The sequence below is a fragment of the Streptomyces sp. DSM 118878 genome, assembly GCF_052936595.1.
This window is the reverse complement of record NZ_CP193622.1, coordinates 1,201,467-1,259,137: the sequence shown is the minus strand read 5'-3', so window position 1 is coordinate 1,259,137 and position 57,671 is coordinate 1,201,467. Positions and strand designations below refer to the sequence as shown.

Below are 57,671 nucleotides of genomic sequence, written 5' to 3'. Positions count from 1 at the left end.
CCTCCTCGACCCCTGGTCGGCCGGGCTGCTCCTGGAACGCCTGCGGGTGCCCGGCGCCACGGGCCCGCTGCGCTTCGAACGGGACGCGCGCAGCGTGGTGCCCGAGGGGCTCCCGCCCCGCCTCCTCGACGGGGAGCAGTCCAACACCTCCCTGGTGTACGGCGACGCGTACATCCTGAAGCTGTTCCGCCGCATCCAGTACGGCATCAACCCCGACCTGGAGGTGCCGCGGGCGCTCGCGGGCGGGGACTGCACCCGGGTGCCCGCGCCCGTGGCGTGGTTCTGGACCACCGAACCGCGGAAGATGACCCTCGGCGTGCTCCAGCCGTTCCTGCGCGAGGCGACCGACGGCTGGACCCTCGCGCTCCAGTCGCTGGCCTCCGGCGCCGACTTCGCCGACGAGTCGTACGAACTGGGCCGCGCCACCGCCGAGGTGCACCTCGCGCTCGCCAGGGCCTTCCCGACCGAACCACCGGACCCGCACGGCGGCGCCCGGCTCGCCGCGGCCATGACCGGGCGCCTGGAGAGCGCGGCACGGCAGATGCCGGGGCTCGTCCCCTACGTCTCACGGCTGCGGGCCGCGTACGCGGCGGTGGCGGCGCGCGGCCTCGGCCGCCCGGCCCAGCGCATCCACGGCGATCTCCACCTCGGCCAGGTGCTCAGGGCGGGCAACCGGTGGTTCGTCATCGACTTCGAGGGCGAACCGGCCCGGCCGCTCGCCGAACGGCGCAACGCCCAGACCCCCGTACGGGACATGGCCGGCATGCTCCGTTCCTTCGACTACGCGGCCCACACCCACCACCCGCGCCGCTCCTCATGGGTGCGGCGCTGCCGGGACGCCTACTGCGCGGGCTACGCCGCCGAAGCGACGTGGGACCCGCGCACCGAGACCGAACTGCTCCGGGCCTACGAGACGGACCGGGCGGTCTACGAAGCGCTGTACGAGGCCAGACACCGTCCCGACTGGCTGCCGGTACCCATGGCGGCGATCGCCCGCCTCGCAGAGGAGAGCTGATCCGTGACCTACACCGAAACCCCCGCCACCGACCCCGCGGCCGTCCTGCGCGCCCCCGTCGTCACCGGCCCCGTCGTCACCGGCCCCGTCGTCACCGGCCCCGCCCCCGGGCACGTGACCCGCGTGCCCCCGGCTCCGCTCGGCGCCGAGGACCGGCGACGGCTCCTGTCGGGCACCCACCACGACCCGCACGCCGTGCTCGGCGCGCACCCGGGCCCCGACGGCGTGGCCTTCATGGTCCTGCGGCCCTACGCCCGGGGGGTCACGCTCATCACCGGCGAGCGGCGGATCCCGCTGAACGCCATGGGCGACGGCTTCTTCTCCGCGGTCCTGCCGTCCGAAGGACCCGAGGGGAACGCGATCCCCGCCTACCGGCTGAGCGTCACCTACGACGGCCCGGCGACCGAATACCAGGACCCCTACCGATTTCTGCCCGCCCTCGGCGCCTACGACCTGCACCTCATCGGCGAGGGCAGGCACGAGCAGCTCTGGAAGGCGCTGGGCGCCCACCCGATGACCCATCAGGGGGTGGCGGGCACCCGCTTCACCGTATGGGCGCCGAACGCCAGAGGCGTCCGCGTCTGCGGCGACTTCAGCTGCTGGGACGGGACCGCGTACCCCATGCGCTCGCTCGGTTCGAGCGGCGTGTGGGAGCTGTTCGTGCCCGGCCTCGGCGCGGGGACGGTCTACAAGTTCGACATCGCCCGCCGCGACGGCGGCCACACCCTGCGCGCGGACCCGATGGCCCGCAGGGCGGAGGTGCCGCCGGCGACCGCTTCGGTCGTCACCGAGTCCTCCTACACGTGGGCGGACGACGCGTGGATGACCCACCGCGCGGACCGCCCGGTGTGCGAGAGCCCCTTCTCGGTGTATGAGGTCCATCTGCCGTCCTGGCGGCCCGGCTTGACCTACCGTCAGCTCGCGGACGAACTCACCGCCTACGTCACCGACGCGGGCTTCACCCACGTCGAGCTGATGCCCGTCGCGGAGTTCCCCTTCAGCGGGTCCTGGGGCTACCAGGTCACCGGCTTCTACGCGCCCACCTCCCGCATGGGCACGCCGGACGACTTCAGGTACCTGGTCGACACCCTGCACCAGGCCGGTGTCGGCGTGCTCCTCGACTGGGTCCCCGCGCACTTCCCGAAGGACGACTGGGCGCTCGCGGCCTTCGACGGCGACCACCTCTACGAGCCGGGGGATTCACGGCGCGCCGAGCACCCCGACTGGGGGACCCTCACCTTCGACTACGGCCGCCGCGAGGTGCGCAACTTCCTCGTGGCCAATGCCACGTACTGGTGCGAGGAGTTCCACATCGACGGCCTGCGCGTCGACGCCGTGGCCTCGATGCTCTACCTCGACTACTCCCGCGAGGAGGGGCGGTGGGCCGCCAACGAACACGGCGGCCGCGAGAACCTCGACGCCGTCGCGTTCCTCCAGGAGATGAACGCGACCGTCTACCGCCGCTGCCCGGGTGTCGTCACGATCGCCGAGGAGTCGACGGCGTGGAACGGCGTGACCCGGGCCACCCACGACGTCGGGCCCGACGGCCTGGGCGGTCTCGGCTTCGGCCTGAAGTGGAACATGGGCTGGTCGCACGACTCCCTGGAGTACATCAAGCGCGACCCCGTGCACCGCGAGTACCACCACAACGAGATGACGTTCGCGATGGTGTACGCCTACAGCGAGAACTACGTCCTGCCCCTGTCGCACGACGAGGTCGTCCACGGCAAGCAGGCCCTCGTCTCCAAGATGCCCGGCGACTGGTGGCAGCGGCGCGCCAACCACCGCGCCTACCTCGGCTACATGTGGGCCCACCCAGGCAAGCAACTCATCTTCATGGGGCAGGAGTTCGCCCAGGGCGGCGAGTGGTCGCAGGAGCACGGCCTCGACTGGTGGCTGCTCGACCCGGCCTACCCGGCCCAGCAGGACCACGAGGGTGTGCGGTGCCTGGTGCGCGACCTCAACCACCGGTACCGGGAGGCGCCCGCCCTCTGGGAGCGGGACACCGACCCGGCCGGGTTCTCCTGGATCGTGACGGACGCGGCCCAGGACAACGTCCTGGCGTTCCTGCGGTACGCGGCGGACGGCACACCGCTGCTCGCCGTGTCCAACTTCGCCCCCGTCGTCCGCCACGGCTACGAGCTCGGCGTGGACCGGGCGGACACGGTCTGGCGCGAGGTGCTCAACACCGACGCGGCCTCGTACGGCGGCGGCGACGTCCGCAACGCAGGCCCGCTGAAGGCCGAACCGGAGTCCGCGCACGGCCGCCCCGCCCGGCTGCGCCTGACCCTGCCGCCCCTGGCCACGGTCTGGCTGCGCCCGGAGTGAACCCCCGGGTCAGCCGCCGCCGGAGTCCGCCGGCCGCTTCCCGGCGCGGCGGCGGGCGACCGGCAGCGGCACCGGGGCGGTCCCGGCGACGACGGTGTTCCGGAGCGTGCCGATGCCCTGCACGGTGAGGCTCACCGTGTCCCCGGGCCGCAGCGGCGGTGGGGCCTGTTCCCCGCGCAGGCCCCACAGTTCGGCCAGGCAGCCGCCGTTGCCGCACGTGCCCGAGCCGAGCACGTCACCCGGCACCACGCGTGTGCCGCGGGAGGCGTAGGCGGCCATCTCCTCGAAGGTCCAGCTCATGTGGGAGAGCAGGTCCTCGCCGACGACCCGGCCGTTCACCTCGGCGGTGAGGGCCAGCCGCAGGAACCCCTCGTCGTCGCGGTGCCGTTCGAGGGCGTCCGCGGTCACGAGGAACGGGCCGAGGCTGGTGGCGGTGTCCTTGCCCTTGCAGGGGCCGAGCCCCACCCGCATCTCCGCCGACTGGAGGTCACGGGCGGACCAGTCGTTGAGGACGGTGTAGCCGACGATGTGATCGCGGGCCCGCTCCGGCGTGAGGTCGCGCCCCTCACGGCCGACGACGGCCGCCACTTCCAGCTCGAAGTCGAGCAGCGCCGAACCGGGCGGTACGGGGACGGGCTCCTCGGGACCGTACATGGCGTGCGGGTTGGCGAAGTAGAAGGTCGGCGCGGCATACCACTGCTCGGGCACGCCGATCGCGCCGTCGACGGACCGGCGCACCCCCTCGACATGCTCCTCGAAGGTGACGAAGTCCCGCAGCGAGGCGGGTTGCAGGGGCGGCAGCAGCCGCACCTCGTCCAGCGGGGGGCCGGGCGGCGCGTCGAGTGCCGAGGCTCCGGCGGAGAGCAGCCCGGCGAGGCCGCCGGTCTCCTCCAGCAGCTCGGTGAGCGAGGTGACGCCGGGCAAGGGGAAGAGGGTGCCGTCGTCGTCCAGCACGGCGACCCGCCGGACGTGATGGTGTTCGTAGGCGGCGAAACGCATGGGGGCTGCTCCTGGCCGGGTCGGGTGAGCGGGGGTCAGACCGGCGGGGCGACGAACACGCCGCGGTCGGGGTCGTTGAACGACTCCTTGGCGACGAGTTCGTTCATGGGGTTGGCGGTGCCCCACTGGTCGGTGACCTCGGGCCGCGAGAAGTCGTAGACGTGCGGGTGCCAGGTGTCCTCGTCCAGGCACTCCAGCTCGGTGGTGTACTCCACGGTGTTGCCGTGCGGGTCGAGGAAGTACGTGAACGTGTTGTCCCCGGCCATGTGCCGGCCGGGGCCCCAGATCTTCCGGTGCCCGGCGCGCAGCACGCGGCCCGAACCCCGCATGTACTCGTCGATGCCGCGCATCTCGAAGGAGACGTGGTGCAGCGCGGTGTGCGGGCCCTGCGCTATCGCCATGGAGTGGTGCTGGTTGCTGATCCGCATGAAGTGCATGACCTCGCCCATGTGCGGCGAGCTGAGCGTGTCGGACAGGGCGAAGCCGAGGTGGCGCTCGTACCAGGCGCGGGTGCGGTTGAGGTCGGGGGAGTTGAGGACGACGTGGGAGAGCCGGACCGGGATGGCCTCGCGCTCCTCGACCTTGCGGTGTTCCCGTGTCTCCACGTCGGCGCAGACCTCGATGGTGCGCCCGTCGACGTCGAAGAAGCGGAAGCCGTGGCCGCCGCCCGGCGTGTCGAGCGCACCCGGCCGGGTGATCAGCCGGACCCCTCCGGCGAGGAGCCGCTCGGCGAGCGTGTCGACGTCGGCGGCGCTCGCGGCTCCGTACGAGACGAGGTCGAGGCGCTTCTCCTCGGCCTGGCGCAGCCGTACGACGTACTGCTCCGGGGAGCCCTCGGCGGCCAGGAACGAGAGGCCGGAGTCCTCGGCGACCTTGGTCAGGCCCCAGGTGTCCGTGTAGAACGCGAGCTGCTTGGCGTGGTCGGGGACGGCCAGGTCGACGTGGCGCAGATGGGTGAGCAGGCGTGCGGGCATGGTGGGTTCCTCTCAGGACGGGCCGAGCAGGGCGACGGCGTTCGCGCCGCGTACGGCCTCGGTGTCGGACGGGGAGAGAGCGGCGGCGCGCAGCGCGCCGAGCGGGTCGTCGCTGCCCATGTCGAAGGGGAAGTCGGAGCCGAGCAGCACGCGGTCGGCGCCCGCGGCCCGGATCAGCTCCCGCAGGACGTGCGGGTCGTGCACGAGCGAGTCGAAGTACAGCCGCCGCAGATAGCTGCTGGGCCGGTGGCGGCAGCCGGCGCCCGCGTCGGAGCGGGTGGCCCAGGCGTGGTCGGCCCGGCCGATGTGGGTCGGCAGATACCCGCCGCCGTGCGCCGCGACGAGCTTCAGACGCGGGTGCCGGTCGAGGACGCCGGAGAAGATGAGATGGGAGAGCGCGACGGCGTTCTCGGCCGGCTGGCCGACGGAGTTCGACAGGTACCACCGGTCGAGACGCTCGTCGAGCGTGCAGCCGAACGGGTGCAGGAAGAGCAGCGCCCCGGTCTCCTCCGCGGCCGACCACAGTGGTTCGTAGGCGGGGTCCGACAGTTCACGGCCCGGCGCGCCGCTCGACAGCTCCACCCCTGCCAGGCCCTGGGCCAGGGCGTGTTCGAGTGCGCGTACCGCCTGCCCGGGATGTTGCAGCGGTACGAGGCCGAGTCCGCGCAGCCGGTCCGGCGCGGCCGAGCAGTGCGCGGCCGTCGCCTCGTTGGCGAGGCGGCAGACCTGCTCCGCCGTCCGCTCGTCGGCCCAGTAGTGGTAGTGCGACGGGGACGGGCTGACGAGCTGCACGTCCACGCGCTGGGCGTCCATCGCGGCGAGACGCGCCGCGGGGTCGGTCAGGCGCGCGAACCGCTCGCCGATCATCGCCGCGCTGACGGCGAGCGCGGCGGAGCCGTTGCGGCGGGCGTCGAGATCCCTGGCCGCGGCGTGGCCGGGCAGACCCGCCACCAGGGCGTCGACCTCGGGCAGCAGGACGTGCGCGTGCACGTCGACGGTGGGCACGCTCAGGGCCTGTGCTCTCACGGCAGTTCCCGGAGCATCGTCATGGTGCGGGCCATCAGGCCGGGCACGTCGGAGTCCCGCTCCCTGTCGAGCTGCCACTGCCCGATCAGCACCGACGCCTCGACGACGGGCCGCACACGCCGCACGCGGCGCTCGTAGTACGCCTGGAACAGCGCGTCGTCCCACGGCTCGGAGCCGGTCAGGAGCTCGGCGAGGACCAGCGCGTCCTCCAGGGACAGGGCGGCGCCCTGGGCGAGGGTGGGCGGGCAGCAGTGGGCGGCGTCCCCGGCGAGCACGACCCGGCCGCGGTGCCAGGCACCCTCGACCAGCATGCGGTCGAACCACGTGTAGTTGACCTGCGCGGAGTCGGTGATGTGCGCGGTGATCTCCGGCCAGTGCCCGCCGTACCCGGCGGTCAGCCCGCGCATCTCGGCCGCGTACGTCTCCGGCGGGATGGCGGCACGGTCACGGCTGTTCTCGACGACGAACGCGTACAGCGTGGCATCGCCCGTGGGGCAGTACCCGGCGATGTGGGCCGGGCCGCCGTAGGCCAGGTCGGCGCGGGTGACCCCGGCCGGGCGGGGCGCGGTGACGCGCCAGATGGCCATGCCGGTCGGCTCGGGCACGGTGTCGATGCCGATCGCCGCTCGGGTGGCGGAACCGAGGCCGTCGGCGGCGACGACCAGGTCGTAGCGGCCCTCGGTGCCGTCGGTGAACCGCACCGAGACCCCGGTGGCGTCCTGCGTCAGGGCCGTCGCGCGCGTGCCCAGGCGGACCGAGGCGCCGCTCGCCCTGACCGCCTCGGCGAGGATCTGCTGGAGCCGGGGCCGCCGCATGCCGACGGTCGCGGGCAGGTCGTCGCCGCCGGTACGGAGGTCGTCGGCGACGTGCAGGACCGTGCCGTCGGGCGCGGTGATGCCGGCGGAGCCGAAGGCGTACCCCCCGGCCCGCACCTCCTCCCACACCCCGAGCTCGCGCAGCACGCGCAGCGCGTTGCCTTGCAGCGTGATGCCCGAGCCCGCGGTGGCGTTCCAGTCGTCCTTGGCCTCGATCAGGTCGACGGCCAGTCCGGCGCGGCGCAGCAGGATGGTGACGGCGTTGCCGGTCGCGCCGCCGCCGATGACGAGGACCTTGCGCGAGTGGGACACGATGAACTCCATGGATTGAGCGCCTACTTGACGGCGACGGGATTGACGGGGGAGCCGACGGCGCCCGTGATGGGCAGCGGCGCGGCGGTGAGCCAGAACGCGTGGACGCCGTCGGCCGCGCAGTCCTCCGCGAGGGCGTCCAGGTCCCACATCTCGCCGATCAGCAGGCCGAGGTGGGGGATGACGACCTGGTGCAACGGCTGGAAGGCGTGCTCGAACTCGTTGGGCCGCACCTCGAAGCCCCAGGTATCGGTGGCGATCGCGGCGATCTCCGTGCGGTGCAGCCACCCGGCCGTGGTGAAGGACAGGCCGGGGGCCGGGCCGCCCGCGTACTCGCCCCAGCCCTCCCGCCGGACGCGGGCGAGCTGCCCGGTGCGCACGAGGACGAGGTCGCCGCGCCCGATCCGTACGCCATGGGCCTCGGCCGTGCGGCGCAGGTGCTCCTCGGTGACGGCGAAGCCGTCGGGCAGTTCACCGCCCTCGCCGCACACCCGCCCGACGTCGAGCAGCACGCCGCGGCCCGCGACGTGGGCGGCCATGTGCTCGATGCCGGTGACGAGATCACCGTCGGAGGTGACGGTCCGCGCGGCGTCCCGCCCGTTCCAGGCCTTGCCGTGGTCGAAGATGTGGCCGAGCCCGTCCCACTGCGTGGAGCACTGCAGCGGCATGGCGATCACGTCGTCGGCGCCGCCGAGGCCGTGCGGGAAGCCCTGGAGTCCGAGGGCGGCGTCCGTGCCGGTGTCGAGCATGGTGTGCACGGGGTTGGTCCGGCGCCGCCAGCCCTTCTGCGGCCCTTCCATGTCGAAGCGCTGCGACAGCGAGAAGCTGACGCCCCGCCGCACCAGCGCCGCGCCCTCGCGGCGCTTGGCCTCGTCGAGGAAGTTGAGGGTGCCGAGCACGTCGTCCTCGCCCCAGCGCCCCCAGTTCGAGAACGCGTCGGCGGCCGCGGCGATCTCGGCCTCCGGGTCGTGCCGGTCCAGGGTCACCGAGCCACCTCGGCGACGCAGCGGGTGCGCTGGATACCGAGCCCGGTGATGGCACCCTCCATGACGTCGCCGTCGCGCAGCAGGCGCCCCCAGTGCATGCCGTTCCCGGATGGTGAGCCCGTCAGCACGAGGTCGCCGGGGAGCAGACGCGCGCTCCGCGAGGCGTACGACACCATCCGCGCCACGCCGAAGAGCATGTCGGCGGTGGACTCGTCCTGCATGGTCTCCCCGTTGAGCCGCAGGGTCAGCCGCAGGTCGCCCGGGTCGGCGATCGTCCCGGACGGCACGATCCACGGCCCGAGCGGCGTGAACCCGGGCGCGTTCTTCGAGCGGAGCCAGTCGGTGCCGATCTGCGGCATGTCCCGCCGGAAGACCGTGGCCCGGTCGGTCAGGTCATTGGCGATCGTGTACCCGGCGACGTGCCCGAGCGCCTCGTCGACGGACACCCGGTGGGCGGGCCTGCCGATCACGGCGGCCAACTCCAGCTCCCAGTCGGGCTTCTCGGCCCAGGAGGGCAGCACCACATCGTCGTACGGTCCCGCGACCGCGCTCGGCAGCCCGATGAACATGTACGGCAGGTCCTCCGCGGCCCGCCGGTCCATGATCTCCGCGGCCTCCGCGCGCCGCTCGGCCTCGGGGCGGTCGTCACCGGGGGCGCGGTGGGCGACATGCAGGTCGATGACGTGCTGCCGGTAGTTGGCGCCGGACTGGAGCACCTGGCGCGGCTCGACCGGCGCGTGCACATGGAGGCCCTTGAGCGGCCTGCGGGGCGCGGCGGTGTCGGCGGCCAGCTCGTGGAGGCGCGGCAGCACCTCGTCCCAGCGCTCCAGCAGGTCCCGGACCGTCAGCCGGCCCTCGTCGAAGGCGTGTCGCAGGTCGAGCACCTGTCCATCGGGGCTGACCAGGGCGGGGAAGGGCGGCCCGTCGGGGGCCGAGACGGTGCCGAGGGCGAAAGGCCCGGCGAAGAGAGCGACTGCGGGCTCGGGTATCACGGACGTGTCCTCCTGATTGCGGTGTGACCAATCTGGACCCGCGACCCACGATCAGGGAAATAGATTGTGTGGATGACTGTCATCCACGCTGTTTATGGTGCTGCCCTCCACGTCGTTCATGGTGCTGTCCGGCACGGTGCCGGCAGGGGAGCCGCATGAACCTCGCCCGTCTCGATCTCAACCTCGTCGTCGCCCTGCGGGCGCTCCTGGAGGAACGCAACGTCACCCGGGCCGGCGAACGCGTGGGCCTGAGCCAGCCCGCGATGAGCGCCGCCCTCGCCCGGCTCCGCAGACACTTCGGCGACGACCTGCTCGCCCGGGTCGGCGGCCACTACGAACTGACCGCCCTGGGCCAGGTGCTCCTGGACCGGACCTCCACCGCGTACGACATCCTGGAGCGCCTCTTCACCAGCCAGGCCGACTTCGACCCGGCGAGGGAGAGCCGGGAGTTCAGGCTCGTGGCGTCGGACTACGCCGTGGCGGTCTTCGGCACCGAACTCGCCCGCGTGATACACGACGAGGCCCCCGGCATCCGGCTGCGGTTCACCCAGACCCCGCCCACCGCGGTCGATGACACCGGCGCGCTGCTGAGCACCACCGACGGGCTGCTCATGCCGCACGGCGTCATCAGCGACTTCCCCGCCACCGACCTCTACACCGACCGCTGGGTGTTCCTGGTCGCCGACGACCATCCGGGCGTCGGCGAACGGCTCACCCACGACGACCTCGCCCGGCTGCCCTGGGTCACCTACCAGCGGACCTACGACGCCCCGGCCATGCGCCAGCTCGCCATGCTGGGCATCGAACCGCGGGCCGAGGTGTCCGTCGACAGCTTCCAGTCGCTGCCGCTGCTCGTGGCGGGCACCCGGCGGGTCGCACTCGTCCAGGCGCGCCTCGCCCGGCTGCTCGCGCCGGTGGCCGCCGTCCGCGTGGTCGAGCCGCCGTACGAAGCGGTGCCGCTGCGGGAGGCCCTGTGGTGGCACCCGGTGCACACGCACGACGCCGCCCACATCTGGCTGCGCGAAACGGCGGCACGGGTGGGCGGACGGATCGCGGGGGAGGGGTAGCGGGGGAGGGGTAGAGGCAGAACCGGGGCTTACGGGACGAGCGGGCCGGTGGGCTCCCGGGGCGCCGCGGCCGCCTCAGCCACCCCTTCGCCGTCCTCGACACCCATGTCCTCGAAACCCGTGTCCTCGACGCCCATGTCCTCGCCGATCATGTCGTGTTCGGCGGCGTCCTCCGGGTCCTCGACGGCTCCCTCGTCCGGAGGGAGCAGCGGCTCGTCGTCGAGGGCGACCGCGAGTGCCTCGTCGAGCGGTTCGTCGGCCTGGGCCGTGCCGTCGACGACCTCGTCGCCCGCGACCGGCTCCGGCACGACGAGCGCGGGGTCGGGCCGTTCCTCCGAGAGCCGTTCCGCGAGGCTCTCGCCCTCGTGCTGCTCCTCCGCGGTGATGCCGGTGCGCGTCGAGGCGAGCGGGCGCTCCGGCGGTGTCCAGCCCTCGTCGTAGGGGTCGGACTCCTGGTCGCCGAGCGTGTCCTCCGGGTCGAGGATCCCGTCGTCCTCGCGTATCTCGTCCGCTTCGGGCTGGTAGACCTCGTCGCCCGTGACGCCCTCGTTCCCCATGGTGCCCGTACTCCTCACTGCGTGGCGCGTGTGGGTGTCCTGCCGTTGCTCTGCCGTGTATCCGCCATCAGGGCCGCCATTCCAGGAGCAGCAGGGTCGCGTCGTCGCGGAGCTGGTTGTCCTGCCGGTCGAGGATGGAGTGGATGAGCTGGCGCAGGGCCTCCGGCGCCGATTCGCCCGCGGCGGTGGCCCGGATGATGCTGTCCACGAACCGTTCGAGGCCGAACTCGCCGCCACCCCTGGTCCGCAGTTCGGTGACGCCGTCGGTGTACATCAGGACCCGGTCGCCCGGCAGCAGCGCCTCCTCGTGGACGACCCAGCCCACGTCGGCGAGCGAGGCGGGCGTCCCCATGGGCGGCTGGGGCGACCGTTCGAGGGCATGGTCGAGCACCCGGTGGTCCCGGATCAGCAGCGGCGGCGGATGGCCGCAGTTGCACCACCGCAGGACGCCCGAGGCCAGGTCGAGCTGGGCGAGGACGCCCGTACAGAACTGCTCGGGCAGCCACTGCGCGATCGCCTCCTGGATCTTCTCCACGAGCGAGGGCAGCTCGACCCCCGCCCGGCGGGCGTTGCGGCACCCCGCCATGGCCACGGCGGTCGTGAGACCCGAGGCGAGGTTGTGGCCCATGGCGTCCAGGATCGCCACGTGCAGGGTGGACCGGGTCAGGGAGTGGTCGAAGACGTCACCGCCGATCTCGTACGCCGGTTCGAGGACGGCGGTCGAGACGACGTGGGAGTTGCCGATCGTCCGAGGGGGCAGGAACGTCCGGAGCATCTCGGCGGGCAGCCGCATCTTCTCGGCCCGGGTGCGCCGCGCGAAGCTGTCGCTGGACTGCCGCTTCGAGGTGATCGCCATGGCCAGGATGGAGGCCAGGATCCGGCAGCGGCGCAGGGCCGTGCCGTCGAGGGACGGCGCCGTGGCACCGATGACGCCGAGCCGCTCGGCCCCGTCGACCAGCGGCAGCCAGGCGGTGAGCCGGCCATGGGCGCCCTCCTCGACGCGCAGCTCATGGGCCCGGTAGGCCGAACCGGCGATGGAGCTGTCCACGCCGAGGGCGGTCGGCCCGTCGGCCAGCGGCACCAGGTACCGCTGCTGGAGGTCGACCAGATACACGTCGACCCGGTCCAGGGCCACGGCGTCGGCGAACTGCTGGACCACGGCGGGAAGCTCCAGCGCGGCCGCCGCGTGGGCGGCGGTGAGCAGCTGTTCCAGGAGCTGCTCCCCGTGTCCTGGCACCCCGGGTCGACTCGACATCTGTGATCACCGCCTCAGGGGCAGTCTCACATCGCGCTGTTGATCCCGCCCGGCGCGGGCTGCCCGGGGCCCGGGTCCTCGGGCCGGACGGGAGAGGCCTTTGGTCCCTCGTTCAGATGAGAAAAGTCCCGGTAAGCGACCTCGTGTCCGCGGAATCACACCCGGGACCGCAGGAACGAACCGCGAGAACCGCAGGAACCGCAGGACCCGGGTGAGAGGAGAGCGTTGTGTCACCGAGGGACGTGGGTGTCAGCAGCGTCGGCAGCCGACAGGATCGAGGGAACCTGCGGGAGCGGCGGCACCCCCGGGATGCCGGGCGGACGGGTGTGCCGTGCCGGCTGAGCCTGACGTCCCGCGACGTACGGGCCGCGGAACGGTTCTACGGCCGGGTGCTCGGCTGGTGCCACGTACCGCTGCTCGGCGCGCCAGGCCGACGGCGTTCGCTGTTCCTCAAGGACGGCGAGCCGGTGGGGACCCTCAGCGGCACCACGTGCGACCTGGGTGCGCACGCGGGCTGGCTGCCGTACTTCGCCGTCGGGGACGTGGACGAAACGGTGAGCGGGCTCAGGGAGCGCGGTGCCACGGTGGCGGTCGGGCCGCTGTCGGACGACGCAGGCCGGGTCGCCGTGGCGGCGGGCCCCGACGGCGTGGTCTTCGGCATACGGCAGCAGGCCCCCGACGCTCACTGGACGGCGGTGGGGGAGGGCGCTGTGGTCCGCATCGAACTGTTCACGCAGGACATCTTCGCCGCCGCCCTCTTCTACGGGGGCGTGCTCGGCTGGGCCTCGGGCGCCGGTGGCTGCTGCGGGGTGGAGTACGTCGACGAGCGGATCGTGGTGCGGGACGGACCGCGCACGGTCGCCGTGCTGAGGGGCGGGACCGCCCCCGGCGGCGAGGGCCGGCACCGCTGGCACGCGTGCTTCCGCGTGGCCGACGTGGACGCGGCCGCCGCCGTGGCCGTGACGGAGGGCGGACGCGTCATCACGCCGCCGGTCGGGCCGCGCCACCGGCGGGAGGCCGTGCTGGCGGACCGCGAGGGCATGCCCTTCACGGTCATGGCGGGCTGAGCCGTGCCGCCGATCGAGAGTGTGCGAGTCGAGAGCGTGCGAGTCGAGAGTGTGGAGGGTGAGCGGAGCATGTTTCTTCCGACGGCCGACGTGAACGAGGCCATCGACGCGACCGGGGAGGCCGTCGAGCCGCCCAGGCCCGACGAGGCCGCTCAGGTCACCCCGGACCAGGTCACCCCGAGCCAAGTCGCCCCGAAGGACGCGCGGGAGCTGACGAAGCTCTTCTTCGAGCGGCTCCGGGAACTGGAGGAGGGGTCGCCCGAGTACCAGTACACGCGCGACACGCTGATCGAGATGAACCTCTCGCTGGTGCACTACGTCGCAGGCCGGTTCCGCAACCGCGGCAACGGACATCTGGAGGACATCGTGCAGGTCGGCACGGTCGGGCTGATCAAGGCCATCGACCGGTTCGACCTGGACCGCGGCTCCGAGTTCGTCTCGTTCGCCATCCCCTGCGTCCTCGGGGAGATCAAGCGCTACTTCCGTGACACCAGTTGGGCCGTGCACGTCCCGCGCAGGCTCCAGGAGCTCCGCACCGAGCTGGTCACGTCCCAGGAGCGGCTCTCCTACACCCTCGGCCGCGAGCCGACGGTCAAGGAGCTCGCGGCCGACCTCGGGGTGAGCGAGGAGCAGGCGCTGGAGGGCGTCATGGCCGCCAACGGGTACGCCGCCGGGTCCCTGGACGCCCCGCAGGGCCTGGGCGAGGAGAGCGAGACGTACGGGAGCGGCCGCTCGCTCGCCGACGTCATGGGCGCCCACGACCCCGCCATCGAGGCCTTCGAGCACCTGCACGCCCTGGCACCGCTCCTGGCGGACCTCGCGGAACGCGAACGCCGCATCATCGAGATGCGCTTCGGCCAGGAGATGACCCAGGCGGAGATCGGCGCCGCCCTCGGCATCTCGCAGATGCACGTCTCGCGGCTGCTTTCGCGCACGCTGGCCCGGTTGCGCGAGGGCCTGCTGACCCAGGACTGATGGAGTGCCCCGGGGCGGCCAGTTCCGGTCTGGCTCCATGCGGGGTATTCGCGCCATCCGGAGGCATGTGCGGGGGCTAGCGGTGAGCCCCCTGAGCTGCCGCAACGGAAACGGGAACTCGCTTCCGTCACTTCTCGCCACTCCTTGAACACGCAATGTTACCGAAAGTCGCGGGTGCGGGATGAGATCCGTGCGCGTTCTGGGCAGAATCGGCACCGCGGCCGTCGCTCGCTCCCGGCGACGGCTTGCTGGGGGAAGGGGCGCACAACGGGGAGTCCGCGCGTGTGGGGCGCGCGGGCTCCCCGCACCGGACCGGCCTGCGCGATGAGGGGCTCCTCCGTGGTTACGGTTCCGCCATGGCCGACTACCGCATCGAAACCGTACGCAATGGCGAACGCGACTGGACCGTCCGCAACGACCGCGGCGCCGAGGTCCGCGTCGCGAGCGCCAACGACCCCGGGGCCCAACCCTCCTTCACCCCCGTCGAGCTGCTGCTCGCCGCGCTCGGCGGCTGCGGCGGGCTCGTCGTGGACGGCACCGCCCGCGCCGTCGACCACGACGGTCTGCGCATCGTCGTCGAGTCGGCGTCCCGGCCCGAGGACGACGGCCGGGTGGGCGTGGTCCGCGTCTCCTATGAACTCGCCCTGCCCGACGGGGACCCGGACGCCGCCGAGGCGCTCGAACGTGCCATCCGGCTGACCCACGAGAAGTACTGCACGGTGAGCCGCACCGTCGAACACGGCGCCCGCGTCGAGGTGGTCGGGCCCGACGGGACCGTGCTGTTCATGGGCGGATGACCATGTTGCGTGCGCTCCGCGTGGTTAGTTAGGTTAGCCTTGCCTAGCCAAGCGGGGGACGGGTCCGCCCCGTCGGGCGACGCCGACCGCGCGGACCTCCGCGTACGCCGGTCGCATCCGCATCCCCCCGTGAACGCCACGACCCGGCGTGCGAGTTCGTCGCACGGAGCTGTGGCGTCGTGACCACCACCGCCGCCGGGACCACCCCGCCGGCGGTGCCGATCCCCGCAGGAGCCCCGATGAACCAGACCCTGTCGCCCGAGCGGATACGCGCCGACGTCGCGGAGTTGCTGGACTGCGACCCCGCCGAGCTCGCGCCCGGCGACAACCTGCTCGACCACGGTCTGGACTCGGTGCGCATCATGATGCTGATCGAGCGCTGGCGCGCGGCGGGCGCGGCCGCCGTGGAGTTCCCCGACCTCGCCGAACAGCCCGAGTTGGGGCACTGGACGGCGCTTCTGACGGGCCACGGCGCGTGACGCGCGAGGACCACAGACACCGCCACCTGGAGCGGATCGCCGAGGTCCGCGCGGGCCGGCACGCCGAGAAGGTGGGCTACCCGATCCATGTGCGCGAGACCGAGGTCGTGCGCACCGCCATGGTCGGCTCGGGCCTGCTGCGCGTGACCCTCGGCGGGCCCGGCGCGGAGGGCTTCGAGGCCCACGCCCCGGACGAGCACGTGAAACTGCTCTTCCCCGACCCCGACGGCTCACTGCGCCTCCCGGAGCGGAACGGGGCGATGCTGCGCTGGCCGCGGCCCTCGCCCACCTCGCGGGAGTACACCGTCCGCCGCTACGACCCGGCCACCGCCGAGATCGACATCGACATCGCCCCGCACGACGGAGGCCTCGCCTCCGACTGGGCGGCCGCGGTCCGGCCCGGCGCCGTCATCCACCTCGCAGGACCTCCCGGCGGCCTCATCGTCCCGCACACCTACGACCGCTATCTCCTCGCGGGCGACATCACGGCGCTGCCCGCCATCGCGCGATGGCTCGAAGAGCTGCCCGCGACCGCCAGGGGCTGGGCGTTCATCGAGGTCGCCGACGCCACGCAGGAGATCGAACTCTGCGCGCCCGAAGGCTTCGAGGTGCGCTGGCTGCACCGCGGCGACCGCGCCCCGGGCACCGGCGACGCACTGGCGCGGGCCGTGACCGCGGTGACCGTGCCCGAGGGCGAGCGGATCTACGTGTGGGCCGCGGGCGAGGCGGGACAGATCAAGCCGCTGCGCCGCTGGGCCCGCGACGAACTGCGCCTGGACAAGGCCGACGTCGACATCACCGGCTACTGGAAGCGCGGCGTCGCCGACTTCGACGACGACCACTGACGTCCACTCACCTGCTTTCACCCCACAGCAACCAAGGAGATACCCATGTCCATACGCAGAACCTCGGGTCTGGCCGGCGCCGTGGCGCTGGCGCTCGCCGTCACCGGCTGCGGTTCGTCATCGGACGGCGGCTCGGACAAGGCCGGGGACGGCGAGACCCGGGTGTTCGCCGCGGACAACGGCAAGATCACCATCCCGGCGAAGCCGAAGCGCGTGGTCGCCACCGGCTACGCCGTGCCCGTCATGATCGAGGCACAGGCGCCGCTGGTCGGCGTCTCCTCGTGGAAGCGCGGCGAGCCGATGATGAGCAAGAAGGACCTGGCCGCCTACAAGAAGCTCGACAAGGTGGCGGGCGAGCAGGCGGCCGAGACCAACTACGAGGCCATCGCCGAGGCCGAGCCCGACCTGATCGTCATCGGCGTGCCGGCCCCGGTCCTCGGCGACATCGACATGAAGCGGCTGAAGTCCATCGCGCCCGTCGTCGCCATCGGCCCCACCGTGCCGTCCGCGTGGCGCGAGCAGTCCCGCAAGCAGGCCGACGCCGCGGGCGCGCTGAAGAAGTTCGACGCCACGCAGAAGGCGTACGAGAAGAAGGCCGCGGGCCTCGCCAAGAAGTACGAGAACGCGCTGCCCGACCTGAAGCTGGGCCACGTCGGCGCGTACGGAGAGGCCGCCAAGGGCACCTTCCAGCGCGAGTTCGGCGGCTCGTGGGGCACCAACATCGCCGAGGACGTCGGCGCGAAGTACTACGGCAAGGTCAAGAAGCCCGGCCCCGGTTCGCGCGCGGTCAGCGAATACCCCTCCCTGGAGGAACTGCCCGACGGGCTCGCCGATGCCGACGCCATCACGTACTCGGTCAACGCCGACGGCAGCGTCCCCGAGTCGGTGAAGTACGTCATGGACTCCAAGCTGTGGAAGAACCTCCCGGCAGTCAAGGCCAAGAAGACCTTCCCCATCCGCTACACCGAGGCCGCGACCTACGGACAGGCCATGCAGACCCTGGACGCGATCGACGAGTCGTTCGCGCCGCTCCTGAAGTCGTGACCACCGCGTGCCGCACGACCGAGGCGGCGAAGACGAAGCGGGGCGTGCCCCAGGCAGGGCTGCTCATCGGCGGCCTCGTGCTGCTCGCGGCGGTCGCCGTGGTCAGCATCGGCGTCGGCGCCCGCCCGGTTTCGCCCGCCGAGGTCGTGCGCGCGCTGTTCGACTATCAGGGCACCGACGACCACGTCATCGTGCGCGACGTCCGGGCGCCCCGCGCGCTGCTCGCCATCGCCGTGGGCGCCGCCCTCGCGGTGGCGGGCGCGCTGATCCAGACGCTGGCCCGCAACCCGCTGGCCGAGCCGGGCATCCTCGGCGTGACCGCAGGCGCCGGGTTCGCCATCACCCTCGGCTCCGGGCTCGGCTTCGCGGCCGGGCAGGCGGGCCAGTTGGGCTGCGCGGTCATCGGCTCGGCGCTTGCGGCCCTGCTCGTCGCCGCCGTCGGGCGCCGCTCGCCGCTGCGTCTGGTCCTGACCGGCGTGGCCCTGACCGCCGTGCTCACCGGCGTCGCCCTGGGCATGCGGCTGATGCTCCCCGACGTCTTCGACGTCTACCGGTTCTGGTCGGTCGGCTCGCTCGCCGCCCGCGAACAGGCGCCGCTCGCCTGGCCGTTGACCGCCATCGTGGTGTGCCTGGCAGGCGCCCTCGTGCTGAGCAGGGCACTCAACGCCCTCACCATGGGCGAGAGCGTGGCGCACACCCTGGGCGCCAACGTGAACCGGGTACGCGGCATCACGCTCGTCCTCATCACCGTGCTCAGCGGGGCGGCGACGGCGGTGGCCGGGCCGATCCTGTTCGTCGGCCTCATCGTGCCGCACCTGGTCCGCAGGCTCGCGGCGGGCTCGGTGCCCTGGCTGATCCTCCACACGATGGTCCTCGGCCCGATCCTGCTGCTCGTCGCCGACATCGGGTCCAGGGTCCTGCTGCCCACCGGCGAGGTGCCGGTGGCCATCGTGACCGCGTTTCTCGGCGGACCCATGCTGATCTGGGCCGTCCGCCGCTTCGGGGAGGGATCGCTGTGACCACGCTCGTACCGCTGGTGCGACGCGGCCGGGTCAGGGTCGAACGCCGCACGGTCGTGCTCGTCGCCGTCCTCGCCACCCTGATGCTGGGCCTCGGCCTGCTCGGGCTCTGCTACGGCGCCTCCTGGTCGAGCCCCGGCGAGGTGTTCGCCGCGCTCACCGGCTCCGACCCCTCCGTGGTCATCCAGGACTGGCGGCTGCCGCGGGTCCTCGCCGCCCTGGTCTTCGGCGCCGCGCTCGGCGTCGCGGGGGCCGTCTTCCAGAACCTGACCCGCAACCCGATGGGCAGCCCGGACGTCATCGGCCTCGACGCCGGCGCCTACTCCGGCGCCCTGGTCGCCATCACCGTACTGTCGGGCACCTCCGCCCAACTGGCCGTCGGCTCGGTCCTCGGCGGACTCGTCGTGGCCGCCACGATCTACCTGCTCTCGTTCGACAAGGGCTTCTCCGGCCTTCGCCTGGTGGTCATCGGCATCGCGGTCAACGCGATGGTGACCGCCGTCAACTCCTGGATCGTGCTCCGCGCCGAACTGGAGGTGGCGATCGCCGCCGTCGGCTGGAGCGCGGGCTCGCTCAACGGCGTCGGCTGGGACGACCTCGGCATCCCGTTCTCGGTCATCGGCGTGCTCCTCGTCGTCATGGCCACCCAGGCGCACGCCATGCACCAGGCGGCGCTCGGCGACGCGGTCGCCTCGTCCACCGGGGTCCGCCTGGACCGGCTGCGGCTGCTCATGGTCCTCATCGGCGTCGGCTGCACGGCCACGGTGACCGCCGTGACCGGACCCATCGTGTTCGTCGCCCTCGCCGCCCCGCAGATCGGCCGCAGGCTCGCGGGCGCCGCCGGCGTACCGCTGCTGCCCGCCGCGCTGACCGGCGCGGTGCTGCTCCAAGGAGCCGACCTGATCGCCCAGATGCTGCTCGCCCCCGTCGCGCTCCCCGTCGGCGTGGTGAGCACCGCGATCGGCGGCTGTTACCTGATCTGGCTGCTGACCAAGGAGGTGAGGCGCGCGTGAGCGCACGCCTGACCGCGCGGGACATCACCCTGCGCTACGGAGACCGGGTGGTGTCCACACGGCTGAGCCTGGATGTGCCGGACGGCGCGTTCACCGCCATCGTGGGCCCCAACGCCTGCGGGAAGTCCACCCTGTTGCGCGCGCTGGTACGCCTGCTGCGCCCCGCCTCGGGGCAGGTGGAGCTGGACGGCCGCGAGGTCGGCGGCTACCCGGCCAAGGAGCTGGCCAAGCAGCTCGGCTTCCTGCCGCAGGACCCGCTGGCGCCCGACGACATCAAGGTCCGCCAACTGGTGGGCCGCGGACGCTTCCCCCACCAGTCGATGCTGGCCCTGTGGTCGGCGGCCGACGAGGAGGCCGTCACCGGGGCGATGGCCGCCGCGGGCGTCGCCGACCTCGGCGACCGGCCCGTGCAGGAGCTGTCCGGCGGCCAGCGGCAGCGGGTGTGGATGGCCATGGTCCTCGCCCAGCAGACGCCCTACCTGCTGCTCGACGAGCCGACGTCGTTCCTGGACATCACCCACCAGTACCAACTGCTCGGCCTGCTCGCGAAGTTGCGCGACGAGGGCCGCACCGTGATCGCCGTCCTGCACGACATCAACCAGGCGTGCCGCTTCGCCGACCACCTGGTGGCCATGAAGGGCGGCCGGATCGTCGCCGAGGGCGACCCCACCGACGTGGTGGACGCCGCGCTGATCAAGGACGTGTTCGACCTGCCGAGCATCATCGTCCCCGACCCGGTGACGGACACGCCGATGGTCGTCCCCACCCTGCAAGGAGAGTGACTTGAGCACCACAGGCGTGTCCTCGGACGGACTGCTCGCCCTGACCAGCGCCCAGCAGGGCATCTGGAACGCCCAACGCCTCGAACCGGACTCGCCGTACTACGTGGTCGGCGACGTGATCGAGATATCCGGCGGCGAGAGCGGCGGCAGCGGTGACGGCGGCGAAGGCGGCTCGCCGGTCGACGTCGACGCGCTGGTGGAGGCCGTACGGGCCACCACCGAGGAGGCCGAGACGCTGCGCCTGCGGGTGTACGAGACCCCGGACGGGCCGCGCCAGCGGGTCGGCGACGAGCCGGTCGCACCGCCCCGGGTCGTCGACCTCAGCGGCGAGGACGACCCACGCGCCTCGGCCCACGCGTTCGTCGACGCCGAGCGGGCACGGGCGGGCGAGGCGTGCCGGGACATGGTGGACCGGCCGCTGTACGCACGCACCGTCATCAAGCTCTCCGACCGCGAGGTCTGGTACACCCAGCTCGGCCACCACCTGGTCTTCGACGGCTACACCGCCGCGATGCTCGCCCGCCGCACCGCCGCCCGCTACACGGCGCTCGTGCGGGGCACCGAGCCCCGGCCCGCCACCTTCGGCGGCTTCGCCGCCCTCGTCGCCGCGGACCAGGAGTACCGCCGGAGCGACCGCTTCGCCGAGGACCGCGCCTACTGGGTCGAGCGGTTCACCCCGCTCCCCGAGCTCGGCGACACCGGCACCGACACGGCCGCGGGCCCGCCCGACCGCACGCTGACCGCCCGCGCCGTACTTCCGCCCGAGGAGACGGCGCGGCTGCGCGAGTTCGCCGACCGCGAGGGTGTCACCTGGGGCGAGGCGCTGATCGCCGGATACGCCGCGTTCCTCCACCGCGTCCTCGGCGGCACCGACGTGGTCTTCGCGCTGCCGCTGATGTGCCGCACGGGCTCCACCGAGCTGCGCACCCCCGCCATGGCGGTCAACGTGCTGCCCCTGCGGGTCACCGTGCGCCCCGGGGACGGCCTCGCGGTGCTGAGCAGGCGCGTCGCCGACGCCATGCGTGAGATGCGCGACCACCAGCGCTACCGCGGCGAGGACCTGCCGCGCGACCTCGGCGTGCCCGGCGCGGGCGCCCTGCTGCACGGCCGCGGCATCAACCTCAAGGCGTTCGACCTCACCCTCGACTTCGCGGGCGCCACCGGCGTGATGCGCAACGTCGCGGGCGGCCCGCCGGAGGACATGGGTCTGAGCGTCCTGCCCACCCGCGACGGCGGCCTCCTGTTCGGCTTCGAGGTCGACGCGAGGACCAGCGACCAGGCCGCGGTCGACGCCAAGCTCGCCGGTCTGCGGGCCCTGCTCACCGGGCTCACCGACGGGCTGCCGGTGGGGCGGATCGCCCTGGCCGAGGACGCGTCCCGCATCCTCGCCGACTGGACGCCGCCCGCCCTGCCGGGCACCCCGGTCGACGTGCCGACCGCCTTCGACGCGATGGCCGCCGCGGACCCCGGGCGCACCGCCCTGGTCTTCGGCGACGAGCGGCTCACCGCCGGGGAACTGGCGGACCGCGTGCACCGGCTCGCCCGTGCGCTGCGGGCCCGCGGGATCGGGCCCGACGACGTGGTGGCCCTCGCGCTGCCCCGCTCGGCCGACGCCGTCGTCGCCCTCCTCGCGGTGATGGACGCGGGTGCCGCGTTCCTGCCGCTGGACGCCGCGCACCCGCGGGAGCGGCTGCGCGAGCTGATCGCGGACACCCGCCCCGCGCTGGTCCTGACCGACGGCACGGTCGACGGGCTCCCGTGGGCCACCCTGCTCGACGAGGCCGCCGCGCTCTCCGGCGCGCCCCTCGAAGCCGCCGACCTCGCCGCGCCCCGCCACCCCGAACACCTCGCCTACGTGATCCACACCTCCGGTTCGACCGGGCGCCCCAAGGGCGTGCTCGGCCGGGTCGGCGGTCTCGCCGCGCTCCTGCACCACCAGCGCTCCACGGTCGTCGCCGAGGTCGAGCGGACCGCAGGCCGGCGCCTGCGCGCCTCGCACACCTACTCCTTCGCCTTCGACTCGGCCTTCGAGCACCTCATCTGGCTGCTCTGCGGCCACGAACTCCACGTGTACGACGCCGAGACCGCCCGCGACGCCGACGACCTGCTCGCCGCGTACGTCCGCGACGGCATCGACGTCGTCGACACCACACCGTCGATGGCCGCCCCGCTCATCGACAACGGCCTCATCGACAACGGCCTCGCCGACCGGCGGCCCCAGCTCCTCGTCCTGGGCGGCGAGGCCACCCCGCCCGCGCTCTGGCGGCGGATCACCGAGGCGGGCCTCAACGCCCGCAACATGTACGGGCCCACCGAGGCCACCGTGACCAGCACCGTCGCGCGCGTCGAGGGCGAGGAGCCGACCATCGGCCGCCCCCTCGCGGGCACCGGCGTCCGCCTCCTGGACAGCGCCCTCCAGCCGGTCCCGCACGGCACCGCAGGCGAGCTGTACCTCGCCGGGCCCCACCTGGCCCGCGGCTACCTCGGCCGGCCGGGGGCGAGCGCCGAGCGCTTCGTCGCCGACCCGTTCGGCGCGCCCGGAGCCCGCATGTACCGCACCGGCGACCTCGGCCGCTGGGTGCCGGGGCGCGGCCTGGAGTACCTGGGCCGCGGCGACGGCCAGGTCAAGATCCGCGGTCACCGCGTGGAGACCGGCGAGGTCGAGGCCGCGCTCGGCGCGGTGCCCGGAGTCACCTCCGCGGCCGCGGCCGTGCGCGCGAACCGTCTCGTCGGCTACGTCGTCTCCGCCTCGGTCACCGCGGACGCGGTGCGCGCAAGGCTCGCCGAGCGGCTGCCGGACCACATGGTCCCCGCGGCCGTGGTGGTCCTCGACGAACTCCCCGTCACGACCAACGGCAAGCTCGACCGCGCCGCCCTGCCCGCGCCCGCGTCGTCCGGCGGCGGCCGCGAGCCGAGCACCGACAACGAACGGCTGCTCTGCGCGGTCCTCGCCGAGGTCTTCGAGGCCGACCGGGTCGGTGTGGACGACGACTTCTTCGCCCTGGGCGGCGACAGCATCACCGCCATCACCATCAGCAGCCGCCTGCGCGCCAAGGGCATCGAGCTGCGTCCCCGGGACCTCCTCGCCCGCCGCAGTTTCGCCGCCCTGGCCGCTGCCGCGAAGCCGGTGGAGAACACCCCGCGCCAGGTGGACGACGCCACCGGGCCCGTGCCCGTGCCGCCGATCGTGCGCGGCCTGCTCGACCCGCACCCGGACGTCGACACCATCGCCGGATACGCGCAGTGGACCGCCCTGCGCGTCGACGACCTCGCCGTGGCCGACCTGGCGTCGGGCGTACGGACGGTACTGGACCACCACGACGCCCTGCGGCTCCGCGTGGCCGACGGCCTGGAGGTGCTGCCGCGCGGCACCGTACCGGCCGACGTACGCGAGGTCCGCGCGGCCGACGTGGCGCCGCTCGCCCGGAGCCTGGCCGGTGAACTCGATCCGCGTACGGGAGACCTGCTGCGGGTGGCCCTGGTCCGCACCGGCGAGGGCGAGCCCGACCGGCTCGTCGTCGTCGTGCACCACCTCGCCATGGACGGCGTGTCCTGGCGCGTCCTCCTGCCCGACCTGCACACGGCCTGCACGGGCGGCACCCTCGATCCGGCCGGCGCCTCCTGGCGGCGCCACGCGCGGCTCCTCGACGAGCAGGGCCGTACCGGCGCGCGGCAGGGCGAACTCGGCCACTGGCGCACCGCGCTCGCCTCCGCCACCCGCATCGGTGCCCGGCACCTCGACCCGGCGCGGGACACGGTCGCCACGGCCCACCGCTCGGTCACCGTCGCCTCGCCCGAGGTCACCGAAGCGCTGCTGACCACCCTGCCCGCGGCCTACCGTGCCGGCGTCGACGAGGTGCTCCTCGCCGCGCTCGTACTCGCCCTGCGCGAGCACGGCGTGAACGGCGTGGACGGCGACGCGATGACCGTCACCATGGAGGGCCACGGCCGCGAACACCTCGATCTGGCCCGCACGGTCGGCTGGTTCACCAGCGAGTACCCGGTGCGCGTGGAGGCCGCGGGTGACGTCGGGCGCGTCCTGCGCGCCGCCAAGGAGGCCCGGCGCGCCGTCCCCGACGGCGGCATCGGCTACGGAGTCCTGCGCTGCCTCGACCCCGCCGTCGACGACGAGTTCAGGGAGGTACCGGCACCGGATGTGCTGCTGAACTACCTGGGCCGCTTCGCCCCGCTCTCCGCGGCCGGGTGGCGCCTGCCGGAGCGGGACGCCTTCGCGGTGACCGAGCCGGACGCCAAGGCCCTGGAGCAGGTCCTCGCCCTCAACTGCTTCGTCCACGAGGAGGGCGCGCCCCGGCTCGCCGTCGAGTGGACGGCCGCGACCGAGGTCTTCGGCGCCGAGGCCGTCGAGGCGTTGCAGGCGGCCTGGGCCGGGGCGCTGGACGCGCTGGCCGAGCACGCGCTGCACACCTCGGGCGGACTCACCCCCTCCGACCTGCCGCTGGTCGACCTCGACCAGGCCGCCATCGACGTACTCGAACGCACCGAAGGTGTCGGCCGCGTCGCCGACGTCCTGCCCGCCACGCCGCTCCAGGTGGGCCTCTCCTTCCACACCCTGGTCCGCGACGACCTCGACACCGACGTCTACGTCGTCCAGGCCGTGACGACCCTCGTCGGCGAACTCGTGCCGGAGCGGATGGCCGAGGCCGCGCGTGAACTCCTGCGCCGCCACCCCGCCCTGCGCGTGTACCTGGCCCAGGCCGGGGACGACGTGGTGCAGGTGATCCCCGCCGACGTCGCCCTGGACTTCACGCGGGACGACCGGTTCGAGGACGCCGTCCGCGCCGAGCTGGAGCGCCCCTTCGACCCGGCACGGCCCCCGCTGATCCGCTTCCTGCTCTCCCGCGTCGGCCCGGCCGAGCACAAGCTGGTCATCACCAACCACCACGCCCTGCTCGACGGCTGGTCGATGCCGCTGGTCGGCCGCACCCTGCTCGCGATCTACGCCGAGCTGAGCGGCGGCCCCGCCGCTCCCACCGCCCCGCCGCTCTCCGAGTACTTCCGCTGGCTCGCGGACCGGGACCCCAAGGTGTCACTGGACGCCTGGCGCGAGACCCTGGCCGGGGTCGACGAGGCGACACGCCTCGCGCCCGCGAGCACCGGGACCGGCGTCGAGCGGCCGGGCCGCGTGAGCGTCGGGCTCGGGCAGGAGTTCAGTGACCGGCTGCGCTCGTTCGCCCGCGAGCGGGGCGTCACCCTGACCACGGTGTTCCAGACGGCCTGGGGCCTGCTGCTCGGCAGGCTCACGGGGCGCCGTGACGTCGTGTTCGGCTGCCCGGTGTCCGGACGGCCCGCCGAGGTCGGGGGCGTCGAGTCGATGATCGGCCAGCTCGGCACCACCATCCCGGTGCGCGTGCGCCACACCCCCGACCGGACGGTCCGTGACCTGCTCGCGGACGTGCACGCAGAGAGCGTGGCGCTCGCCGACCACCACCACATCGGCCTGCCCGAGATCCAGCGCGCCCTGGGCGTCGGCGAACTCTTCGACACCATGCTGGTGATGGAGAACTTCCCGCTGTCCAGCAGGAAGCGCACCCCGCTCGCCCCCGGACTCGACCTGACCGGCGTGGACATCACCGACGCCACGCACTACGCCCTGACCGTCATCGTCATCCCCGACGACGAGATCACCATCGGCCTCGGCCACCAGCCGCGCGCGTTCGCCCGGTCGACCGTGGAGGACTACGGCCGCTGGCTGGTCAACCTCCTCCGGGAGATCGTCGAGGACCCGGCGCGGCCGGCGCTCCGGCTGCCCGCGCTCGACCCCGCCGAGCGGGAGCGCGTGCTGCGCACCGGCACCGAGATCGTCGCGGCCAAGGACCGCGGCCCCTGGCTGGAGGAGTTCGCCGCCTGGGTCCGGCACAAGCCCGACGCCGAAGCCCTGGTCTGCCGCGACCGCAGCCTCACCTACGAGGAGCTGGACCGGCAGGCCAACCGGCTCGCCCACGCGCTGATCCGGCGCGGAGTACGGCCGCAGGACCCGGTGGCGGTCCTGCTGGGGCGTGACATCGAGATGACCGTGGCCCTGTTCGCCGTGGCCAAGGCGGGCGCGGTGTATGTGCCGATGGACGCGGCCTATCCGCGCGAACGCCTCGCGTACATGCTCGACGACATCGTCCCGGCGGCCGCCGTGACGACCGGCGCCGACGTCCCCTGCGTCCGCGACGTCCCCGTACTGCGGCTCGACGACCCCGCCACGCTGGCGTCGATGCCCGACACCGACCCGGCCGAGGCACGCGCCAGGCTCACCGACGACGCGCTCGCGTACGTCATCTACACCTCCGGCACCACCGGGCACCCCAAGGGCGTCGGCGTGACCCACCGCGGCGTGCCCGACCTGATCGCGCTCCAGGAAGAGGTCGTCGGGGTCACCGAGCACGACCGGTACCTGCACTTCGCCTCGACCAGCTTCGACGTGGCGTTCTGGCAGACCATGGTGCCGCTGCTCTCCGGCGGCACGTCCGTGATCGCCCCGGAGGAGGTGCGCGTGCCCGGCGACGAGCTGCTCGACTACATCACCGAGCACCGGGTGACCGGCGTGAACCTGCTGCCGTCGTTCCTGGCCGCCATGCCCGACGACCGCACGGTCGACCCCGAGGTGTTCTTCGTCGTCGGCGCCGAGCGGCTCGACCCCGAGCTGGCGCGCCGCTGGGGAACGGGCCGCAAGGCCCTCTTCAACGCCTACGGCCCCACCGAAGTCACCATCAACGCCGTGACCTGGCACTACGACCCGGCGGACCCCGGACCCCTGCCGATCGGCCGCCCCGACCCCAACGTCCGCGCCTATGTGCTCGACGGCGGACTCCAGCCGGTCGGCACCGGCGTCACGGGCGAGCTGTACCTCGGCGGACCCAGCGTGGCCCGCGGCTACCTCGGCCGCCCGGGACTGACCGCGTCGGCGTTCGTCGCCGACCCCTTCGGCACGCCGGGGGAGCGGATGTACCGCACCGGCGACCTGGTGCGCAGGCGGCCCGACGGACAGCTCGTCTTCCTCGGCCGCGTGGACCACCAGGTCAAGATCCGCGGCTTCCGCGTCGAGCTGGGCGAGATCGAGTCCACACTGACCCGCCACCCCGACGTCCGCGCCGGCGCGGTGATCGTCCGGGACGACCGGCTCGTCGGGTACGTCATCCCGACCGACGGCGCCGACCTGGACACCGCCCAGGTGCGCGAATACCTGGCGGGAGAGCTGCCGGACCACATGGTGCCGACCGTGCTCGTGCCCATCGACCGGCTGCCGCTCACCCCCGGCGGCAAGCTCGACCAGAGCGCCCTGCCCGCCCCGGAGACCACCGCCGCCGCCCGGCGCGAACCGGCCACCGAGGCCGAGGCCGTGCTGCTCGGCGTCTTCCGTGACGTCCTCGGCACCGATGACATCGGCCCCGACGACGCGTTCTTCTCCATCGGCGGCGACAGCATCGTGTCGCTGCAAGTGGTCTCGCGGGCCCGTCGCCGAGGGCTCGGCCTGAGCGCGCGGGACGTCTTCGAGGGCGAGACGGTCGCGGGCATCGCCGCCCGGGCCCGCACCCTGGACGGCGGCACGGCACCCGCGACCGGCGACGCGCCGTTGACCCCGGTCATGCGCGACCTGCTGCGCCGCGCGGGCACCGCCGCCGACGGCTTCTGCCAGTGGGTGGAGGTCTGCGTCCCGCCGGGCGGCGACGAGTCGACCTGGCGGGCCGTGCTCGACGCCGTCCTCGCCCGCCACGACATGCTGCGGGCCCACCTCTCCGGCGACGTGCTGCGGGTCCCGCCGGTCGGCGCCGTGACCGCCGCCGAGATCCTGACCCGCGTACCGGCCACGGACGACCCGCGTACCCAGATCGCGTCGCACATCGCCGACGTCCGCGCGTCGATGGACCCGCGCACCGGGCCGCTGCTGCGCGCCCTGTGGGTGGACGCCGGGCCGCAGCGTCCGGGCAGGCTCGTCCTGATCGCCCACCACCTGGTGGTCGACGGAGTCTCCTGGCGCGTACTGCTCGACGACGTGGAGCACGCCCACTCCGGCGGCCCGCTGACCCGGCACGGCCAGTCGTTCGTCGGCTGGGCGCGCTCCCTGCGCGACGCCGACCGGCGCGCCGAACTGCCGCACTGGCGGCGGATGACCGCCACCCCGGCGCTCACCGAGGAACTGGACCCCGCACGCGACACGGTGGCCACCGCCGCGCACCACGAGATCTGGCTCGACGCCGAAGCGACCCGCGCCCTGATCACGACCCTGCCCGCCGCCCACCGCACCACCCCGGACGCCGTATTGCTCACCGCACTCGCCCGGGCGGTACGCGACTGGCGCGGCACCCCGGAGCTCCTGGTCGCGCTGGAGAGCCACGGCAGGCCGCCGCAGGTCGACCTCTCCCAGACGGTCGGCTGGTTCACCGCCGTCCACCCCGTACGGCTCGACGCGGGCGACGACATCCCGGCGGTCAGGGAGCGGCTGCGGGCCCAGGGCGACGGCCTCGGCCACGGCATCCTCACCTCGGCACACCTCCTCGACCCCGTGCGGCCGGAGGTCGCCTGGAACTACCTCGGGCAGTTCCCCGGCGCCCCGGCGAAGGAGACGGCGTGGCAGGCACCGCCGGACGCCGACCCGCTCGGCTCCGGCGGCACCGACGGACTGCCGCTGCCGCACGCCCTGATGATCAACGCCCTGGTGCGCGACGACGCGCTCGGCATCCGGATCACCTGGCCGTCCGCGCTGTTCACCGCCGAGGAGGTCGAGGAACTGGCCGAGCACCTGCGCACCGCCGCGCAAGGCGTCGCCGCCGCACCGGAGATCAAGGGCCTCGGGGGAGGCCGCCCGATCGCCGAGGTGCAGCCGCTCACCCCGCTCCAGGAGGTGATGCTGCGGCACTCGCGCACCGAGCGCCCCGACCCGTACACCGTCCAGTCGACGTTCACCCTCGCGGGAGATCTCGACGTCGACGCCCTGCACGCCGCGGGCGCCGACCTCCTGGCCCGGCACCCGAACCTGGGCGCCGTCTTCCCCGCGGACCTCGCGGTGATCCCCGCATCGGCGCGCCCCGACTGCCGGGTGTCCGACGGGCCCCCCGACGAGGTACTCGCGGCCGACCTGGCCGAGCCGTTCGACCTCGCCGAGGGCCCGCTCGTCCGCCTGACCGTCATCCGGCGCGAACCGGGCCTCGCCGACCTGGTCCTGACCACCCATCACGTACTGTCCGACGGCTGGTCGGCCCCGCGCATCCTCACCGAACTGTTCGCCCTCTACACCGCGCGCGTCCGGGACGAGGAGCCCCGCCTGCCCGCGCCCGTACCGTTCGCCGACTATCTGCGCCGACGCTCCGAGCACGAGCCGGACCTCGACGTGTGGGCCGCCGAGCTGGACGGCCTGCCCGAAGGCGACTACCTCACCGGCGGCCCGAACGGCGGTGACGTGGGCCCCGCCTGGCAGGAGCCGACCCTCATCGCGTTCGACGCGGCGCTGGTGAACGCTCTCTCCGACCTCGCCGCGCTCCACGGCCTGACCAGGAACACGCTGGTCCAGGGCGCCTGGTCGCTGCTCCTCGCACGGCGCTCCGGCCGCACCGACGTCTGCTTCGGCGCCATGGTCGCCTGCCGGCCGCCGGAGGTGACGGGCGTCGAGGAGATCATCGGCCTGCTGGCCAACACCGTGCCCGTACGGGCACGGCTCAGCGGCACGCTCGCCGAGACGCTCGCCGATCTCCAGGCCCGGCAGCAGGCACTGGTCGAGCACCACCACGTCGCCCTGACCGACCTGGAACGGCTCACCGGCCGCCGCAGGCTGTTCGACAGCCTCGTGGTCTTCGAGAACTACCCGGTCGACCCCGACCGGCTCCGCGAACCCGCCCCCGGGCTCACGGTCGTCGGGACCCGCTTCCGCGAGTCCACCCACCACCCGGTGACCCTGACGGTCATGCCGGACGGCGACGGCTGGACGGGCGTACTCGGCCACCGCGCCGGGGTGGACATCGACGGCCTCGCCGACGAACTGCTCGACGTACTCCGTACGTTGGGCAGCCACCTGGACGTCGACGTATCCGCACTCCTGGAGCGTCCATGAGCGAGAAGGCGGCGAACGAGACGGTGGAGGTGCCGCCCGCGCGGGTCGACGCCGGGCTGCTGCGGATCGCGTTCATCCTGGTGCTCGGCACCTTCATGGCCACGATCGACGCCACGATCGTCAGCGTCGGCATCGACACCCTGGCCGCGGAGTTCGACGCATCGGTCACCGAGATCCAGTGGGTGTCCACCGCCTATCTGCTGGCCGTCGTGGGCACCGTGCCCGCGTCCGGCTGGCTCGCCGGGCGGTTCGGCGGCCGGCGGACCTGGCTCGCCGCCATCGGGGTGTTCCTGCTCGGCTCGGTGCTGTGCGCGCTGGCCTGGTCGGCGCCCAGCCTGATCGTGTTCCGGGTGATCCAGGGCCTCGGCGGCGGACTGCTCCCCGCGACCGGTCAGGCGCTGCTCGCCCGTGTCGCCGGGCCCGGCCGCACCGGCCGGGTGATCAGCGTCGTCGCGGTCGTCCCGCTCCTGTCACCGGTCCTCGGCCCACTGGCCGGCGGCTCCATCCTCGGCATGGCGCCCTGGCCGTGGCTGTTCCTGGTCAACCTGCCGATCGGCGCGGCCGCGGTCCTGCTCGCCCGCCGCCATGTGCCGGACGTACCGCCCGCCGCCGAGCGCACGGCGTTCGACCTGCGCGGGGCGGCGCTGCTCTCACCCGGCCTCGCCGTACTGGTCTACGGGCTGACCGAGGTCTCGCACGGCGGCACCCTGCCGGCCACGGTCGGCATCGTCGCGGGCGTGGCGATGCTGGCCGGGTTCACCGTCCACGGCCTGCGTACCCGCGGCACACCGCTGGTCGACCCCCGCCTCTTCACCCGGCCGCCGTTCGGCGCCGCCGCGCTCGCGCTGCTCGTACTGGGCGCGTCGGTGTTCGGCACGATGTTCCTGCTGCCGCTGTACTTCCAGACGGGCCGCGGCCTGTCGGCGTTCGAGGCCGGGCTGCTCCTGGCCCCGCAGGGGGTGGGGGCGGCGGCCGGGTCGGTCCTGGTCAACCGCACGATCGACAAGGTCGCCCCGCGCACCCTGGTGGTCACCGGCATCGGCCTGATCCTCCTGGGCACGATCCCGTTCACCCAGCTCGGCCACGAACCCCCGGACGCGTTGATCGCCGTGGCGCTCACCGTACGGGGCGTCGGCATGGCCATGATCGGCGCGCCGGTCATGAACATCGTCTACAGCCGCATCGAGCCCGCCCAGCTCCCTCGCGCCTCGGGAGCGCTCAACCTGCTGAACACGGTGGGCGGTTCACTCGGCACGGCGGTGCTCGCCGTGGTCCTCCAGAGCCGCCTCACCGCCCATGGCCAGGACGTCCCCCAGGCGTTCGCCGACACCTTCTGGTGGGTGCTCGGCTTCTGCCTCCTCGCGGCGGCGGGTGCGACGAGGCTGCCGAAGACGTCGAACGTGAAGCGTCCCGCCGCATGATGTAGGCATGATCACCGTTCACCTGACATATGAGATCGACGCCGACAGGATCGAGGACTTCGAGGAGTACGGCCGCCGCTGGGTGGGACTCGTCAACCGCTTCGGCGGGACCCACCACGGCTACTTCCTGCCCAGTGAGGGCGACAGCGACATCGCCTACGCCCTCTTCTCGTTCCCCAGCCTCGCCGCGTACGAGCGGTACCGCACGGACAGCGCGTCCGACCCGGAGTGCCAGGACGCGTTCGAACTGGCGCGCCGCACGCGGTGCATCAAGCGGTACGAACGCCGCTTCCTGCGGCCGCTCGACGGCGTGACCCAGGCCGGCGAGAGCCGCGAGGCCTGACCGCACCCCCGCACAGCCACTGGTCCGACCCTTGACGTCGGTGGCCACAGCCATTAGTTTGCGGTGGCCATCGACCTGCGACCAGTGAAAGGGGCGACCAGCGGATGAACACCAACTCCGACCTCGGCCGCCTCGCCCAGCGCACGGTCTGGGTTCCGGGGCGGATCGCGCACGGCGCCTGAGCCCGCCGCCCCCCTTCCTTCGCTCTCTTCTCTTCCGGCACGCCACTGACGCGTGCTGTCTTGCGCTGCTCCTTTTCACGCGGCGCCGTGCCTGAACACAGAAAGCTGCCTGAAATTGGCGAACATGACTGAATCGACCGACCGTGCACCGCGACGAAGGCCTGTCATGACAGAGGCGCGGATCACGGTCAACGGCAAAGAAACACCGATCGCACCGGCCGCACCCCACACCACGGCGCTGGATCTCCTGCGCGAGCGGGGCCTCACCGGTACCAAGGAGGGCTGCGCCGAGGGTGAGTGCGGCGCCTGTTCGGTTCTGGTGGCCCGCCCCGGGGTGAACAAGCCCACCGACTGGGTGGCGGTCAACGCCTGCCTGGTCCCGGCCGCGGCGCTCGACGGCCAGGAGATCATCACCTCCGAAGGCCTCGCCACCGCGGGCGGACCCGGCACACCGGCCACCCTGCACCCGGTGCAGGAGGAGATGGCGGCCCGCGGCGGTTCCCAATGCGGTTACTGCACACCGGGGTTCATCTGCAGCATGGCGTCCGAGTACTACCGGCCCGACCGCTGTGCCCACGCGGAATCGTCGGACAGCACCGACTCGGCCGACAGCGCTGACGCCGAGCACGGCCCGAACGGTTTCGACCTGCACGCGCTGAGCGGAAACCTGTGCCGCTGCACCGGCTACCGCCCGATTCGCGACGCCGCGTTCGCCGTCGGTACGCCCACCGACGACGACCCCCTGGCCCGGCGCCGCGAGCAGTCCCCGCCCGCGCCGGTCGCGACCCGATACACCCAGGGCGACCGGGAGTTCCTGCGTCCGAGCACCCTGAGCGACGTGCTGCGGCTGCTGCGCGAGCGGCCCGACGCGGTGGTGGTCGCCGGCTCCACCGACTGGGGCGTCGAGGTGAACATCCGCTCCCGCCGCGCGGACTGCGTGGTCGCCGTCGACCGGCTGCACGAACTGCGGGAGCTGCGTGTCGGACCCGGCCACGTCGAGATCGGGGCGGCGCTGACGCTCACCGAGACCGAACGCCGCCTCGACGGCCGCGTCCCGCTGCTTGCGGAGCTGTTCCCGCAGTTCGCGTCCCGGCTCATCCGCAACAGCGCGACCCTCGGCGGCAACCTCGGGACCGGCTCTCCCATCGGTGACAGCCCGCCGGTGCTGCTCGCCCTCGACGCGTCGGTGGTGCTCGCCGACGCCGACGGCGAGCGCGAGGTCCCCCTGTCCGACTACTTCACCGGCTACCGGCAGAGCGTGCGCCGCCCCGGCGAACTGATCCGCGCGGTGCGCGTCCCGCTGCCGCTGTCACCGGTCGTGGCCTTCCACAAGATCGCCAAGCGCCGCTTCGACGACATCTCCAGCGTCGCCGTCGCCTTCGCGCTCGACATCGAGGACGGCGTCGTACGCAAGGCGCGCATCGGCCTGGGCGGCGTGGCCGCCACGCCCGTCCGTGCCCTCGCCGTGGAGGCCGCCCTGGAGGGCGCGCCCTGGGAGGCGCGGACCGTCGAGGCCGCGGCCCGGGTGCTTGAGAGGGAGGGCACGCCGATGGACGACCACCGCGCCAGCGCCGGCTACCGCTCCGCGATGCTCGGCCAGAGCCTGCTGAAGCTGTACGCACAAACCACCGAGGGTGTGTCGTCATGAGCCAACTGTCCGAGCGTCCCGAGAAGCCCGTCGTCGGCGTCCCCATGCCGCACGAGAGCGCCACCCAGCACGTCACCGGCACCGCGCTCTACACCGACGACCTGGTCCAGCGCACCAAGAACGTCCTGCACGCCCACCCCGTCCAGGTCATGAAGGCCCACGGCAGGATCACCGCGCTGCGCACCGAGCCGGCGCTCGCCGTGCCCGGCGTGGTCCGCGTACTGACCGGCGCCGACGTGCCCGGCGTCAACGACGCCGGCATGAAGCACGACGAACCGCTCTTCCCCGACGAGGTCATGTACTACGGCCACGCGGTCGCCTGGGTGCTCGGCGAGACCCTGGAAGCGGCTCGGCTCGGCGCGGCGGCCGTCGAGGTGGACCTCGACGAACTGCCCTCCGTGATCACGCTTCAGGAAGCCATCGCCGCCGACAGCTTCCACGGGGCCCGGCCCGTCATGCTGACCGGCGACGTCGACTCGGGCTTCGCCGACTCCGCGCACGTGTTCACCGGCGAGTTCCACTTCTCCGACCAGGAACACTTCTACCTGGAGACCCACGCGGCGCTCGCCCTCGTCGACGAGAACGAGCAGGTGTTCATCCAGAGCAGCACCCAGCATCCCTCGGAGACCCAGGAGATCGTCGCGCACGTCCTCGGCCTGCACAGCCACGAGGTGACCGTGCAGTGTCTGCGGATGGGCGGCGGCTTCGGCGGCAAGGAGATGCAGCCCCACGGGTTCGCGGCCATCGCGGCGCTCGGCGCCAGACTGACCGGCCGGCCCGTCCGGCTGCGGCTCAACCGGACGCAGGACCTGACCATGTCCGGCAAACGGCACGGCTTCCACGCCACCTGGAGGATCGGCTTCGACGACGACGGACGCATCCGGGCCCTGGACGCCACCCTGACCGCCGACGGCGGCTGGAGCCTGGACCTGTCCGAGCCCGTCCTCGCCCGAGCGCTGTGCCACATCGACAACACGTACTGGATTCCCAACGCGCGCGTCGCCGGTCGCATCGCCAGGACCAACAAGGTCTCCAACACCGCGTTCCGCGGCTTCGGCGGACCGCAGGGCATGCTGGTCATCGAGGACATCATCGGCCGGTGCGCGCCGCTGCTCGGCCTGGACCCGATGGAGCTGCGCGAGCGCAACTTCTACCAGCGGGGCCAGACGACGCCGTACGGCCAGCAAGTCACCCAGTACGAACGGATCTCCGCCGTCTGGCACCAGGTCCAGGAGAACGGCGGCATCGCCGACCGCAAGCGCGAGATCGCCGCCTTCAACGCCGCGCACCCGCACACCAAGCGGGCCCTCGCGGTCACCGGCATCAAGTTCGGCATCTCGTTCAACCTCACCGCCTTCAACCAGGGCGGCGCGCTGGTGCTGATCTACAAGGACGGCTCGGTCCTGATCAACCACGGCGGCACCGAGATGGGCCAGGGCCTGCACACCAAGATGATCCAGGTGGCCGCGACCACGCTGGGCATCCCGCCGCACAAGGTGCGCCTCGCCCCGACACGGACCGACAAGGTCCCCAACACCTCCGCCACGGCCGCCAGTTCGGGGGCGGATCTGAACGGCGGGGCGGTGAAGAACGCCTGCGAGCAGTTGCGCGAACGGCTGCTCCAGGTGGCCGCGACCCAGCTCGGTACGAACGCCTGCGACGTACGCATCGTCGAGGGCGTCGCACGCTCCCTGGGCAGCGACAAGGAACTGGCCTGGGACGACCTGGTGCGCACCGCGTACTTCCAGCGGGTTCAGCTGTCGGCCGCCGGTTACTACCGGACCGAGGGCCTGCACTGGGACGCGAAGGCGTTCAGGGGCTCGCCGTTCAAGTACTTCTCCCACGGGGCCGCCGCGGCCGAGGTGGAGGTCGACGGGTTCACCGGCGCGTACCGCATCCGTCGGGTGGACATCGTGCAGGACGTCGGCGACAGCCTGTCCCCGATGATCGACATCGGTCAGGTCGAGGGCGGTTTCGTGCAGGGCGCGGGCTGGCTGACGCTGGAGGACCTGCGCTGGGACACCGGTGACGGGCCGCACCGCGGGCGCCTGTTGACCCAGGCCGCGAGCACCTACAAGCTGCCCAGCTTCTCGGAGATGCCCGAGGAGTTCAACGTCACGTTGCTGGAGAACGCCACCGAGGACGGCGCGGTGTACGGCTCCAAGGCGGTGGGTGAGCCTCCGCTGATGCTGGCGTTCTCGGTCCGTGAGGCCCTGCGGCAGGCCGCCGCCGCGTTCGGGCCGAGCGGGGCGAGCGTCGAGCTGGCCTCGCCCGCGACACCGGAGGCGGTGTACTGGGCGATCCGGGCGGCCCGCAGGGACGACGCCGATGCCGGGTCCCGAACCGGGGCCCGAAGCGACGTGAAGATGCTGAGCGGTGCCTGACATGACCTGGGTCGCCGCGGTCGCACGGCTGCGAGCGCGCAGGGAGCCCGGCGTGCTGGTGACCGTCGCGGCCGTGCGCGGCCACGCCCCGCGTGACGCCGGCGCGAAACTCGTCGTGGGGCGGACGCGGGCGTGGGGCTCGATCGGCGGTGGCAACGTCGAGGCCGTCGCGATCGACCGGGCCCGGGAGATGATCGCCGCGTCGACGCCGGAGCCGGAGCTGATGGATTTCGCCCTGAACGACAAGGTGGCCAACCGGCACGGTGTGCAGTGCTGCGGCGGCACGGTCACGGTGCTGCTCGAACCGCTGGCGGTGGTACGGGCGGTGGCGATCTTCGGCGTCGGACACGTCGGCCTCGAACTGGCGCGCGTCCTGGCACGTCAGGACCTCGACCTCCATCTGGTCGACACCCGCTCCGACATCCTCACCGAGGAGCGGCTCGGCGTCCTCGCGGACGCGGTGGGGCAGGTGCACGTGCATCACACGCCGCTGCTGCCCGAGGAGGTACTCGCGGAGCTGCCGCACGGCACCCACGTCCTGATCATGACCCATGACCACGCCGAGGACGCCGCTCTGTGCGACGCCGCCCTGCGCACGACCCACCTCGGCTCCATCGGTCTCATCGGGTCGGCGGCCAAGTGGGTGCGGTTCCGCAAGCGCCTCGCCACCGAGGGCGGTCACGACGAGGCCACCATCGACCGGATCAAGACCCCGATCGGGCTCGCGGACGTCAACGGCAAGGAACCCGCGACGATCGCCGTGAGCGTCGCCGCCGATCTGCTGCGCACGTTCGAGACAGAGGGGAGCTGACTTTTCGATCCACAGGAGGGAACGGCCGCGCGCGGTCAGGCGATCCCGGTGCCGCGCAGCAGCAGCAAGGCCACGTCGACCACCGCCACGGCCACGGCCGCCGCGAGCGCCGTCACCCCCCACCCGCCGGGCCCTCCGGCCGGGCCCAGGGTCAGGACGGCGGACGCGGTCACCAGGGGCACCGGCAGCAGCAGCCGTGCGCGTTCCGCGCCCAGCCGGTGCGGCCATCCCCGTACGCCCGTCGCCAGATCCCCGCGCATGTCCGGCAGTACGTCCCCCAGACGGGCGCCGACCCCCACCAGCGCCCCGGCCGTGGTACGGGCTGCTGGTGGCCCTGGGTCCCCGTTGGAACTACCGGTGGCGGTGGCTGCGCCATCCCAACTACGTGGCCGTCGTCGCCGAGGGGGCGACCGACGTGCGCGGAGCCGGACCGCTGCGGCAGCGGGTACGGTCCCGAGTCGCGGGCCGCCGACCGGGGACCGCCCGCCTCATCGTCCCCACGGCCGCCCGGCCGCCCGGCTGCCCTCGGCGTTCGCGGCCACGGTGCGCGCCTTGCAGTAGCGGTCTGTACGACGAGGACGGACGCCGTCATGTTTCGGTGTGGTTACGCCACTTCGGGCGGGCCGGAAGTGCCGCTTGACCAGGCGTTTGACGCAGGCGGGAGCCAGTTGCGCCACCTGCCCTCTCACTCCGTGAATGCCGCATGCCGGAAGTCTTGTTCCACGCCCGGCGGTAGTCCTAGGGTCGGGCCACCCCGCACGACCGACCTGGCGTACGGCTGACTCCGGGCTTTCGCCGTACGCACGGCACACCCTTGTCACCCGCACGCGGGGGCCGGCGTGCGCACAGGGGCAACGGCGCAGGCATGCGAAGTACGGAAGCGGGCGAGTGAGTTGGCGAGCGAGCGGCGGGACGAGCGGTCGGCGGAGCAAGGCCGGAGCGAGGGGCAGGAGCCGGCGCGGGCGGGTCTGGGGGAGCGGCCCGGCAGACGCGGGTTTCTGGTCGGGACGGGTCTTGCGGGTGCCGCCGGGCTCATCGGCGCACCGGCCGCCCGGGCCGACTCACCCGGTGCGTTGCGGGCGGAGCAGTTCAAGGGGGCCAAGAAGCTGCTCGTACCGGAGCTGTTGATGCTGCCGGGCGGCCCGAAGCGGGGGCAGGCGGTGCTCGTCGACGGCGGGAAGTTCCGGGCGGTCGGCCCGGCGGGCAAGCTCATGGCGGCACACCCCGGCCTGCGGCCGGTCCGCCTGGACGGGCACCTGATCATGCCGGGCTTCGTCGACGCGCATCACCACCTGACGCAGAGCTTCGGCAAGGCCCAGTCGTTCGGGCAGCCCTCGGAGATCTTCAAGACGATATGGGAGCCGCTGGAACACGCCCTCGACGAGGAGAGCGCCTACGTGTCGGCGAAGCTGGCCGCCCTTGAGGCGCTGCGTGGCGGCTTCACGACGGTCGCCGATGCCGGGACGCGGGCGCCGGTCGACGTGGCCGTCGTGGCGAAGGCGACAGAGGAAGCCGGAATCCGATGCGTCCTGTCCAAGGTCGTCTCCGACGGAAAGGGCGGGCCGGAACACCTTGGCCGGTGGGACGCGCACCCACTGGTCCATCCCTCGCTGGCCATCCCCGTACCCGAGGACGCGTCCGCGAAAGTCATCAGGCGGACGGCGGACCTGTGCCGGGAGGCCGACGCGGTCTTCCAGATCCACGTCAACGAACATCTGGCCTCCGTGGAGAGGTCGTTGAAGAGCGTCGGCAGGCGCCCGGTCGAGTACCTGCGGCATCTCGGGGCGCTGGGCCCGCGGACCCTGGGTTCGCATGCCACTCTGCTCACGCCCGGCGAGATGCGGATGCTCGCCGACTCCGGCGCCGCCATCAGCTACAACCCCGTGGCCAGCGCCTGGAAGGGCAACGCCGTCGCGCACGCCACCATGCTGGCCGCGATGGGGGTGCGCTTCGGTACGGGCACGGACGGGACGCGCGGCGACGGATTCCGCCTCGTCGACGCCGCGGAGACGGCGCAGCGGCTGGCGTACGGCATCGCGTCGGGGGATTCCTCGTGCGGCGCGGGGCGCATGTGGCTCGAGCACGCGACATCGCTCAGCGCCGACGCGCTCGGCCTCGGCGAGGTGACCGGGGAGATCGCGGAGGGAAAGGCCGCCGACTTCCTCGTCGTGGATGTCGCCGTCCCCGAGCTCACCCCCTCCTATGACCTGGAGTGGGAACTCGTCCGCCTGGCCGACCGCGACCAGATCACCGCTGTCGTGGTCGACGGCAAGCTGCGGCTGTGGGAGGGGTGGCCACCGGACTGGGACGGTCGCGCGCTGGTGGCAAGGGCGGCGAAGATGGGTCCCGAGGTGGTGCGCCGAGCGAAGCTGGAGCGCGTGGAGCCGCGGTAGCCGTCGCTCACCGGCCCTGGCTCACCGGCCCTGGCTCACCGCTCCTGGCTCACCGCTCCGGCGGAAGCCACCTGGCGACGGCGAACGCGACCAGCGTGATCGCGGCGGCCAGGGTCAGCGTCGCGGTGTGCAAGCCCGCGGTGAACCCGTCGACGACCGCCCTGCGCAGGTGGGGGTCGGAGGTGCGGGACACGGCCTCCGCGACCGTCGTCGGCCGATCGTGGCCGGACAGTCGCGAGGGCAGGCGGGCCGTGAAGACGGCCGTGGTGATGGTGCCGGTGACAGCGATGCCGACCGCACTGCCCAACTCCCTCGCGAGGCTCTGCAACGCGGAGCCCGTTCCTGCCCTCTCCACGGGCAGCGCGCTCATCATGGCGTGCGAGAGCAGCGGACTCGCGGTGCCGCAGCCGAGGGCGGTGAGTCCGGCGCCCAGGGCGTAGAGCTCGTACGGGGTACGGGCGTCGGCGGCCGACACCACACACAGCCCGGCGGCCAGTACGAGCATCCCGATGAGGACGGTGCCGCGCCGGCCGCACACCCGCTCAAGGAGCAGGCCGAGGCGCGGTCCCGCGAGCAGCGCCGCGGCCATCGGCAGCAACCGCAGCCCGGCTTCGAGCGGCCCGTACCCCTTGGCGTACTGGAGGTACTGGCCATTGAGGTAGAAGAGGCCGAACATCCCGGCGAAGAGCGCGGCCATCCCCGCCGCGCCCGCCCGTACGGCGGGCCGCGCGAAGAGCCGCGGGTCAAGCAGCGGGTCGCGGGCGCGCAGTTCATGCCGGGCCCAGGCGGCCAGCAGCACGACCGCCGCCGTGCAGGCGGCCGGCACCGGCGGGGCGCTCCAGCCGGATTGCGGGCCGGAGACGATCGCGTAGAGCAGCGCCAGGAATCCGGCGGTGAGCAGGACGGCCGCGAGCGGGGCGGCGGGGCTCGGGCGGCGGGCGGTGACGGGTGCGACGGCGGCCACCAGGAGCAGGGCGCACAGCGCGAGCGGGATCAGGCAGAGGAAGAGCGTGCGCCAACTGCCGTACTCGATGGCGGCGCCGCCGCCCACGTTGCCCAGGACGGCCGCGAGCCCCGTCATCGACGCCCACACGGCGACGGCCTTGCGCCGGGCACGGTCGGGCAGGCCCTCGACCAGCAGGGCGAGCGTGGTGGGCAGCACGGCGGCCGCACCGACCCCGCTGATCATGCGCCCGGCGATCAGTACGGCGATGTGCGGGGCAGCGGCACAGATCACCGCGCCGAGGGTGAAGACCCCCATGCCGCACATGAGCGTTCCCTTGCGGCCCCGGCGGTCGGCGAGCGCGCCGGCGGGCACCAACAGGCAGGCGAACATGACGACATAGCCGTCCACGACCCACACCACGGCCTCGGCGGAGGGCCGCAGGGCGTCGGCCGAGAGGTCGGGGATGGCCAGGTTGACGGCGGAGACCATGCCGATCACCAAGGTGACGCACAGGCACATCGCCAGCGTGGTCAGCGCGGGCGGTCGGTGTGGGAGTGGATGTGGGTGGCCGGTGGCGGGCACGGCGCGGGTGGCAGGGGTGGGATCGGCGTGATCCAACGGGACCTCCGTGGACGGGCGTCGCCCCGCGAGGCCGCTACAGCGAGGAACTGTCGGTGCTGTCGGCGCTGACGGCGCGGTCGGTTTCGGTGTACTTGGCCGCCCGGTCGAGCGTGGCGTGCAGGGTCAGCCGGTCCCCGCGCAGGTGGAGGAATTCCAGGTCGGCCGGGCGGCGGTCGGCGAGGCGGGTGAGGCGTTCGACGGCGAGGATCGCGCCGCCCTCGGGCATCTCCAGGACCGCGCAGGTCGCCGGATCGGCGACCGTGGCGTGGACGGACACCTCGGCCGAGCCGAGGGGCATGCCCGTCGCGGTCTCGATCAGGTCGAAGACGTCGTGGTTCTCCAGCGTGCGCGGCGTCTCCCCGGCGTGCGCCAGGAGGGGCTCGCCCACCTCGGGGATGAGATACGTGCAGTCCAGGGACAGGGGGACGCCGTCCACCCGGCGCAGTCGCTCCAGGTAGACGGCCAGGCCCCCTTCGGGCAGGTCCAGCCGGCGCGCGACCGTGCGCGGCGGCCGCAGGACGCGGGCCTCGCGTACCTCGTTGACGACGGTGCCGTGCCGCTGGAGCACCTCGGCGAGCCCCGACAGTTCGCCCAGCGGATGTTCGTAGGAGCGGCCGGTCACGACCGTGCCCACGCCCCGGCGGCGTTCGACCAGACCTTCGTCACGCAGGAGGCCCAGGGCCTCGCGGACGGTGTTCCGGGTGGCGTCGAACTCGGCGATCAGGGCTCGCTCGTCGGGCAGTACGCCACCGGGGAAGGCGCCGCTCATGACCTGCCTGCGCAGCACACTGGCCACGGTCCGGGCCCGGTCGGCCCGCGTCAACGGCACGCCGGACCCGTCACCCCTCGGCTTCGGATCGCGCATGGCTCCCTCACGGTGGATACGTGGGTGTCCGGCGCGGTCAGAACGCCGCGCCGGATGCCGACGCTAGGCGACCAATGTTGCCGCGACGTTACGCCACCCCATGTGACCTGCGGTGATGACATGACCTGGGGTTTCGCGACCCGACCGCCGAGGGTGCGCCACCAGCGCCGGTGGACGGACCGAGGGGAGGTGGCGCCATAGGGGGGTGGGTCAGGAGGTGGGTCAGGCGGTGGGTCAGGAGGTGGGTCGGGGCGTGGGGTGGTCGGGCGGCTCGGATGGTGTGGGTCGGGCCGTCAGGGAGGCCGTGACCACCACCGGTGCGAGTCGCCCCGCGTCGCGCAGAGCCTCAGCGGTCATCTCCACCAGCCACACCGCCATGTCCGGCGACCACTCCCGCGTGCCGCAGCCGAACCGGATCGCCTCGCGCATCCCCTCGGTGTGCACCGCCCCGTCGAGATCGAGGTCCAGCCCCGGAAGCCCGCCCTTCGTCACCGGCGCGAAGACGTCCACCGCCCCCTGCGACTTCTCCCGTACCGCCTCGCACAGGGCCGCCGCGTCGTGCTCGTCCGCTCCGCCCTCGCCGGGACGGCAGGAGACGGTCACCACCACCTCGTACCGGGCATCCGGATCGGCCAGGCCGAACCACGGCGCCAGCTCGATCTGGTGGAAGGCCGTGTCGCGCTCGGTCGCCCGCAGCGGCAGCAGGGCGTGCAGGCCCGTGAATGTCACCGCACCCACGCGGGCCAGTGCCTCGGACAGCACCAGGGCGATCGGCCGGACGGGAAGTCCCGGACGCGGAGGGTCGGTGCGAACCCCCGCACCCAGCCACGCCAACCGGTGCACCTCACCGTCCTGCGTCCAGTCGCCGCCGACCTCTTCGTGGGCCCACGCCGTGGGTTCGTGCTCGGCCGTGACCTCGCCGTCCTCGTGCAGCAGACCGCCCACGGTCCGCCAGCCGTAGGAACCGGCCCGGTCGACGGCGAGGAAGAGGAGGTCTTCCTCGACGGACCCCTCGGCACCGGCATCGGTATCGGCATCGGCGTCAACATCGGGATCGGTGTCCCGCGTCACCACCCGGTCGAACCACGGATGAAGCCGAAGCGTGCCGTGCAGACCGACGACGACGGTGGGGGGAAACACAGGCAGGCACTCCCGGAAAGAAAAGCGGGCGGTGCCGGAAGCGTATCTTCCGGCACCGCCTCAGCCGTTGATCACAGACCGCAGGTCAGCTTCTGCGTCGCGGTGGTCTTCTTGGAGTTGTCGTCCGGGTAGCCGATCAGGTCGACGTCGATGACGCTGCGGAACGAGTTCACGCCCACGTTGGCCGTGCACTTGTACGCGGCAGCCGTGCGCTTGCCGCTGCCGCCCCCGGAGTAGACGTTCTTCGCCGCCTTGGTCAGCGTCTTCCACTCACCCCCGCGCTTGACCTGGAGCCATACGGTGACCTTGGCCTTGACGCCCCTGGCCGGGCCGCTCAGGTTCTTCCACCAGCCGTGGGCGTTGATGTTTCCCCGCACGGTGTGCGAGAAGTGCACGGCGTCGCCCCCGGTCTGGAACGCTCCGATGCCGGACGCGCGGCTGGACGTCGAAGCGGCGGCGGCGTTGTTCCGCGGAGTGTCGGAGCCCGCGGCCTGGGCCGGTGCGGCCACACCGACGGCGAGCAGAGTGGCAAGGGCGGCGGAAGCCGCTCCCTTGTGCATACGCACGTGAAATTCCCCCAAGAATCGTTCGGTCGCGGCATGTTCGACGCGACGCTGGTACGTGCCGCAGTCTAAACACCTGGTCGGAGGCCTGTTCGCGGCGGTCCCCCAGGAGCGGAGAGGGCTTGGCGTCAGTGGTCGCGCGGCGCGTACATGAGGACGCCCATCCCGATGAGGCAGATGACGGCGCCGGTGATGTCGTAGCGGTCGGGCCGGTAGCCGTCGGCGACCATGCCCCAGGCGATCGACCCGGCGACGAAGACACCACCGTACGCGGCGAGGATGCGTCCGAAGTCGCCGTCGGACTGGAGGGTGGCGACGAAACCGTAGAGGCCGAGCGCGATGACGCCGGCGCCGATCCAGATCCAGCCCTTGTGCTCGCGTACGCCCTGCCACACCAGCCACGCCCCTCCGATCTCGAAGAGGGCGGCGACGGCGAACAGGGCGATGGAGCGGGCGACGAGCACGGTTGCGGGAGCTTTCTGTGGAGGAGCGGAGGCGGAGGCCGGGGCACGGACGGCACCGCCGCCCGGACGTGTCTCCGTCCGACCACCTGCCGTGCCGGCTCCCGGCCCGACTCGGCGGCGCGCGGCCCGGACCAGGGTGTCACGCTCGGAGGCCTCCCAGGCGCTCAGGGCCCGGATGCCCGCGCTGCGCGGGGACGGTGGCAGGGGATACGGGCACCCAGCGGCATCCGGTCATCAGCGAGGCGGCCGGCCGGTGGCGGGCCACGCGTCAGCGACGCTCGGCCGAGCGTCGCCGGGTGCGCCAGGACCAGGCGGCTCCTCCGGCGGCGAGCAGACCGCCGAGCATGCTGAGAACCCCTGTCACGGCCAGGGAGTCATCGCTGATCAGGGAGGTGTCGGCGGCCAGTTGACCGCTGACGCCGGCTCGGGCCGGCCCGGCGTCCCCGGCCGGGTGACAGGTACCGCCGCGGACCATGTCCAGGTGCATCGCCACGACCGGGCGTACAGCGCGCGCGGCGGCCTTGACCTCGGCGTTCCTGCCCGCCTTGAGCTCCCGGTCGATCAACGCGAGCGTCTTGCGGTGCGCGGCGTCCTGAGCGGTGAGCCAGGCCGCGTCATACGCGCGACCGCCGGCCTTCGCTTGCACGGCGGCCAGTTCCTTCTTCTGCCGCGCGGACGGCGAGCCGGGCAGCGTCACGTTCAGCTTGCGGGCGAGCGTCCTCAGGTCCGCGTCCAGCTTGGAGTGGTCCCGCACCAGGACGTCACCGGCGTGCTCCACGCACCGGGTGGTGGCGTTCTTCCGGGCGTCGCGGCCCGCCGCGATCTCGGCGAGGTTGCCCTGGTGAGCCCGGGCCGCGAACGTCTTGTCCTGGTTGTTCACCTCGGCGGCGAACGCGTACGGCGCGGATATGCCGGACAGTGTCACCGCCACGGCGGCGGCGGACAGCAGTCGTCTACGCATGGGTACTGCTCCCTTCGACCCGGCCGAAGAACGTTCCGTGCGGCGGCCGGTGATCGGCAACGTGCGCCGGTCAGCGCCCCGTTTCTGCCATGCCTCCCACCCCCGGCGCCGGAACTCACGGACATGGCGGGGCGCTCACCCGTACGGCCGACACGGGCGGCACGGGCCCCTCAGCCCACGTAGCGGCGGGCGGACGAGTGCTGCTGTGCCTCTTCCAGGGCCCGCAGCCGCGCCTCGGCGGCCCGGGGCAGCACGCGGCGCTCGCGCACCACCCACGGCAGGGCGGCCGCGGCCTGCGCGAAGGCCCGCAGGGACACGGTGTCGCGGGGGACCGTGCGGGCCAGATACGCGGTCCGGCGCAGGGCGGGCCAGGCCGGGCGCCGCAGCCAGGTGAACCACAGCGTGTTGCGGATGCCGTGGGCCCTGCGCAGCGTCGCGTCCCGTACGCGGGACGGATGGTGATGCACCGTCAGATGATCGGCGTACACCAGCCACCAGCCGGCCGCGGCCAGATCGGCGGCGAGCAGTTCCTCCTCGCCGCCCAGCCACAGCCGGGCGTTGAAACCGCCCGCGGCGCGGAAGGCGTCGGTGCGCAGTACGGTCGCCGCGGCCAGGAAGGAACCGAGGGCGGGTCCGGGCAGCCATTCGGGGCCCCGCACGGGCGAGTTGCGCAGCTCCTCGGTGATCGGGTCCTCGGTGCCCTCGGGTTCGACCAGGATGCGGGCGGTGACGGTGGCGATACCGGGATGCCGGTCGAGGAGGTCGGCGGCGCCGGTCAGCGATCCGGGCGCCCACCAGGAGTCGTCGTCGCAGAACGCCACGTAGGGCGTACGGACTCCCCGCACGGCGAGGTTGCGGCCGACGGCGCCCAGGTTGCGGCCGGGGCGCAGCAGCCGTACCGACGGATGGTTGCGGGCGACGGCGTCCGCGGTGCCGTCGGAGGAGGCGTTGTCGACGACGACCACCTCCGGTTCCTCGGGGAGTTCGGCCAGCCGGTCCAGGGTCCGCAGCAGCTCGGGGCGGCGGTTGTGGGTGATGACGACGACGGTGGTGCGGGGGTCGCTCATGGCGGTGCTCCGTCCAGCGTGCAGGCGGCTTGCTCAAGATGCGGGGGGAGGGGGCGGCGGGCACGCAGGGCGGTCGGCAGACGGGCGATGGTCTCGCGCAGGGCCTGCCGGGCGGCCGGGTCGTGGAGGGCGTCGGCGGCCAGGCGGCGGGTGCGGGCGAGGGCGAGCGGCAGGGGGCGGCGCAACCACAGGGTGAGGAGTTCGTTGCGCAGCATTCTGGCCGGGCGGCCGCCGCGGGGGGCCGGGTCCGGGTGATGGTGGGCGACCACGTCCGGGCAGTGGGTGACACCCCAGTCCTGCGCGGCCAGGTCGTAGGCGAGCATCGTCTCCTCACCGCCGAAGAACAGCAGGGGATGGAAGCCGCCCACGCCGAGGTACGCCTCGCGGCGGCAGACGGAGGCGCAGGCGAGGAAGCCGAGGACCTGCGTGCCCGGCAGGTCGTCCGCCGGGCCGAGGGGGGAGGTGGCGAGGACGTCGTTGAGGGGGTCGGGTTCCTCGTCCGGGCCCACCAGGGTGCGGGCGGAGATCAGGCCGAGCCGCGGGTGCGTGTCCAGCAGTTTGGCGGCGTGCTCCAGGGCGCCGGGTGCCCACCAGGAGTCGTCGTCGCTGAAGGCCACGTAGGGGGTCCGCAGGGCGCGTACGCCGTCGGTGCGGGCCAGAGCGCCTCGGTTGCGGGGCAGGGACATCACCCGGACCTGCGGGAAGTCACGGGCGAGCCGTTCGCGGGTGCCGTCCGTGGAGGCGTTGTCCACGACCAGGATCTCCGGCTCCTCGGGCAGGTCGAGCAGGTGCCGCAGGGTGCGGGCCAGGCTGTCCGCGCGGTTGCGGGTGGCGATGACGACGCCGGTGTCGGGGCCGGGGGTGTGGTTCATGAGACGTGGGGGAGTCGGTCGAGGGCCTGGAGCGCCTGGAGCACGTCGTCGGTGGTGATGCGCAGCAGTGCCGGGTCGGTGCGGCGGCCGTGCGGGTCGCCGTCCGGGCCGGGGTGCCACAGCACCTGGTGGCGGGGGTCGGCCGGTGGCCCCCAGAGGCTCGGCGCAACCGGGCCGAACAGGGTGACCGAGGGGGCGCCGTGGGCCACGGCGAGGTGGGCGATGCCGGTGTCACCGCTGATGACCGCGTGGGCTCCGGCGACGAGCGCGGAGAGCCGTTCGAAGGGCGGGCCACCGGCGAAGGTGTCCGTGTCGGGCAACTGGGCTTGCTTGGCGAGGCGGGCCACGAGGTCATCCTCGCCCGGACCTCCGGTGACCACGACCCGGCGGCCCCGCTCGCGCAGGGCGCCGGCGACGGCCGCGTAGCGGTCCACGGGCCAGCACCGCGAGGGGGCGCCCGCGCCCGGGTGCAGGACGACGGCACCCGGTGCGGGGGAGGGGCCCGGCGGGGCCGGCAGCCGCAGGTCGGTGGGGTCGGCCGGGATGCCGTAGAACTCCAGGAAGCGGCACCAGCGGTCCCGTTCGTGTTCCTCCGCCCACCATGGCGGCCCTTCGATGTCCGGGGTCTCCGGGTGGGCGAAGGCCAGCAGGCGCCGCGGGGCCAGCGTCTGGAGCAGGCGGTGGCTGGGCGGCCCGTTGCCGTGCAGGTCCACGGCGACGTCGGGCGGTGGGCCCGACCAGTCCAGGCGCTCCGGTACGGCCCGGCCGGGGGCGGACGCGGGCAGCAGCCGGTCGACGGCACCGCTCGCCGCGGCGACCGGCGCCAGCTCGGCGGGCGCGGCCAGCACCAGTTCATGCTCGGGGAAGCCACGCCGCAGGGCACGAAGCGCCGGTACGCAGGCGAGCAGATCGCCGAGCCCCAGCGCACGCAGCACGAGAAGCCGCCGCCGCATCATCGCCCCCACTCCGCAGCCACGCCCCGCGCGAGCGGGTTCACGGGACGGCCCTTCCCCTTGCGGCGACTCCGCCGAGCGCGGCGAGCGGGCTCGCGTGTTCGGACACCATGGCGATCCTCATCGGGTCACCTCCTTCAACAGCCGCTCCCAGTCGCCCAGGAAGCGGGACAGCCCGTAGCGGCCGAGCGCCGCCGTGCGCGCCTCGTCGCCGACCTCCCGGGCGTACTCCGGGTCGGCGATGAAGTCGTGGACGGCGTCGGCCAGCACATCGACACGGGTGGAGACCACCCCGGCGCCCGGCGGCACCGCCTCGGTCACCTCGGTGGTCGCGAGCGCGACCACGGGCATGCCGAGGTGCATCGCCTCGATGAGGGAGAGACCGAGGGAGGTCCAGCGGACCGGATGGAGGTAGAGGCGCCGTTCGGCCATCGCCGCGTGCAGGTCACGCTGGACGAGCTCGTGCGAACGGCAGCGCTCCGGCGGCAGCCCGAGGTGGCCGGCGAGCCCGTCGGTCCCCATGCCGAAGACGTCCAGCGGGGCGGTCCGCGCGAAGACCGGCAGCAGGTCGGTGCCCGTCGTACGGCCGCGCCGGATCGGTTCGTTGGTGACGACGGCCGCGTGCGGGATCTCGCCGGTCCACCGGGCGCCGGGGTCGACGATGCCGTGTTCGATGACGGTGGTCTCGGCACGTCCGGTATCCCACATCAGGCGGTTGAAGTGGGTGACGTGCACCACCGGGACGCCCGGCAGATCGGCGGCCGGATGCCGGGTGTCGGGCACGTCGCCGTCGGGGGCGTTGTGCTCCAGGTACACCATGGGCGGCGGGCGGCCCAGCCACCGCCGCGCGAGGGCGTACTCGTGCGGGCGTTGCAGGACCACGACGTCGATACCGGCGTCCCGCAGCTCCTCCGGCGGGAGTTCGATCACCGAGTCCGGCCAGTCGAAGGTGCGGGCGCGGCCTAGCCCGTCCGGCCCGCGGTCGGGGGTGACCGGGACGATGTAAGTGTGCGGGCCCTGGACGAACGCGGTGGTCCAGGAGCCGTGCACGTGCCAGATCAGAATCCTCATTCGGCGACCATCACCTTTCCCACGGCGGCCACGACGTCGTGCGCGGTCACGGACTCAAGACACGGGTGGCCGGGCACCGGGCAGTTCCTGGCGCGGCTGCCCGCGCACGGCGCGCCCTGGTCGCCCAGCAGGACGTACGGGACGCCGTAGGGACGCCAGCGCTCGGCCGGGACGACCGGGGCGAACAGGGAGACGACGGGGGTGCCGACGGCCGCGGCGAGATGTCCGGGCCCGGTGTTGCCGGTGACGACGGCATCGGCCCCGGCGAGCACGCCGGCCAGTTGGCCCGGGTCGGTGCGCCCGCCGAGGTCGAGCCCGTGCTCTCCGGCCACGGCCGCGGTCAGCTCGCGTTCGCCCGGGCCGCCGGTCACCACGACCCGGTGCCCGGCGGCCGTCAGCTTCCGTACGGCCTCCGCGCACCGGTCCACGCTCCAGGCGCGGGCGGGGACGCTGGCACCGGGGTGCAGCACGACGTAAGGACCGGGGCCGCTGAGTCCGGTGGTGACGGGCGGGGGCAGGACGCCCAGCCGCCCGTCGTCCGGCCGCGGGAACCCGGCGGCCTCGGCCAGATCCAGGGCGGCCTCGGCCTCATGGGCGTGCGGGGCGCGCTGATGGCGTACGTCGAGCAGCGAGCCGGGGTAGTCGACGCTGTCCGCCGCGATGTGCTCCACACCGGCCAGCCGCAGCAACAGGGCGGCGGGCAGCGGCGATTGGTGGAAGGACGTCAGGATCAGGGCGGTGTCGGCGTCGATCGTGTCGACGAGCTGGTCGAACTCGCCGCGGCCGACGGGCGGCGGCGTGAACCCGACCCAGGGCGCGTCCCATACGAGGATGTCGTCCACGCCGGGCAGCAGGCGGGCGGCCGGGGCACCGAGCGGCCCGCACAACACGGTGACGTGGTCGGCGCGGGCGGCGACGGCCCGGATCGCGGGCCCGGCGAGCAGCACGTCGCCGAAACTGTCCAGGCGGGTGACGAGAGCCCTCATCGCACCCTCCCGGCGGTGTCGTGGACGGCGTCCCGTTCGGCGAGTACGCGCGGGAACGGCGACCCCGCCGACACCGCGCGCACGGCGGACAGCAGGTCGCACGCCACATGCTCGGCGGCCGTGAGGATCATGCCGGGCTCCGGCTTGCGGCAGCCGCAGCCGTCGTCGGGGACGTCCTCCACGAGGGTGCCGTCGCGGTCGGACAGCACGGCGTCGATCGCGTTCACGGAGCCACCTCCAGCCAGGGCGCGGCGCCGCGGTGGCGCCACATGCCGCTGAGCCGGTGCCAGGTGGCGGCCGACGGAATCAGCACGCTGGTGGCGAGCATGGCCTCGACCTCCTGCCGGGTGCGCGGTCCCGGCGCGATGCGCGCCCAGGCGAACTCACCGGTGCCTGCGGCCCAGCCGAGCGCGGCCACCGTGGCGGCCCGGCGGCGCCCGGCCATGGCGAGCGCGCAGGCGGCCAGGCCGGCCGCCGTGATCGCGAGGTGGCCACGCAGCCGGCCGCGCGGCGCGGCGGCCCGCTCCCACCAGCCGGCACCGTGCAGGCGCCGCATGAGGGCGTCGTCGGCGTTGCCCCGCTGGGCGCGCAGGGACACCCAGCGGTCGGCCTGCCGCACCGGATGCCGCGTGGTGCGCCGGCCCCGGTCGATCCGCCACCCGGCGTCGAGGACACGCAGGGCGAGGTCGGCGTCCTCGCGGAAGGCCCGCGGGAACCGCTCGTCGAAGCCGCCGACCTGCTTCAGCGCCTCGGCGCGGAAGGCCATGTCCGCGGTGATCCACCGGGCCTGGGCCAGACCGGCGGTGCCGCGCTCCCAGTCGGTGGGGCGGCGTTCGCCGGGCAGCGGCACGGTGATGACGCCCTGCACGCCGCCGGTACGGGGCTCGGCCGCCGCGAGGTCCTGGGTGAGCTGGTCGCACCAGTGCGGCCCGACCTGCACGTCGTCGTCGAGGAAGGCGATCCAGGGCGTGCTGGTGGCGCGCAGCCCGGTGTTGCGGGCGGCTGCGGGGCCGCGCCCCGTGCTGTGGACGACCAGGGTGCGCTCGCGCAGGTCGCCGAGGACACTCAGCGGGTGCTCCAGCGCCGCGGGGTCGGGTTCAGCGTCGGGCCGGTCGTCGACGAGGACGATCTGCTCGGGCCCCGGACCGGTCGCCGCGGCGAGCGCGGCGAGGCAGTCGGCGAGGGTGTCGCGCGCCAGCGTGGGGATCACCACGGCGTAAGCGGTCATACGTCAGGCCCTCCCGGACATCGCGCCCCGGCGGACCCCGAAGGGGCCGATCGCCGGCAGGTCCTCGGGACGGATACCGGCGTGCTCCAGGCACCAGCGGGCGGACAGCTCGGGCAGCTCCCACGCGGAGAACGGCACGGGGCGCTTGCCGTGCTTCCGGCGGCTGAACCGCTCCTCCTCGGCGGCGGCCGACGTGCGTCCGTCCACGACGAGGGCGGCGGCCCGGTCGTGGAAGAAGGCGTTGATTCCAAGGATGCGCATCGGTAGTACTCCGTCCCGGGCGACGTCAACGGTCACCTTGGTCTCGGGTCCCGCACGGCAGCTACCTCAAACACGTGGAGACAGCTCCTTCGGCGCCAGCCGATCGTCTGCTTCAACCCCTCCGTCCAGTCCACCTGCGGCCTCGACGGTGTCGTCGACGTAGCACGGCGAGCGGGTCTGGCTGCCGTCGCGCTGACGCGGTTCGGCCACGTTGCCGCGGGCGCCCGTGGCCAGGTTGTCCAGGCACACGACCGCACAGCCGTCGTCGAGCAGCCGGCCGCAGAGACGGGAGCCCACGAACCCGGCTCCTCCGGTCACCAGAGCCCGTCGCCAAGTCTGTCCGAACACGGGGCGCTCCTCACTCTTGGACACACATGCGTGTCGGTCCGGGTAACCGGATCCTCCTCTCGCATACGCGACGGCGCCCGACCGGCGGCCGGCAGCGCACGAGACCACTCTGCGTGCCACGAGGAGCACCATGCGCGGGCATGCTGCGCCGAACGAGTGAGCGACGTGGTGTCCCTCGACGAACCACGATGAGCAGGGATGGCGGAGGAGGAATGACGAGTCGTCCCGGCCGTGGTGGAGGCCGCCCGCGAGCACCGCATCGACACGCTGCTGCTCCGGCCCGACGGGCCCGACCTCGGCCGCGAGGTCTGGGCGGGCACCGACCCCGACCAAGTGGCGGTGCGGCGGAGCGATGTGCAGACTTTGGGGGAGAGCGACCCGATCTCCGTACGCGCGGACGACGCGCTGCTGCGCTCGGCCGCCATCACGGGAGCGGACGTACTGATCGTTCCCCTTCCCCTTCCCCTTCCCGACGAGCCGTCCCTGTCCGTCGGCGCCCTGCTGCGCTGGACGTACTGACCATTCGGACAAGCGGAGGTGCGCACGCATGGAGCGAGGCAGCAACCAGGTCGGTCCCCGCAAGGACGACGAGATGAAGCACGAGCTGGAGGGTTACCTCCGGTCCGGTCAGCACACGCACGTGGAGGAGGGCAACGACCCGGAGCCTCCGGCGGACGACGACATCCGTGTCGACCCGGGCGGACCGGTGCCCCCGCCCGGCGCCGAACGCGACCAGGCCCAGGCGGCCGCCGATGCGGAGTCGTTGCGCCTGGAGATCGCGCGCCACCTGGAGAACACCGTCTTCCCGGCCAACCGGCAGGCCGTACTGGATGTCCTGGAGGCACACCACGCGCCGGACACCGTGCTGGAAGCCGTGCGGCGCCTGCCGGACAAGGGCACGTACGCGAACGTCACAGAGGTCGCCGCCGCAGTCGACGGAACCCGACGCCAAGCCGACTGAACCACCTGACCGAACGACCCGACCGAACCAACCAACCAAACCAACCGACCGAACCAACCGAACCCGAGGGAAACGAGGAGACCACCATGGCGGACATCAGCCCGATCGACCTTCAGAAGGCGCTCAAGGGTGCCGAGTACCCCGCGAGCCGGGACGACCTGGTCTCGCTGGCGCAGGACAACGGCGCGGACGAGGCTCTCGTGAGCAAGATCGGTGACGCCTCGGCGGACCGGTTCGATGGACCGAACGAGGTCCAGAAGGCTGTGTTCGACAACGCATAGCGGGGCCCCGTTCCCGCAGCCCGAACCCGTCCACCCCCGGGCGAACGTACCGAATGACGACCGCATGACGAGCAAGGAGGCTTGTGATGACGAAGGCGCGGGACATCATGACCGGCGGGGCCGAGTGCATCGGCGCGAAGGAGTCGGTGCTGGACGCCGCCCGCAAGATGAAGGACCTCGGCGTGGGCGCGTTGCCGATCTGTGGAACGGACAACAAGCTCAAGGGCGTGCTGACCGACCGGGACATCGTGGTGAAGGTGCTCGGCGCGGGCAAGGACCCCGCCACTTGCGAGAGCGGTGACCTCGCGCAGGGCGAGGCGGTGACCATCGGCGCGGACGACGACGCGGAAGAGATTCTGCGCACGATGACCGCCCACAAGGTACGCCGTCTGCCGGTCATCGACGGCCACGACCTGGTCGGCATGGTCGCCCAGGCCGACGTCGCCCGAGCGCTGTCCGACCCGAAGGTCGGCGAACTCGTCGAAGCCCTCTCCACCGACTGAACCACACCACTGCCCCGAGCCCGGACCGGTCGGCCCGGGCTCGCGGTGCGAATGTTCAGGAACGTAGTGCATACGTGTGAATCAACCGACCGTCTCCGGCGTAGTGGCCCGGTGCCGGCGGATCGAGGCGGAGGCTCGCCGTACAGTCGCCACCCGTGGCGCACACCTTCGACGAACTCGTCGCGATGCAGCGCGCGGCCGACGCCGCGCACGCCCAGGCCGAGCGGCTACGACAGCAGTACGGACCACCCGCCGCACAGCGCTGGTCCGATCAGCAGTTGCAGACGTACGAAACGGCGTGGCGAGCCTGGCGTGATCTGGCTCGGGACATGCAGACCGCGCTCACCGCGTACGCGCAGGAGCAGGGTGAGACCCGGAAGGACGCGGAGAGGCGCGTGAAGAGCGCTGCCGGGCGACTGGAGTAGCAACGCGCCCACCCGCCCCCAGTGACCGACCAGGTCTTCAACGATCAGCGTCGCGTACGCAGTCGCGTACGTAGATACAGCGCCGGGCTCAAGGCCCCGGGCCCGGCTACGCGCCCGCGTCCTCGGCGACCGCGGCCTTCGCCGGTACCCCGATTCCGAGCTTCTCGAGGATCTTCTTCTCGATCTCGTCGGCGAGGTTGGGGTTGTCCTTGAGGAAGCTGCGGGCGTTCTCCTTGCCCTGGCCGAGCTGGTCGCCCTCGTACGTGTACCAGGCGCCCGCCTTGCGGACGAAGCCGTTCTCCACGCCCATGTCGATCAGGCCGCCCTCGCGGCTGATGCCATGGCCGTAGAGGATGTCGAACTCGGCCTGCTTGAAGGGCGGCGCGACCTTGTTCTTGACGACCTTGACGCGGGTGCGGTTGCCCACCGCGTCCGTGCCGTCCTTCAGGGTCTCGATACGGCGGATGTCGAGCCGCACCGAGGCGTAGAACTTCAGCGCCCGGCCACCGGTCGTGGTCTCCGGGGAGCCGAACATCACGCCGATCTTCTCGCGGAGCTGGTTGATGAAGATCGCCGTCGTCCTCGTCTGGCTGAGCGCGCTGGTGATCTTCCGGAGCGCCTGGCTCATCAGACGGGCCTGGAGACCCATGTGGGAGTCGCCCATCTCGCCCTCGATCTCCGCGCGCGGCACCAGGGCCGCGACGGAGTCGATGACGATCAAGTCGATGGCGCCGGAGCGGATCAGGATGTCGACGATCTCCAGGGCCTGCTCGCCGTTGTCCGGCTGGGACAGGATGAGGTTGTCGGTGTCGACGCCGAGCTTCTTGGCGTACTCCGGGTCCAGAGCGTGCTCGGCGTCGATGAACGCCACCGAGCCGCCGGCCTTCTGCGCGTTCGCCACCGCGTGCAAGGTCAGCGTCGTCTTGCCGGAGGCCTCCGGGCCGTACACCTCCACCACTCGGCCGCGCGGGATGCCGCCCACACCGAGCGCCACGTCCAGCGCGGTCGACCCGGTGGGGATCACCTCGATGGGCTCGTTGGGCCGCTCGCCCATGCGCATGACCGCGCCCTTGCCGAATTTCCGCTCGATCTGTGCGAGCGCGGTGTCCAGCGCCTTTTCGTGGTCGGTTCCTGCCATGAGCTTCACCCGGTCCGATGGTGTGGCACGCCACACGTCGGAGGACATGGGCGCCTACTGCCGACAACGGACGTCTCGGAGATCCCAGTAAACGAACATCCGATCGATTTGCGTGTCCAGTGAAAGGTACCAAACCGGGGGGAGCGGGGCGGGTGGAACGCCCTCCCCGCCTGGAGGTGGCGCTCAGCCTCCTTCGAGCTCCCGGCGCACGGTGGCGGCGATGCGGGGGAGTGCGGTCTCGAGGTGGCGGCGCTGAGCGGCGCTGAGTGGATCGAACACGAGCCGCTTCACCAGCGCGACGTGTTCGGGTGCGCTCTCGACGAGCTTCTGCCTGCCGGCGTCGGCCAGGGAGGCGAGGGTGTATCGACCGTCGCCGGGGTCGGGCCGGCGGGCGACCCAGTCGCGGGCTTCGAAGCGGTCCATCACCTTCGACAGGCGGGGCTGGGTGCTGTCGCAGACCCGGGCCAGGTCGCTGAGCCGCATCGTGGCCTCGTCGGCCATGGACAGCTGCGCCAGAACCCCGTACTCGAAGTTGGAGATGCCTGCGTCTCGCTGTAGCTGGCGGTCGAGGGCCGCCGGGAGGGCGATGACGACCGTGAGCAGCGCCTGCCACAGGTCCTGCTGGTCGTCGTCGAGCCAGAGTGACTGGGTGTCCATGGACCTCATCATACTTGCCCGGGCAACTCACATCACTTGCCTGGGCAAGTCTTGATGGGCTAGCTTTTTACTTGCCTCGGCAAGTGAAAACACTTGCTGAGGCAAGTGAAGGAGCTGATTTCGATGACCACTCCGAGCAGCCCGAATTCTCCGGGCGGCCGGGCTTCTCCGGGCGGCCTGGCTTCCCGTGGCGGCCTGGCTTCCCCCCGTCTGTCGCACACACCAGCCGCGGCGTACGACGACCTCCTTGCCCGGGTCCTGCCAAAGGCGCGCGAACAACGGGTGTGGAACCCCTCCGACGGGCCCCTGCCCAGCCTCTTCGTCAGCCACGGCGCCCCGTTCACCCTCGACGATCCGCAGTGGCTCGGCGACCTCTTCGACTGGGCCACCTCGATGCCCAAACCCCGGGCCGTCGTTGTCGTCTCGGCCCACTGGGAACGGGCACCGGTCGCGATATCCGGAGCCGCGGCCGGCACCCCGCTCCACTACGATTTCAGCGGCTTCCACCCCCGCTACAAGACCCTTCCCTACGCGACCCCGGACGCCACCGACCTGGCCCGGCGGCTCACCGGCCTGCTGGGCCGGACGCCCGTGCACGAGTTCGCCGACCGCGGCCTCGACCACGGTGCCTTCATCCCGCTCATGGCCATGTACCCCGCGGCCGACGTCCCGGTCGTGCAACTGTCGATGCCCAGCCTCGACCCCGGCGCCCTGCTCGAACTCGGGACACGCCTGCGGCCCCTGCGCGACGAAGGCATCCTCGTTCTCGGCTCGGGCTTCATGACGCACAGCTTCGCCGTCTTCCGCCGGCCGGAGCTCGCCGCCGACACCGCGGCCTTCGACGAATGGGCCGTTGACGCCCTCGCCCGGGGCGACGCCGACGCCCTCACCGACTACCGCAACAAGGCACCCGGTGTCGCGGTCGCCCATCCGACGGCGGACCACTTCGTACCGCTGCTGCTCGCCGTCGGCGCCGCCGATGACCCCGGCAGCGCGGTGAGCGCCATCGACCGCATGGTGCTGGGCAACTCCACTCGGTCGGTGCAACTGGTCTGAGCGCCTTGCCTGATCGCCTGTTGGCCGCATCCCTTGACGACCTCATCGATACACCCTGGAGGAAAGTGCCATGAAGGCAATACGTTTCCACGAGTTCGGCAGCAGTGAAGTCCTGCGCTACGAGGACATCGACCGTCCGGTTCCTGGCGCCGGGCAGGTACTGGTGCGGGTGGCGGCCACGTCGTTCAACCCGATCGACGATCACATCCGCGCCGGTGTCGTGGCCGAGATGATTCCGATCACCTTCCCGTACGTGCCGGGGATCGACCTGGCGGGCACCGTCGCCGAACTCGGCGCGGACGTGACCGGCTTCGAGGTCGGTGACCGGGTCGTGGCGATGCTGCCCCTCGACTCCGCCGGCGCCTCGGCCGAGTACGTGCTCGCCCAGGCCGCGTCCCTGGCCACGGCGCCCCGGACGACCGAGCTGGTCGACGCCGCGGCGCTGCCGCTGACCGGTCTGGCGGCCTGGCAGACGGCGTTCGAGCTCGCCGAGCTGAAGCCCGGTCAGAGCGTCCTGGTCAACGGGGCGGGGGGCGCGGTCGGCAGCCTGGTGGTGCAGCTCGCCGTCGACGCGGGAGCGCACGTGACCGCGGTGGACGCGCCGCAGCACGCCGACCGCCTCCGGAGCTACGGCGCGGACCTGGTCCTCGGCCCCCTCGACCTTGCCGCGGGCCCGGCCGCCGTGGGCGGCCCGTTCCAGGCCGTGGTGAACCATGTGCGC

Annotated in this window: 50 protein-coding genes and 2 pseudogenes (2 of these 52 cut by a window edge); 26 read left to right on the top strand and 26 right to left on the bottom strand. The window is 72.9% G+C overall.

The annotated features are described in order from the left end of the window. Positions 1–1,015 carry the 3' portion of a maltokinase N-terminal cap-like domain-containing protein gene (locus ACRAKF_RS05270; protein WP_447035647.1) on the top strand. The gene continues 326 nt to the left of window position 1, outside the view, so only the last 1,015 of its 1,341 coding nucleotides appear in the window; its start codon lies beyond the left edge, outside the window; it ends in the stop codon at positions 1,013–1,015. Positions 1,016–1,129: 114 nt separating this feature from the next. Continuing rightward, positions 1,130–3,343 carry a 1,4-alpha-glucan branching enzyme gene (glgB, locus tag ACRAKF_RS05265; RefSeq protein WP_447041822.1) on the top strand — a complete coding sequence of 738 codons (2,214 nt, stop codon included), beginning with the start codon at positions 1,130–1,132 and terminating at the stop codon, positions 3,341–3,343. A 9-nt stretch (positions 3,344–3,352) separates the two neighbouring features. Here the strand turns inward: glgB and ACRAKF_RS05260 are convergent, their stop codons facing one another. From ACRAKF_RS05260 to ACRAKF_RS05235, 6 genes are read right to left on the bottom strand one after another with little or no spacing between them, the layout of a single operon-like run. Further along, entirely contained in the window at positions 3,353–4,342 is a 990-nt protein-coding gene (locus ACRAKF_RS05260; RefSeq protein WP_447035645.1) for a fumarylacetoacetate hydrolase family protein, read from the bottom strand. A gap of 35 nt (positions 4,343–4,377) precedes the next feature. Further along, entirely contained in the window at positions 4,378–5,316 is a 939-nt protein-coding gene (locus ACRAKF_RS05255; RefSeq protein ID WP_447035643.1) for a VOC family protein, read from the bottom strand. 12 nt (positions 5,317–5,328) lie between these two features. Continuing rightward, positions 5,329–6,327 (bottom strand): amidohydrolase family protein, encoded by a 999-nt coding sequence (locus ACRAKF_RS05250; RefSeq protein WP_447041820.1) that lies wholly within the window; start codon positions 6,325–6,327, stop codon positions 5,329–5,331. A gap of 11 nt (positions 6,328–6,338) precedes the next feature. After that, on the bottom strand, positions 6,339–7,481 hold the full coding sequence (locus tag ACRAKF_RS05245) for an FAD-dependent oxidoreductase (RefSeq protein WP_447035641.1): 1,143 nt from the start codon (positions 7,479–7,481) through the stop codon (positions 6,339–6,341). 11 nt (positions 7,482–7,492) lie between these two features. Continuing rightward, the gene (locus tag ACRAKF_RS05240) at positions 7,493–8,455 is read right to left on the bottom strand and encodes a cyclase family protein (RefSeq protein ID WP_447035639.1); all 963 of its coding nucleotides are present in this window, start codon (positions 8,453–8,455) and stop codon (positions 7,493–7,495) included. Then, positions 8,452–9,447: a fumarylacetoacetate hydrolase family protein gene (locus ACRAKF_RS05235; RefSeq protein ID WP_447035637.1), complete on the bottom strand. Its 996-nt coding sequence runs from the start codon at positions 9,445–9,447 to the stop codon at positions 8,452–8,454. The genes ACRAKF_RS05240 and ACRAKF_RS05235 overlap by 4 nt, the downstream gene beginning before the upstream one ends. A gap of 155 nt (positions 9,448–9,602) precedes the next feature. Between ACRAKF_RS05235 and ACRAKF_RS05230 the strand changes: the two genes are divergently transcribed. Beyond that, positions 9,603–10,514, top strand: a complete 912-nt coding sequence (locus ACRAKF_RS05230) for a LysR family transcriptional regulator (protein ID WP_447035635.1) — start codon at positions 9,603–9,605, stop codon at positions 10,512–10,514. A gap of 29 nt (positions 10,515–10,543) precedes the next feature. Here the strand turns inward: ACRAKF_RS05230 and ACRAKF_RS05225 are convergent, their stop codons facing one another. Together ACRAKF_RS05225 and ACRAKF_RS05220 are read right to left on the bottom strand one after the other, a co-directional pair. Beyond that, a complete protein-coding gene (locus tag ACRAKF_RS05225; protein WP_447035633.1) occupies positions 10,544–11,071 on the bottom strand; it encodes a DUF5709 domain-containing protein in 528 nt (175 codons plus the stop codon). Positions 11,072–11,138: 67 nt separating this feature from the next. Continuing rightward, positions 11,139–12,326 (bottom strand): PP2C family protein-serine/threonine phosphatase, encoded by a 1,188-nt coding sequence (locus ACRAKF_RS05220; protein WP_447035631.1) that lies wholly within the window; start codon positions 12,324–12,326, stop codon positions 11,139–11,141. A 227-nt stretch (positions 12,327–12,553) separates the two neighbouring features. Between ACRAKF_RS05220 and ACRAKF_RS05215 the strand changes: the two genes are divergently transcribed. From ACRAKF_RS05215 to xdhC, 15 genes are all read left to right on the top strand, one after another. Then, complete coding sequence (locus tag ACRAKF_RS05215) at positions 12,554–13,393, top strand: VOC family protein (protein ID WP_447035629.1); 840 nt, start codon at positions 12,554–12,556, stop codon at positions 13,391–13,393. A gap of 69 nt (positions 13,394–13,462) precedes the next feature. Continuing rightward, positions 13,463–14,368, top strand: a complete 906-nt coding sequence (locus ACRAKF_RS05210; RefSeq protein ID WP_447035628.1) for a SigB/SigF/SigG family RNA polymerase sigma factor — start codon at positions 13,463–13,465, stop codon at positions 14,366–14,368. Positions 14,369–14,724: 356 nt separating this feature from the next. Then, complete coding sequence (locus ACRAKF_RS05205) at positions 14,725–15,165, top strand: OsmC family protein (protein WP_447035627.1); 441 nt, start codon at positions 14,725–14,727, stop codon at positions 15,163–15,165. A 239-nt stretch (positions 15,166–15,404) separates the two neighbouring features. Next, on the top strand, positions 15,405–15,644 hold the full coding sequence (locus ACRAKF_RS05200) for a phosphopantetheine-binding protein (protein WP_447041819.1): 240 nt from the start codon (positions 15,405–15,407) through the stop codon (positions 15,642–15,644). Beyond that, a complete protein-coding gene (locus tag ACRAKF_RS05195; protein WP_447035626.1) occupies positions 15,641–16,489 on the top strand; it encodes a siderophore-interacting protein in 849 nt (282 codons plus the stop codon). Before ACRAKF_RS05200 ends, ACRAKF_RS05195 begins: the two co-directional genes overlap by 4 nt. Positions 16,490–16,534: 45 nt before the next feature. After that, positions 16,535–17,533: an ABC transporter substrate-binding protein gene (locus tag ACRAKF_RS05190; protein WP_447035625.1), complete on the top strand. Its 999-nt coding sequence runs from the start codon at positions 16,535–16,537 to the stop codon at positions 17,531–17,533. Beyond that, positions 17,530–18,552 carry a FecCD family ABC transporter permease gene (locus ACRAKF_RS05185; RefSeq protein ID WP_447035624.1) on the top strand — a complete coding sequence of 341 codons (1,023 nt, stop codon included), beginning with the start codon at positions 17,530–17,532 and terminating at the stop codon, positions 18,550–18,552. The genes ACRAKF_RS05190 and ACRAKF_RS05185 overlap by 4 nt, the downstream gene beginning before the upstream one ends. A gap of 83 nt (positions 18,553–18,635) precedes the next feature. Next, on the top strand, positions 18,636–19,565 hold the full coding sequence (locus tag ACRAKF_RS05180) for a FecCD family ABC transporter permease (protein ID WP_447041818.1): 930 nt from the start codon (positions 18,636–18,638) through the stop codon (positions 19,563–19,565). Then, positions 19,562–20,347 (top strand): ABC transporter ATP-binding protein, encoded by a 786-nt coding sequence (locus ACRAKF_RS05175; RefSeq protein ID WP_447035623.1) that lies wholly within the window; start codon positions 19,562–19,564, stop codon positions 20,345–20,347. Before ACRAKF_RS05180 ends, ACRAKF_RS05175 begins: the two co-directional genes overlap by 4 nt. Position 20,348: 1 nt before the next feature. Continuing rightward, on the top strand, positions 20,349–30,401 hold the full coding sequence (locus ACRAKF_RS05170) for an amino acid adenylation domain-containing protein (RefSeq protein WP_447035622.1): 10,053 nt from the start codon (positions 20,349–20,351) through the stop codon (positions 30,399–30,401). Continuing rightward, positions 30,398–31,822 (top strand): MDR family MFS transporter, encoded by a 1,425-nt coding sequence (locus tag ACRAKF_RS05165; protein WP_447035621.1) that lies wholly within the window; start codon positions 30,398–30,400, stop codon positions 31,820–31,822. The genes ACRAKF_RS05170 and ACRAKF_RS05165 overlap by 4 nt, the downstream gene beginning before the upstream one ends. A 7-nt stretch (positions 31,823–31,829) precedes the next feature. After that, entirely contained in the window at positions 31,830–32,165 is a 336-nt protein-coding gene (locus ACRAKF_RS05160) for an NIPSNAP family protein (protein ID WP_447035619.1), read from the top strand. Positions 32,166–32,513: 348 nt separating this feature from the next. Next, positions 32,514–33,995, top strand: a complete 1,482-nt coding sequence (locus ACRAKF_RS05155) for a xanthine dehydrogenase small subunit (protein WP_447035618.1) — start codon at positions 32,514–32,516, stop codon at positions 33,993–33,995. Beyond that, positions 33,992–36,379 (top strand): xanthine dehydrogenase molybdopterin binding subunit, encoded by a 2,388-nt coding sequence (xdhB, locus tag ACRAKF_RS05150; protein WP_447035617.1) that lies wholly within the window; start codon positions 33,992–33,994, stop codon positions 36,377–36,379. Before ACRAKF_RS05155 ends, xdhB begins: the two co-directional genes overlap by 4 nt. Before the next feature lies 1 nt (position 36,380). After that, a complete protein-coding gene (gene xdhC / locus ACRAKF_RS05145; protein ID WP_447041816.1) occupies positions 36,381–37,190 on the top strand; it encodes a xanthine dehydrogenase accessory protein XdhC in 810 nt (269 codons plus the stop codon). A gap of 35 nt (positions 37,191–37,225) precedes the next feature. On the opposite strand, the gene ACRAKF_RS05140 is transcribed toward xdhC, so the two are convergent. Then, the gene (locus ACRAKF_RS05140; RefSeq protein ID WP_447035616.1) at positions 37,226–37,450 is read right to left on the bottom strand and encodes a hypothetical protein; all 225 of its coding nucleotides are present in this window, start codon (positions 37,448–37,450) and stop codon (positions 37,226–37,228) included. A gap of 579 nt (positions 37,451–38,029) precedes the next feature. Between ACRAKF_RS05140 and ACRAKF_RS05135 the strand changes: the two genes are divergently transcribed. After that, entirely contained in the window at positions 38,030–39,583 is a 1,554-nt protein-coding gene (locus ACRAKF_RS05135; protein ID WP_447035615.1) for an amidohydrolase family protein, read from the top strand. Positions 39,584–39,632: 49 nt separating this feature from the next. Here the strand turns inward: ACRAKF_RS05135 and ACRAKF_RS05130 are convergent, their stop codons facing one another. The 15 genes and pseudogenes from ACRAKF_RS05130 to ACRAKF_RS05060 form a co-directional block, all read right to left on the bottom strand. Then, positions 39,633–41,147, bottom strand: coding sequence for an MFS transporter (locus ACRAKF_RS05130; RefSeq protein WP_447035614.1), 1,515 nt, complete (start codon positions 41,145–41,147; stop codon positions 39,633–39,635). Positions 41,148–41,184: 37 nt separating this feature from the next. After that, entirely contained in the window at positions 41,185–42,015 is an 831-nt protein-coding gene (locus ACRAKF_RS05125; RefSeq protein ID WP_447035613.1) for a GntR family transcriptional regulator, read from the bottom strand. A gap of 234 nt (positions 42,016–42,249) precedes the next feature. Further along, a complete protein-coding gene (locus ACRAKF_RS05120; protein WP_447035612.1) occupies positions 42,250–43,155 on the bottom strand; it encodes a hypothetical protein in 906 nt (301 codons plus the stop codon). Positions 43,156–43,226: 71 nt separating this feature from the next. Continuing rightward, a complete protein-coding gene (locus ACRAKF_RS05115) occupies positions 43,227–43,721 on the bottom strand; it encodes a hypothetical protein (protein ID WP_447035611.1) in 495 nt (164 codons plus the stop codon). Positions 43,722–43,846: 125 nt separating this feature from the next. Further along, positions 43,847–44,182, bottom strand: coding sequence for a YnfA family protein (locus ACRAKF_RS05110; protein WP_447035610.1), 336 nt, complete (start codon positions 44,180–44,182; stop codon positions 43,847–43,849). A 268-nt stretch (positions 44,183–44,450) separates the two neighbouring features. After that, entirely contained in the window at positions 44,451–45,143 is a 693-nt protein-coding gene (locus ACRAKF_RS05105) for a DUF4142 domain-containing protein (RefSeq protein ID WP_447035609.1), read from the bottom strand. A gap of 170 nt (positions 45,144–45,313) precedes the next feature. Beyond that, positions 45,314–46,210 carry a glycosyltransferase family 2 protein gene (locus ACRAKF_RS05100; protein WP_447035608.1) on the bottom strand — a complete coding sequence of 299 codons (897 nt, stop codon included), beginning with the start codon at positions 46,208–46,210 and terminating at the stop codon, positions 45,314–45,316. Beyond that, entirely contained in the window at positions 46,207–47,082 is an 876-nt protein-coding gene (locus ACRAKF_RS05095) for a glycosyltransferase family 2 protein (protein WP_447035607.1), read from the bottom strand. Before ACRAKF_RS05095 ends, ACRAKF_RS05100 begins: the two co-directional genes overlap by 4 nt. Then, a complete protein-coding gene (locus ACRAKF_RS05090; RefSeq protein ID WP_447035606.1) occupies positions 47,079–48,038 on the bottom strand; it encodes a glycosyltransferase family 9 protein in 960 nt (319 codons plus the stop codon). Before ACRAKF_RS05090 ends, ACRAKF_RS05095 begins: the two co-directional genes overlap by 4 nt. 117 nt (positions 48,039–48,155) lie before the next feature. Beyond that, on the bottom strand, positions 48,156–49,106 hold the full coding sequence (locus ACRAKF_RS05085; protein ID WP_447035605.1) for a glycosyltransferase: 951 nt from the start codon (positions 49,104–49,106) through the stop codon (positions 48,156–48,158). Then, the gene (locus ACRAKF_RS05080) at positions 49,103–50,092 is read right to left on the bottom strand and encodes a glycosyltransferase family 9 protein (RefSeq protein ID WP_447035604.1); all 990 of its coding nucleotides are present in this window, start codon (positions 50,090–50,092) and stop codon (positions 49,103–49,105) included. The genes ACRAKF_RS05085 and ACRAKF_RS05080 overlap by 4 nt, the downstream gene beginning before the upstream one ends. Continuing rightward, positions 50,089–50,319, bottom strand: a complete 231-nt coding sequence (locus ACRAKF_RS05075) for a hypothetical protein (RefSeq protein WP_447035603.1) — start codon at positions 50,317–50,319, stop codon at positions 50,089–50,091. The genes ACRAKF_RS05080 and ACRAKF_RS05075 overlap by 4 nt, the downstream gene beginning before the upstream one ends. Beyond that, positions 50,316–51,320: a glycosyltransferase family 2 protein gene (locus ACRAKF_RS05070; protein ID WP_447035602.1), complete on the bottom strand. Its 1,005-nt coding sequence runs from the start codon at positions 51,318–51,320 to the stop codon at positions 50,316–50,318. The genes ACRAKF_RS05075 and ACRAKF_RS05070 overlap by 4 nt, the downstream gene beginning before the upstream one ends. A 48-nt stretch (positions 51,321–51,368) precedes the next feature. Further along, positions 51,369–51,581 (bottom strand): annotated as a pseudogene (locus ACRAKF_RS05065) (carbamoyltransferase N-terminal domain-containing protein); the annotation flags it as partial. Positions 51,582–51,764: 183 nt separating this feature from the next. Then, positions 51,765–51,929: pseudogene (locus ACRAKF_RS05060) on the bottom strand (NAD-dependent epimerase/dehydratase family protein); the annotation flags it as partial. Between the two features lie 231 nt (positions 51,930–52,160). On the opposite strand from ACRAKF_RS05060, the gene ACRAKF_RS05055 reads away from it, so the two are divergent. The 5 genes from ACRAKF_RS05055 (at position 52,161) to ACRAKF_RS05035 (ending at position 54,099) form a co-directional block, all read left to right on the top strand. After that, positions 52,161–52,448, top strand: coding sequence for a hypothetical protein (locus ACRAKF_RS05055; RefSeq protein ID WP_447035601.1), 288 nt, complete (start codon positions 52,161–52,163; stop codon positions 52,446–52,448). Positions 52,449–52,476: 28 nt separating this feature from the next. Then, the gene (locus tag ACRAKF_RS05050; protein ID WP_447035600.1) at positions 52,477–52,890 is read left to right on the top strand and encodes a DUF2795 domain-containing protein; all 414 of its coding nucleotides are present in this window, start codon (positions 52,477–52,479) and stop codon (positions 52,888–52,890) included. 86 nt (positions 52,891–52,976) lie between these two features. After that, a complete protein-coding gene (locus tag ACRAKF_RS05045; protein ID WP_447035599.1) occupies positions 52,977–53,171 on the top strand; it encodes a DUF2795 domain-containing protein in 195 nt (64 codons plus the stop codon). An 86-nt stretch (positions 53,172–53,257) separates the two neighbouring features. Continuing rightward, positions 53,258–53,674 (top strand): CBS domain-containing protein, encoded by a 417-nt coding sequence (locus ACRAKF_RS05040; RefSeq protein ID WP_447035598.1) that lies wholly within the window; start codon positions 53,258–53,260, stop codon positions 53,672–53,674. A gap of 155 nt (positions 53,675–53,829) precedes the next feature. Beyond that, the gene (locus tag ACRAKF_RS05035; protein WP_447035597.1) at positions 53,830–54,099 is read left to right on the top strand and encodes a hypothetical protein; all 270 of its coding nucleotides are present in this window, start codon (positions 53,830–53,832) and stop codon (positions 54,097–54,099) included. A 106-nt stretch (positions 54,100–54,205) separates the two neighbouring features. On the opposite strand, the gene recA is transcribed toward ACRAKF_RS05035, so the two are convergent. Both recA and ACRAKF_RS05025 read right to left on the bottom strand, forming a co-directional pair. After that, positions 54,206–55,237 (bottom strand): recombinase RecA, encoded by a 1,032-nt coding sequence (gene recA, locus ACRAKF_RS05030; RefSeq protein WP_447035596.1) that lies wholly within the window; start codon positions 55,235–55,237, stop codon positions 54,206–54,208. A gap of 183 nt (positions 55,238–55,420) precedes the next feature. Next, the gene (locus ACRAKF_RS05025; RefSeq protein ID WP_447035595.1) at positions 55,421–55,894 is read right to left on the bottom strand and encodes a MarR family winged helix-turn-helix transcriptional regulator; all 474 of its coding nucleotides are present in this window, start codon (positions 55,892–55,894) and stop codon (positions 55,421–55,423) included. A gap of 123 nt (positions 55,895–56,017) precedes the next feature. Between ACRAKF_RS05025 and ACRAKF_RS05020 the strand changes: the two genes are divergently transcribed. Beyond that, entirely contained in the window at positions 56,018–56,950 is a 933-nt protein-coding gene (locus ACRAKF_RS05020; protein ID WP_447035594.1) for a DODA-type extradiol aromatic ring-opening family dioxygenase, read from the top strand. 70 nt (positions 56,951–57,020) lie between these two features. Continuing rightward, positions 57,021–57,671 carry the 5' portion of an NADP-dependent oxidoreductase gene (locus ACRAKF_RS05015; protein ID WP_447035593.1) on the top strand. 285 nt of this gene lie beyond the right edge of the window, so 651 of the gene's 936 nt are visible here — the first part of the coding sequence; its start codon is at positions 57,021–57,023; its stop codon lies off the right edge, out of view.

What these genes read in the sequence shown, in the direction of transcription:
- ACRAKF_RS05020 (WP_447035594.1), top strand. Translation starts at nt 56,018, where the DNA reads ATGACCACTCCGAGCAGCCCGAATTCTCCGGGCGGCCGGGCTTCTCCG.
- xdhB (WP_447035617.1), top strand. Translation starts at nt 33,992, where the DNA reads ATGAGCCAACTGTCCGAGCGTCCCGAGAAGCCCGTCGTCGGCGTCCCC.
- ACRAKF_RS05200 (WP_447041819.1), top strand. Translation starts at nt 15,405, where the DNA reads ATGAACCAGACCCTGTCGCCCGAGCGGATACGCGCCGACGTCGCGGAG.
- ACRAKF_RS05105 (WP_447035609.1), bottom strand. Translation starts at nt 45,143, where the DNA reads ATGCGTAGACGACTGCTGTCCGCCGCCGCCGTGGCGGTGACACTGTCC.
- ACRAKF_RS05045 (WP_447035599.1), top strand. Translation starts at nt 52,977, where the DNA reads ATGGCGGACATCAGCCCGATCGACCTTCAGAAGGCGCTCAAGGGTGCC.
- ACRAKF_RS05085 (WP_447035605.1), bottom strand. Translation starts at nt 49,106, where the DNA reads ATGAGGATTCTGATCTGGCACGTGCACGGCTCCTGGACCACCGCGTTC.
- ACRAKF_RS05140 (WP_447035616.1), bottom strand. Translation starts at nt 37,450, where the DNA reads ATGCGCGGGGATCTGGCGACGGGCGTACGGGGATGGCCGCACCGGCTG.
- ACRAKF_RS05050 (WP_447035600.1), top strand. Translation starts at nt 52,477, where the DNA reads ATGGAGCGAGGCAGCAACCAGGTCGGTCCCCGCAAGGACGACGAGATG.
- xdhC (WP_447041816.1), top strand. Translation starts at nt 36,381, where the DNA reads ATGACCTGGGTCGCCGCGGTCGCACGGCTGCGAGCGCGCAGGGAGCCC.
- ACRAKF_RS05090 (WP_447035606.1), bottom strand. Translation starts at nt 48,038, where the DNA reads ATGATGCGGCGGCGGCTTCTCGTGCTGCGTGCGCTGGGGCTCGGCGAT.
- ACRAKF_RS05180 (WP_447041818.1), top strand. Translation starts at nt 18,636, where the DNA reads ATGCTGGGCCTCGGCCTGCTCGGGCTCTGCTACGGCGCCTCCTGGTCG.
- ACRAKF_RS05165 (WP_447035621.1), top strand. Translation starts at nt 30,398, where the DNA reads ATGAGCGAGAAGGCGGCGAACGAGACGGTGGAGGTGCCGCCCGCGCGG.
- ACRAKF_RS05080 (WP_447035604.1), bottom strand. Translation starts at nt 50,092, where the DNA reads ATGAGGGCTCTCGTCACCCGCCTGGACAGTTTCGGCGACGTGCTGCTC.
- ACRAKF_RS05220 (WP_447035631.1), bottom strand. Translation starts at nt 12,326, where the DNA reads ATGTCGAGTCGACCCGGGGTGCCAGGACACGGGGAGCAGCTCCTGGAA.
- ACRAKF_RS05245 (WP_447035641.1), bottom strand. Translation starts at nt 7,481, where the DNA reads ATGGAGTTCATCGTGTCCCACTCGCGCAAGGTCCTCGTCATCGGCGGC.
- ACRAKF_RS05125 (WP_447035613.1), bottom strand. Translation starts at nt 42,015, where the DNA reads ATGCGCGATCCGAAGCCGAGGGGTGACGGGTCCGGCGTGCCGTTGACG.
- ACRAKF_RS05210 (WP_447035628.1), top strand. Translation starts at nt 13,463, where the DNA reads ATGTTTCTTCCGACGGCCGACGTGAACGAGGCCATCGACGCGACCGGG.
- ACRAKF_RS05100 (WP_447035608.1), bottom strand. Translation starts at nt 46,210, where the DNA reads ATGAGCGACCCCCGCACCACCGTCGTCGTCATCACCCACAACCGCCGC.
- ACRAKF_RS05225 (WP_447035633.1), bottom strand. Translation starts at nt 11,071, where the DNA reads ATGGGGAACGAGGGCGTCACGGGCGACGAGGTCTACCAGCCCGAAGCG.
- ACRAKF_RS05025 (WP_447035595.1), bottom strand. Translation starts at nt 55,894, where the DNA reads ATGGACACCCAGTCACTCTGGCTCGACGACGACCAGCAGGACCTGTGG.
- ACRAKF_RS05160 (WP_447035619.1), top strand. Translation starts at nt 31,830, where the DNA reads ATGATCACCGTTCACCTGACATATGAGATCGACGCCGACAGGATCGAG.
- ACRAKF_RS05260 (WP_447035645.1), bottom strand. Translation starts at nt 4,342, where the DNA reads ATGCGTTTCGCCGCCTACGAACACCATCACGTCCGGCGGGTCGCCGTG.
- ACRAKF_RS05255 (WP_447035643.1), bottom strand. Translation starts at nt 5,316, where the DNA reads ATGCCCGCACGCCTGCTCACCCATCTGCGCCACGTCGACCTGGCCGTC.
- ACRAKF_RS05205 (WP_447035627.1), top strand. Translation starts at nt 14,725, where the DNA reads ATGGCCGACTACCGCATCGAAACCGTACGCAATGGCGAACGCGACTGG.
- ACRAKF_RS05040 (WP_447035598.1), top strand. Translation starts at nt 53,258, where the DNA reads ATGACGAAGGCGCGGGACATCATGACCGGCGGGGCCGAGTGCATCGGC.
- ACRAKF_RS05095 (WP_447035607.1), bottom strand. Translation starts at nt 47,082, where the DNA reads ATGAACCACACCCCCGGCCCCGACACCGGCGTCGTCATCGCCACCCGC.
- ACRAKF_RS05190 (WP_447035625.1), top strand. Translation starts at nt 16,535, where the DNA reads ATGTCCATACGCAGAACCTCGGGTCTGGCCGGCGCCGTGGCGCTGGCG.
- ACRAKF_RS05155 (WP_447035618.1), top strand. Translation starts at nt 32,514, where the DNA reads ATGACAGAGGCGCGGATCACGGTCAACGGCAAAGAAACACCGATCGCA.
- recA (WP_447035596.1), bottom strand. Translation starts at nt 55,237, where the DNA reads ATGGCAGGAACCGACCACGAAAAGGCGCTGGACACCGCGCTCGCACAG.
- ACRAKF_RS05230 (WP_447035635.1), top strand. Translation starts at nt 9,603, where the DNA reads ATGAACCTCGCCCGTCTCGATCTCAACCTCGTCGTCGCCCTGCGGGCG.
- ACRAKF_RS05070 (WP_447035602.1), bottom strand. Translation starts at nt 51,320, where the DNA reads ATGACCGCTTACGCCGTGGTGATCCCCACGCTGGCGCGCGACACCCTC.